Genomic DNA, 57,671 nt, shown 5'->3' with positions numbered 1-57,671 from the left:
GCGTCCGCCTTGTTCGGGTGGTGCAGTTCGATGACCTCGACGGACTCGAAGTAACGGGCGGCCTGCTCCGCGAACTTCATCGTGAGGACCGCGCCGATGGAGAAGTTCGGCGCGATGAGCACACCGGTCCCCGGGGAGCCGGAGAGCCAGGTGTCCAGCTGCGCGAGCCGTTCGTCGGTCCAGCCCGTGGTGCCGACGACCGCGTGGATGCCGTGCCGCAGGCAGAAGTCGAGGTTCTCCATCACCGACGAGGGCGTGGTCAGCTCGACGACCGCCTGGGCGCCGGTCTCCGTGAGGGTCTCCAGCGAGTCGCCGCGGCCGAGCGCGGCCACCAGCTCCATGTCGTCGGCGGCCTCCACGGCTCGTACCGCCTCGGAACCGATGCGTCCCTTGGCGCCGAGAACGGCCACGCGCAGCTTGCTCATGTGTGTTCTTTCCTTACGGGGTGGTTAGGAGACCGCTTCCTGGAGGCGGTCCGCCTGCTTGTCCTTCAGCGGGCCGATGACCGAGAGCGAGGGCCGCTGTCCGAGGACATCCGCCGCCACCTCACGGACCTCGTCGGGGGTGACCGCCGCGATCTTGGCAAGCATGTCATCGACGGACATCTGTTCGCCCCAGCAGAGCTCGCTCTTGCCGATGCGGTTCATGAGCGCGCCCGTGTCCTCCAGGCCGAGGACGGTGGAACCGGCGAGCTGACCGACCGCGCGGCCGATCTCCTCGTCGCCGAGGCCCTCGCTCGCGACACGGTCGAGCTCGCCGCGGCAGATCTTGAGGACGTCGTGCACCTGGCTGGGCCGGCATCCCGCGTACACACCGAAGAGCCCGCAGTCGGCGAAGCCCGAGGTGTACGAGTACACGCTGTAGGCCAGGCCGCGCTTCTCCCGTACCTCCTGGAAGAGGCGCGAGCTCATGCCGCCGCCGAGCGCGGTGTTCAGGACGCCGAGGGCCCAGCGGCGCTCGTCGGTCCTGGCCAGGCCGGGCATGCCGAGGACGACGTGGGCCTGCTCGGTCCTGCGGTTCAGCAGCTCGACCTTGCCGGCCGCGCGCAGGGTGCGGGAGCCCGCACGGGGCGCCGTGGGCACGGCGTCGGTGCGGCTCAGGGCGCCCGCGCGCTCGAAGGCCCTGCGGACCTGGCGCACGACCGTGGCGTGGTCGACGTTGCCCGCCGCGGCGACGACCAGGCGCGTGGGGTCGTAGTGCTTCTTGTAGAAGCGCGCGATCTGCCCGCGGTCCAGCGCGTTCACGGTGTCGACGGTGCCGAGGACCGGGCGGCCCAGCGGGGTGTCGCCGAGCATGGTGTGCGCGAACAGGTCGTGCACGCAGTCGCCCGGGTCGTCCTCCGTCATCGCGATCTCCTCGAGGATGACACCGCGCTCGGCGTCGACGTCCTCGGGGGCGATCAGGGAGCCGGTCAGCATGTCGCAGACGACGTCGATGGCCAGCGGAAGATCGGTGTCCAGGACCCGCGCGTAGTAGCAGGTGTACTCCTTCGCCGTGAAGGCGTTCATCTCGCCGCCGACCGCGTCGATCGCGGACGAGATGTCGAGGGCGCTGCGCTTGGCCGTGCCCTTGAAGAGGAGGTGTTCGAGGTAGTGCGTCGCACCGTTCAGGGAGGGCGTCTCGTCGCGGGAGCCGACGTTGGCCCAGATGCCGAAGGTGGCGGAGCGGACGGAGGGCAGCGTCTCGGTGACGACGCGGAGGCCGCCGGGAAGAGTGGTCCGGCGGACGGTGCCGATGCCGTTGCTGCCCTTGAGAAGGGTTTGGGTACGGGCGACGGCCCGCCCCTCCGAGGAGGGGCGGGCCGTCGTCACGGAACTACGGGACGTCACTTGTCGGTGTCGTCCTTCTTCTCGTCCTCTTCACCCTCGATGACGGGGATGAGGGAGAGCTTGCCGCGGGAGTCGATCTCCGCGATCTCGACCTGGACCTTGGCGCCGACGCCGAGCACGTCCTCGACGTTCTCCACGCGCTTGCCACCGGCGAGCTTGCGGATCTGCGAGATGTGCAGCAGGCCGTCCTTGCCGGGCATCAGGGAGACGAAGGCACCGAAGGTGGTGGTCTTGACGACCGTACCCAGGTAGCGCTCGCCGACCTCCGGCATGGTCGGGTTGGCGATGGCGTTGATCGTGGCGCGGGCGGCCTCGGCCTGCGAGCCCTGCTGGGCACCGATGTAGATGGTGCCGTCGTCCTCGATCGTGATGTCGGCGCCGGTGTCCTCCTGGATCTGGTTGATCATCTTGCCCTTGGGGCCGATGACCTCACCGATCTTGTCCACCGGGATCTTGACGGTGATGATCCGCGGGGCGTTCGGGGACATCTCGTCCGGGACGTCGATGGCCTCGTTCATGACGTCCAGGATGTGCAGACGCGCGTCACGGGCCTGCTTCAGCGCGGCGGCCAGGACCGAGGCGGGGATGCCGTCGAGCTTGGTGTCGAGCTGCAGCGCGGTCACGAACTGCTTCGTGCCGGCGACCTTGAAGTCCATGTCGCCGAAGGCGTCCTCCGCACCGAGGATGTCGGTGAGGGCGACGTAGTGCGTCTTGCCGTCGATCTCCTGGGAGATCAGGCCCATGGCGATACCGGCGACGGCGGCCTTGAGGGGCACACCGGCGTTCAGCAGGGACATGGTGGAGGCGCAGACCGAGCCCATGGACGTCGAGCCGTTGGAGCCCAGCGCCTCGGAGACCTGGCGGATCGCGTAGGGGAACTCCTCGCGCGACGGCAGCACCGGCACGATGGCGCGCTCGGCGAGCGCGCCGTGGCCGATCTCGCGGCGCTTGGGCGAACCCACGCGGCCGGTCTCACCGACGGAGTACGGCGGGAAGTTGTAGTTGTGCATGTAGCGCTTGCGGGTCACCGGGGAGAGGGTGTCCAGCTGCTGCTCCATGCGGAGCATGTTGAGGGTGGTGACGCCCAGGATCTGGGTCTCGCCACGCTCGAACAGCGCCGAGCCGTGCACGCGCGGGATGGCCTCGACCTCGGCGGCGAGCGTACGGATGTCCGTGACGCCGCGGCCGTCGATGCGGACCTTGTCCTTGATGACGCGCTCGCGGACCAGCTTCTTGGTCAGCGCGCGGTAGGCACCCGAGATCTCCTTCTCGCGGCCCTCGAAGGCCGGGAGGAGCTTCTCGCCCGCGATCTCCTTGATGCGGTCCAGCTCCGCCTCGCGCTCCTGCTTGCCGGCGATGGTGAGCGCCTTGGCGAGCTCGGTGCTGACGGCCTTGGTGAGGGCCTCCAGGACGTCGTCCTGGTAGTCGAGGAAGACCGGGAACTCACCGGTGGGCTTGGCGGCCTTGGCGGCGAGGTCGGACTGGGCCTTGCAGAGCGCCTTGATGAAGGGCTTCGCGGCTTCCAGACCGGCGGCGACGACCTCTTCGGTCGGGGCCTCGGCGCCGTCCTTGACGAGCTGGATGGTCTTCTCGGTGGCCTCGGCCTCGACCATCATGATCGCGACGTCGCCGTCCTCGAGGACGCGACCGGCGACGACCATGTCGAAGACGGCGTCCTCGAGCTCGGTGTGCGTCGGGAAAGCGACCCACTGGCCCTTGATCAGCGCGACACGGGTGCCGCCGATCGGGCCGGAGAAGGGCAGGCCGGCCAGCTGCGTGGAGCAGGAGGCGGCGTTGATCGCGACCACGTCGTACAGGTGGTCGGGGTTGAGCGCCATGATCGTCTCGACGATCTGGATCTCGTTGCGCAGGCCCTTCTTGAAGGAGGGGCGCAGCGGCCGGTCGATCAGGCGGCAGGTGAGGATCGCGTCCTCGGAGGGCCGGCCCTCACGGCGGAAGAAGGAGCCGGGGATCTTGCCGGCGGCGTACTGCCGCTCCTCGACGTCCACCGTGAGGGGGAAGAAGTCGAGCTGGTCCTTGGGCCGCTTGGAAGCGGTGGTGGCCGACAGCACCATGGTGTCGTCGTCCAGGTACGCGACGGCGGAGCCTGCGGCCTGCTTGGCCAGGCGGCCCGTCTCGAAGCGGATGGTGCGGGTGCCGAAGGTGCCGTTGTCGATCACGGCTTCGGCGTAGTGGGTCTCGTTCTCCACTAGTGATTTCTCCATACTCGTCGTCTTTCGTCCTCCCGCCCGTGTGGCGGAGGACGGTGCGGAGAAGCGCACCGTGTGTGCGGGCCGGTCTTCGATCGAAGCCCCCGGGCGTTGCCCCGGGCGCCACTACCGAGGACCGGCGGCGGCCGTGGGGCGCTTCTCCTCGTTCTTTTGTCGTGCCTCCAGGTTACTGAGCGGAACCCGGGTCGCGCACGTACAGCAAAGGGAGCGGCCCCCTGGAACCCGGGGTGCCGCTCCCTCCCACAGCGTCCTTACTTGGCGCCGCCGGCCGCACCGCGGCGGATGCCGAGGCGGTCGACGAGCGCACGGAAGCGCTGGATGTCCTTCTTGGCCAGGTACTGCAGAAGACGGCGACGCTGGCCGACGAGGATCAGCAGACCCCGACGGGAGTGGTGGTCGTGCTTGTGCGTCTTGAGGTGCTCCGTCAGGTCCGAGATCCGGCGGGAGAGCATGGCGACCTGGACCTCGGGGGATCCGGTGTCACCCTCCTTCTGGGCGAACTCGGACATGATCTGCTTCTTCGTAGCGGCGTCGAGCGGCACGCGTACTCCTCTTGATGTTCGATGCGCCCACGAGTGCCCCTGGTCTTGATCTCAGGGGAGCTTCCATGACTCGGAGGCGAAGGTCCGATGAGCGCAGCCCCCAGGAAGACCCGGAGGCGCGTACACAAACGGCCACCAGTCAGAGTACCAGCCGCCCGGAGCGGCTCCGACAGCCGTCAGCTGGTCATGGCCCTGGCGCGGGCGAAGACGTCGAGCACGGCGAGGCAGAGCGGGACCAGGGAGAGCAGCAGGGCGCTCTCCGTGAGGTCGAGGAGCCTGCCCCAGAAGGGGGACAGTCCCTTACGGGGGATGACGAGGCCGATCGCGGTGAGCAGGGCGGCGCCCGCGGCGACGGCCGCGGAGAGCCAGATCGTACGGATGTCCAGGGAACCGCGGTCGCCGTAGCGCACCAGGTCGTAGAGCAGGTCGGTCGGCGGGTTGAGCGAGAGGCCGAGGACCAGCAGGGCGACGGCGCCGATCCCGGCGACCAGCACACAGGCGACCTGGGATGTGTAGCGGAAGAGGCGGGCGCGCAGGAGCATCGAGAGTCCGGCGGCGAGGGCGAGCACCTGGCCCCAGATGCTGTCCGAGAAGCCGAGGACCGCGGCGGAGCCGACGACGACCGCGGAGCAGCCGCCGACGAGGCCCAGCAGCATCTCGTGGCCGCGGCGGGCCTGGGCCGCGATGCGGTCGGCGTCGACGGGCTCGCCGTCGGCCTCGGGCGTGGAGCCCGGCTCGGTGAAGGAGTCGTCGTACCCGGCAGGGGCGGTGCGCGGGGAGGCGTAGCCGATGGGCAGCCGGGCGAAGCGGGCCGAGAGGCCGGGCAGGAAGGCGACGAGGCCGAGGGCTACGACGGCGCAGACCGCGGCGGTCTCGGTGGCGGTGGCCTCGGTGAGGATCGCCACGAAGGTGGCGAGGGTGCCGACGGTGGCGAGGAAGGTCGCCGCCACGAAGGGCGCGTCACCGCTGGGGGTGAGGGCGACCAGGACGACGGAGGCCAGGAGGACCGCGACGCAGCCGAGCAGGAACTGCAGCCGGCCGGGGCCCTGGCCCGCGTCGGGGCCGATGATGCCGGAGCCCGCGATGAGGACGAGGGGCAGTGCGCCGAGTCCGAGGGCGACGGCGGTCGCGCGGTCGGCGTAGACCCGGGCGCGCACTCCCGCGAAGGCGGTCAGCAGGAGTCCCGCGGATCCGGCGATGATGCCGGGCAGGCTGTGCATGTCGTGGCGTACGGGGTCGGCGAACCAGAGCACGAAGCCCATCAGGACGAGCAGCAGTACGCCGCCCACCAGACCGGCGCCGCGCAGGAGTTCGTCGCTCCACAGGTGGCGGTCGCGGGTGACGGCGGAGGCGACGGCGTCCGAGACGTCGTCGAAGACGGCGGGCGGCAGCGACTGTGCGAACGGGCGCAGGCTGAGGAGTTCGCCGTCGAGGACCTGCTGCGCGGAGAGGGTGCGGGCGCCGTCCAGGACGGTGCCGTCACGGCGTACGAGGTGATAGCCGGTGGGTGCTCCGGCGGCCTGGGTCTGGCCCGTGAGACGCAGGATCTCGGGGTAGACGTCGGCGACGGCGATGTCTTCCGGGAGGGCGACGTCGATCCGGCTGTCGGGTGCCACGACGGTGACGCGGCAGAAGCCCGTCGCTGCGGTCGTACTCACGTGTCTGGTCCCCCTGATTCGCGGTTGCGCACAGTGCGGCGCCACCCTACCGGGAGGGGGGAAGGTGATCTGCAAGTAGGATCACCGTCGCGCGGATCCGAGTCCGCAGCAAACGCAGCCACGGGGGCGTCGGTGCGGAGCGACCGGCCTTCCGCCCGTCCGTATTGAGGGATTGATGTTCCGGTGAGCCAGATCGTCGTGAAACGACCTCCGCGGTCTCTGCCGCCGGAAGTGCCCTCTGACGAGTTGACTTTGGAGGCTCCTCCCGAACTGCCGCGCGGGCAGCAGGAGGGCATGCTGATGCAGATCCTGCCGGTGCTCGGCATGGGTTCGTCGGTGGTCTTCTTCTTCTCTCCGCAGGCGCCTCCGTTCATGCGGATCATGGGTGTCCTGATGCTGGTCTCGACCGTCGGCATGGTGGTCGCCCAGCTCGTCCGGCACCGTCGCGGTACGCAAGGGCAAATGGGCGATGTCCGACGTGACTACCTGAAGTACCTCGCCCAGACGCGGCGGACGGTGCGCCGGACGGCCCGTGCCCAGCGCGATGTCCAGCTCTATCTGCACCCCGCTCCCGAGCAGTTGTGGTCGGTGGTGGCCGAGGGCAGCCGGGTGTGGGAGCGGCGCGTCGGCGACAAGGACTTCGCCCAGGTGCGGCTGGGGCTCGGCGCGCAGCAGCTGTCGACCCCGCTGATCGCCCCGGACACGGCTCCGGTGGACGAGCTGGAGCCGATGTGCGCGGGGGCGATGCAGCAGTTCCTGGCGGTGCACGGGTCGTTGGACGGGCTGCCGATGGCGGTCTCGATGCGGGCCTTCTACCACGTGACGGTCTCGGGCCGGCCGGAGTCCGCGCAGTCCACCGCGCGTTCCCTGGTGGCGCAGCTGGTGACGCTGCACTCCCCCGAGGACCTGGTGGTCGCCGTGGTGGCGGCTCCGCACGCGGTGGCGCGCTGGGACTGGGCGAAGTGGCTGCCGCACGCGCAGGTGCCCGGGCAGGTCGACGGGGCCGGTACGAAGCGGCTGTTCGGCGACGACCTGGGCGAGCTGGAGGCGCTGCTGGCGGGCCGGCTGGAGGGCAGGCCCCGGTTCGGCCGGGAGAGCCAGCCCGTGCTCGACCAGCCGCACGTCGTGGTGGTCCTGGACGGCGGGATGGTGCCGCCGGACTCGCTGTTCGCGGCGGCCGAGGGGCTCCAGGGCGTGACGATCGTCGAGGTGGTGTCCGGCGAGCTGGACGAGCTGCGCGGCGGTCTGTCCGTGGTGGTGCGGCCGGGGCTGCTGCGTCTGGAGTCCGGTGGCGGGCTCGCGTACGAGGGCGTGCCGGACACGATGTCGCCGGAGGCCGCCGAGGCGCTGGCCCGGCAGCTCGCGCCGCTGCGCATGGGCGGGGGCGACGACGACGAACCGCTGCTGGCCAATCTGGACTTCACCGATCTGCTGAATCTCGGGGACGCGGGCTCGGTCGACGTGGCGCGCACCTGGCGGCCCCGGTCGGTGTCGGAGCGGCTCCGGGTGCCGATCGGTGTCGGCGAGGACGGCCAGCCGGTGATGCTGGACCTGAAGGAGGCGGCGCAGGAGGGCATGGGCCCGCACGGGCTGTGTGTCGGGGCGACGGGTTCGGGCAAGTCGGAGCTGCTGCGGACGCTGGTGCTCGGGCTCGCGGTCACGCACTCGTCGGAGACGCTGAACTTCGTGCTCGCCGACTTCAAGGGCGGCGCGACGTTCGCGGGGATGTCGCACATGCCGCACGTGGCGGCGGTCATCACGAACCTCGCGGACGACCTCACCCTGGTCGACCGCATGGGCGACGCGATCCGCGGCGAGCTCCAGCGCAGGCAGGAGCTGCTGCGCTCGGCGGGCAACTACGCCAACATCCACGACTACGAGAAGGCCAGGGCGGCGGGCGCGGCGCTGGAGCCGCTGGCCTCGCTGGTGCTGGTGATCGACGAGTTCTCCGAACTCCTCACCGCCAAGCCGGACTTCATCGAGATGTTCATCCAGATCGGCCGTATCGGCCGTTCGCTGGGTGTACATCTGCTGCTGGCTTCGCAGCGCCTGGAGGAGGGCAAGCTGCGCGGCCTGGACACCTACCTCTCGTACCGGATCGGTCTGCGGACCTTCTCGGCGGCCGAGTCGCGTACGGCGCTGGGTGTGCCGGACGCGTACCACCTGCCGTCGGTGCCGGGTTCCGGCTATCTGAAGTTCGGTACGGACGAGATGACCCGCTTCAAGGCGGCGTACGTCTCGGGGACCTACCGCACGGGCGGCCCCGATCTGTCGGTGGGCCGGCTGCCGATCGAGCGGCGGCCCGCGGTGTTCAGCGCCGCTCCGGTGCCGGTGGTGTACGCGGCGCCCGATCCCGCGCATCTCGCGGCCCGGGCCGCGGCCGACGACGACGCGCTCGCCGACACGGTGCTCGATGTGATCGTGCGGCGCCTGGAGGGGCAGGGCGTGCCCGCCCACCAGGTGTGGCTGCCGCCGCTGGACCAGGCGCCGACGCTGGACCAGCTGCTGCCGGGGCTCGCACCGACCGCGGACCGGGGGTTCACGGCGACGGAGTACACCAGGCCCGGTGGTCTCACGGTGCCGCTCGGCCTGATCGACAAGCCCTTCGAGCAGCGGCGCGAGGTGCTGTACCGGGACTTCTCGGGTGCGGCCGGGCACATGCTGGTCGTGGGTGGTCCCCAGTCCGGCAAGTCGACCCTGGTCCGGACGCTGATCTCCTCGTTCGCCCTCACCCACACCCCGCACGAGGTGCAGTTCTACGGACTGGACTTCGGCGGTGGCGGTCTCGTCTCGCTGGCGGACCTGCCGCACGTCGGCGGGATGGCCTCGCGTCTCGACCCCGAGCGGGTGCGGCGGACGGTCGCCGAGGTCGGGGGTGTCCTCAACCGGCGCGAGGAGTTCTTCCGCGCGCACTCCATCGACTCCATCGCCACCTACCGCCGCAAGCGCGCGCAGGGCGAGCTGCCCGGCGAGGCGTGGGGGGACGTGTTCCTGGTCATCGACGGCTGGGGCGGCTTCCGCGGCGAGTACGAGGGGCTGGAGCAGGTCGTCACGGAGATCGCCGCGCGCGGTCTCGGATACGGCGTGCACGTCGTGATCACGGCGGCGCGCTACATGGAGGTCCGGGCGGCGCTGAAGGACCAGATCCTCGGGCGGCTCGAACTGCGCCTCGGTGACGTCATGGACTCCGAGTTCGACCGCAAGGTCGCGGCGAACGTCCCGGCGGGGGTGCCCGGCCGCGGTCAGGTCCCGCAGAAGCTCCACTTCATGGGCGCCCTGCCGCGCGTCGACTCCGTCAGCAGCGGCGCGGACCTCTCCGACGGCACCGCGGCGTTCGTCGCGGCGGTGCGGTCGAACTGGGCGGGCCCGGTGGCGCCGGCCGTGCGGCTGCTGCCGCGCAAGCTTCCGGCGGACCAGCTGCCCAAGGGCTTCGAGTTCCCCGAGCGGGGCATCGCGATCGGTATCGACGAGACCTCGCTGGAACCGGTGTTCGTCGACTTCGAGACCGATCCGTTCTTCCTGATCTTCGGTGAGAGCGAGTCCGGGAAGACGAATCTGCTGCGGCTGATCGCCAAGCAGATCGGGGAGCGCTACTCCCCCGACGAGGCGAAGATCGTCGTCGGCGACTACCGCCGCGCTCTGCTGGGTGCGCTTCCCGAGGAGCATCTGCTGGAGTACGCGCCGATGGCGAGCGCCATGCAGATGCACATGGAGGCGCTGGCCGGGGTGTTCGCGCGCCGGCAGCCTCCGACCGATGTCACTCCGCAGCAGCTGCGGGACCGCAGCTGGTGGTCCGGGCCGCAGATCTTCATCATCGTCGACGACTACGACCTGGTGGCGACCAACGCGGGCAACCCGCTGGCACCGCTCGCGGAGTACCTGCCGTTCGCCCGGGACACCGGGGTCCGGTTCATCATCGCGCGGAACTCCGCCGGTGCCTCGCGTGCGATGTACGAGGGCTTCATGCAGCGCATCAAGGAGCTGGGTGCGCAGGGTGTGGTGCTGTCCGGCGATCCCTCCGAGGGCGACCTGATCGGCTCGGTACGCGGTCACACGATGCCGCAGGGGCGCGGGTACTTCGCGTCGCGCAGGCGCGGGACCCCGCTGGTGCAGACGGGGCGGCTCCCCGAGCAGCACTGAAGGCACGCCCCCGTGCACGACGATCGCCGTTCCCGCCCCCCGGGTACGGCGGTCCGGGGATAATCGGCGCGGATCACACAGGGATCGACGCGTCACACGGAAAGGCGTCTGATGGGCACGCAGCAGGAGAAGGACGAGCTGTACGCACTCGACATCTCGGGGGCGGAGTGGCTGAGCGCCCCCGGCACGGAGGAGGCGGAGGAGCGGGTCGAGATCGCGCATCTGCCGGGCGGTGCCGTGGCGATGCGGTCCTCCTTGGACCCGGACACCGTGCTGCGCTACACGGAGGCCGAGTGGCGCGCCTTCGTACTGGGCGCGCGGGACGGCGAGTTCGACCTGAAGTAGCGTCACCGGCCGGACGCCGAACCGGCCGGGGACGGACCGACTCGCGCGGGACGCGGAAGAGGGGCACGGCCCGGTGGGCGTGCCCCTCTTCCGTGCGTGACCGGCACCGGGGGACCCGGCGCCGCGAGGTCAGTACGCCTCGGTGAACAGACGCGAGGCCTTGACGTCGGTGGAACGGTAGCTGTCCTTGCCGTTCTCGATGATCTTGGCGACGTGCTCCAGCCGGTCCTTCATGTGGTCGGCCTTGCCCTTGTACTGCTTCTGGAGGCTGACGTACCCGGCGTGGGCGTCACCGTCCCAGGTGTCCGTGACGACCTTCAGGGCCGCGTCCATCTCCTCGAGGTCCTTGATGATGTTGCGCGACACCGTGCGGATGCGGTTCGCCATCTCCTGGACGCTCTCGTACCTGACCTTGGTGTTCGGATCTGCTCCGGACATCTGTCTGCTCCTCGGTTTTCAGCGTGTACGAACGGGGTGCTGCGAGCCGGCTCAGAGGTTGTTGAGCCCGGAGGTGTTGCCCGAGGAGGCGGACTCCTTCACGGCGTTGAAGGCCGCGCGGACCTCGTCGTCGTTGGCGTTGCTGAGGTTCTTCGTCTGGCTCACACCGTTGAGGAGGACGCCCAGCAGCCGGCGGATGTCGTCGTGGTCCTCGTTGATCACGATCTGTGCGGATGTGAATCCCCCGGCACCGACACCGGTCCATCCCGCACTGACCGTCGCCAGGATGTCGGCCAGCTCGCGGGACTGCTTGGACACCGCCTGGGACGTCTCGATGATCTTGTTCTTGGCCTGGACGATCGGATCGTCGCCAAGCCCGAAACCGGAACCGGTGTTGCTCATCCGGAGGTCCTATCTCTCAGTTCCCGGGCCTGTCCGCGGGCCGCGGACAGGCTTGTTGCTGCACGGGGTCCCGGAAGCCTCCGGCGGTGTCCACACACACCGGAATCGGACTTTGCCACTTCTCGTTCCCCCGTCACACACGTGAAGTCTGCTACCACCCTAGCCACATCGGCATCTCTCCCCAACTGCGCTTTACGGTGAGAGATCTACTTCACTGGACGCCCTCTCAGCGCAAACCGCGTCGTCGTCGGACATCACGGACGACCGTGGCCGTTCCGGCGACGACGCAGACCAGGACGGCCGCCAGCGCCAGCGCGTAGGTCGCGTAGCGCTCGCTGCGCTCCTGCGAGGTCTCGGACATCGCGAGGTACGCCGGCCGGGGCGCGGGGGCCTTGGCGGGTGCGGGGTCCGGGCGCGGGGACGCGAGCGGGGTGTCGTCCTTGCCGCCGGCCAGCGCCCGTACGGGATCGACGACGCCCCAGCCGACGAAGGCGTCGTGGCCCCTGATGGAGCGTTCGGCGGTCTGCTCGATCCGGGCGACGATCTCGGCGGCGCTCCAGTCCGGGTACTTCGCGACCAGGAGGGCGGCGACCCCCGCGACGTAGGGCGCCGAGAAGCTGGTGCCGTTGTCGGTGCACTGGCCGTTGCCCGGGACCGTGGACACGATGTCGACTCCCGGGGCCGCGACGCCGACGAAGTCACCGGCCTGGGAGAAGGGCGCGCGTTCGTTGTTGCGGTCGGACGAGGCGACGGCGAGTACCCCGGGGAAGGCCGCCGGATAGGTCTGCTTCGGCTTGCCGTCCATGCCGTCGTTGCCCGCGGAGGCGACGACGACGACGTCCTTGGCGAGTGCCCTGGCGACGGCCCTGCCCAGCGCGGAGTCCTCGGACAGCGGCTTGGTGGTGTCCTGGGAGATGTTGATGACCTGGGCGCCCTTGGCGATCGCGTGGTCGATCGCGGTGGCCATCGTGGTGTCCTTGCCGCTGTTCTTCTCGTCGTTCTGCCGGATCGGGATGATCGTGGCCTCGGGGGCGAGCCCGACGAATCCGGTGCCCTTGCGGGGGCGGGCGGCGATGATGCCCGCGACCTTGGTGCCGTGGCCGACCTCGTCCGTGGTGCCGTCGGCGCTGCCGCCCTTGAGGAGGTTGCGCCCGGCGGAGGTGTCGACCGCCTCCCTGAGCTGCGGGTTGGCGTCGTCCACTCCGGTGTCGATGACCGCGACCCGTACGCCCTTGCCCTTGGTGTCCTGCCACAGTTCGTCGAGCAGGACGCGCTGGAGCGACCAGGGCCTGCCCTCGAACTGCTTCTTCATCGGGAAGGTGCACTCGCCGCTGCCGTCCAGGACCGGTCCCGTCCCGTCCGGCGGCCCCTGAGTGGCGTACGCCGTGTTCGGCGCCACCAGTGCGGCCAGTGCGGCGGTGGCCGCCGTCAGTACGGCCGTCTTCCGGTGCAACATCTGTTCCTCTCCCCCGGGTCCCGCGTGCGTGACGATGCCGGTGCGGCTACGAGCCCTGGGGCTGACGTGCGCTGTTGGTGTCGAGCCTGGGGCCCTTGGACAGGAATTCGGACCAGGCGATCGGTACCAGCGAGGGGGTGACCTTCTCGTAGCCCAGCCGGATCTGTGCCTGGCTGGCCTCCGGCCTGCCGTCCTGGGTCTGCTGGTCGCCGGTGCCGATGTCGGAGCGCTCGGCGTCACTGTCGCCGTTCGCCTGGACCGCGTACCGCAGTCCCGTGTCGGTCACCAGGAAGAGTGAGCCGTCGGGCCTGGTCTGCTCGCCCCGGACCTGGGTGTAGAGGAGTCCGCTGCCGGGGGTGACGTAGGTGCTGGTGCCGCCGGCGTTGATGGCGGCGGGGTAGGCGGTGCCCGCCCAGGTGCTCAGCGTCGTACGGCCCTTGTCGTCGACCTTGCGCAGCACGCTGCAGATGGTGTCCCGACTGCCGTCCCCACCCGCCGAGTTGATCTGCTCGGCCTTGTGGGCCGGCCAGTGGGCGGCCTGGCCCTCGAAGGTCGTCGCGTCCGGCACGAAGTCCTGGAGCCCGACGGCGCGGGCCTCGCTGTCGAGGTTCAGGGGCGCGGTCTGCGGGGAGTTGATCAGCAGCCAGGCGGTGAATTCGGAGACCGGCTGGACCTTGCCGTCGAGGACGACGTAATGCGTCGTGCCCTCGCCGGTCCGGGTCCGCAGGACCATGCCGACCTTGTTCTCCTCGGCGGAGAGCTGGCCCTGGATGTGCGCGGGCGCGCCGACCGTGCCGGGGATCTGCGGGAAGACGAGCGGGCTGCCCTCGTGCAGGGTGGCGAGCCAGTCGTCGGTGACGGCCTGCGGCTGCCTGCTGCCGACGAGCGCGTTGGTCAGGTGGCCGTTGTCGGTGGCCTTCTCGTCGATGCGGTACTTCGTACCGCTCGCGTCGACGAGGTAGCGGACCTGGTCCTGGCCCTGGACGTAGAGCACCTGTCCGCCGTCGAGCCGGCCGGCGCCCTCGGTCAGCGCGACGTCCCGCTCCGCGAGGACGAAGGCCGCCTTCTGCACGGTGTTGCCCTTGCCGCCGGGCTGTTCGCAGACCGCCCACCGCTTGGCGGTGCCCGCGTCCTTGGCCTCGGGCAGCCGGTCGGGGGCGTACGGGATGCCGAGGATCGGTCCGCGCGGGGGCTTGCCCGCGTCCAGGATGTCGTCCCCGACCTGGATGACGTCGAACTGCTGCGGGGTGAGGAGCAGCCGGGCGGACGCGAGGTTGAGCACGGGGTGGAGCAGGGTCTTCTTCTGCTTGCCCTCGCCCGTCTCCAGGACGACGTAGCGGGTGGTGGACTTCTTGCCGACGATCACCTTGGTGCCGGGCTTGTCCCAGTCCTTCGGCGCGGTGGGCTTGAACATCCCCCAGGCGCCGAACCCGGCCATGATGAGCGCGCCGACGATCAGGCTCGGGACGACCGCACGCAGCGGGCGCGGGGCGCCCTCCTCGGTACCCGTGGGCGAGGGTTGGAGGAATGCGGCCACCGTGCGCTTCTTCGCAAAGGTGTACGCGTTGAGCTCGTCCCGCCGTGATGCCATGAGTGTGTCTGTCTCCCGTGTCTCCCCGCGCGGCCCAGGAGCGTACGCATCCCCGCCCCCTGTGCCGGACCCGGCTGCCGGACCTGGTGCCGGACCGGCCCCCTACTATGCCTGCTGATCCCGCGCGCCGGTGGGGCGGGTAGGGTGATCCAGCCGCCGAAGCCCCGGCGGGAGCGGGGCGATCGGGTTGAGTTGGGGCCTTATGAACGGGGGAATGCCGGAATGATGGCTTCCGCGACGCGGACACGTCCGGCCGGGAACACACAGCCTTCCGGGGGTCCCGGAACGGGCCGCCCCGGGGCTTCCCGCCGTGGTTCCCGTACGTCTCCGAGCGGCCCCCAGGGCCCCGGCGGCGCTGCGGCCCCGCGGCTGAACGGACGTGCCGGACAGATCGGTTCGTTCCGATTGCAACAACTCGTACTGATCGAAATCGCGGCCGCGCTGCTCCTGGCGGCCTGGGTGATCGAGCCGCTGCTCATGGTGCCCGCGGGCGCCGTCGCGGCCGTCCTGGTGCTGCTCGCCGTGGTCCGCCGCCACCGCCGTTCGCTGCCGGAGTGGCTGGGCACGGTGTTCGCGCTGCGCGCCCGTACGCGCCGGGCGGCCACGCTGACGGTCCCGGTGGGCACGGAGCCGGGGCTCGCCCCCGCGGTGGAGTGCGAACCCGCCCTGCGCACCTACTCGTTCAGCGACCGCGACCGGCGTCCGGTCGGGATGATCGGCGACGGTACGTATCTCTCGGCCGTCGTCCAGGTCGAGTCGGACGCCACGGCGCTGCGGCCGGACCGTTCGGCACGGCCGCTGCCGCTGGCCCTCGTGCGGGAGGTCCTGGAGGTCGACGGGATCCGGCTGGAGTCGGCGCAGATCGTGCAGCACACCCAGCCCGCTCCGGCCCCCCACCTCCCGCCGCAGTCGGTGGCCGCGCGCAACTACGGCCCGCTGCAGGCGCAGACGGGCTCGCCGGCGCTGCGGATCACCTGGATCGCGCTGAAGCTGGACCCGGAGCTCTGCCCGGAGGCCGTGGAGGCGCGCGGCGGCGGGATCACCGGTGCGCAGAAGTGCGCGGTACGCGCGGCCGACCAGCTGGCGAGCCGGCTGACGGGTGCCGGGTTCCGGGCGACCGTGCTGACGGAGCAGGAACTGACCTCGGCCATCGCGACGTCGGCGTGCGTCAGCCCGCTGGCCATGGCGCAGGCCAGCCGGTCGGAGACGCCGGGCCGCCGCACGGAGGAGACCTCGCGCACCTGGCGGTGCGACGACCGGTGGCACACCAGCTACTGGGTGAGCCGCTGGCCGCACCTCGGCGGGGGCGGCGCCTCCATGCCGCAGCTGATCGCGCTGCTCACGTCGATCCCGGCGCTGGCGACGACCTTCAGCCTGACCCTGGGCCACGGCGACCGCTCCGCGGTGTCGGTCACAGGGCATGTCCGTATCACCGGGCGCAGCGACGAGGAGCTCCTCGCGGCCCGTCATGAACTGGAGCGCACCGCACGGGGTGTGAAGGCCTCGCTGGTCCGGCTGGACCGCGAGCAGCTGCCCGGTGTGCTCGCCACGCTGCCGCTCGGGGGTACCCGCTGATGTCCGCCACCACGAGCGCCCGGTCCCGGCTGGGCTTCGGTCTGATCGGCCCGCGCCGCGGCCGGCACACGGTGTCCTTCGACGAACTGGCCTCGCTGGCCGTGCCCGTCGGGGACGACGGCACGGTGATCGGCGTGGACGCGGAGGGCCGTCCGGCGGTGCTGGGCATCAACCGGCCGACCCCGTACGAGATCACGCTGATCGGCGGGCTGTGGACCGCGCAGGTGCTGGCGCTGCGGGCGGCGGCGACGGGCGCGCGGATCGCGGTGGAGACCGGGCGCGCGCAGGCCTGGACGGCTCTCGCACAGGCGGCGGGCGGCGGCCAGCCGTGCATCTCGCTGCACGATGTGGGGCGGGTGCCGCCGCAGGGCGCGTCGGCCGGCTCCCCGGTGGTCGTGATCCGGGACTGCGGGATGCGCCCGCCGCGCGGGCGGGTGGTGGCAGGCCCCTGGCAGTCCGTGGTCACCCTGCTGCCCTATCTGAGCCCGGTGGCGCCCCGGCTGATGGAGAAGTCCGCGCTCGTCGGCGTGCAGCGGGTGTCTCCGGACGAGGCCGCGCAGATCGGCCGGATCATGAATCTGCCGGCCGGTGAGACGCAGGCGCTGTCCACCCTGGCCGACGGGGTCACCCTTTGGTGCACGGACCGGGACCGGCAGTTCGTGATGACCCAGGCGACGGACGCCGAGTCCGGACTGCTGGGCAGTGCGCGCCGGATGGACTGAGCGGGTCCGTACGGCGCGGGGACCGGTGGGTGGAGAACGGCCCGCTCCGTACCGGTAGATGTACGTTTTGGGCCACTTCGACCCGTCCCTGTCTTCACACTTGGTTCACTTGTGGCGGGACGTGACCTACTGGACAGTTCTTCCCCTGCGATACGGCCTGCCGTTGTGCGCCTCATGGCGATTAGGGTGGGCAGGGGCGGCAGAGGAACCTGCGGGCAGGCACTGCGCGTCGCAAGGGGGAGAGCCGGGCGGATCGGACAACGGGAACGGTCGCCCCCACCCACCACGGCACAAGGGTGCTCGACCACACCAGGAGGCAAAGTGAACGGCGATCGGGACGAGATCCGCGGGGGATGGAACGCACCCGTCGACGAGTCGTCCGACGCGGAGCCCGCCGAGATGACGGGTGAGTTCACCATCGACTACACCCCTCCCGCCTGGTACACCCAGAACGCGTCGGGGGACTCGTCGGGCGGGGCCGGGTCGCACCTGGCGCCCCCTCCGCCGCCGCACGGGGCGCCGCTGTCCGTGCCGGGGCTGCCGGCTCCCGGCGGATTCGACGGCGGCTGGCCGCCGGCCACGCCGTCCGGCACGGCGCCGTCGAGTGACGTGCCGGCCTCCTCGCCCGAGCAGTCCGCGCCGTCGGCGTCCTCGTCCCCCGAGCCCGTGTCGGCGTCATCGGCCTCACCCTCGCCGGCTTCGGACGAGCCGGCCGGCACGTCGGGCCCGTTCGGCGGCGGCGATGTGGAGAGCGGCGCGACCATGCGCTTCTCCCCCGCCGCGCTGAAGCGGGAGATCGCCGAGCGTGAGGCGGCGGCCGAGGCCGAGGCCGCGGTGTCCTCGTCGGCCGGCGCGGCCGCGCCCGAGCCGGCTCCGTCCGAGGACGACGAAGCGGCCCCGTCGGCGCCCGTGGGCGACAAGGCGGTCCAGGACTCCGAGGAGAACGAGGACGCCCCGGAGGCGGACGCGGACGCGGCACGGGACTCCGTGCGGGCCGAGGACGACGAGGCCCCGGACGCGGACGGCGAACCCGAGGACGAGCCCTCCGATGCCCCGGCGGACCAGGCACCCCAGGACACCCCGCCGGCCGGAGCACCCGCCGCCGACGCGCTCCCGGCCGCCGCCGTGCCGCAGGACGCGGCACCGCAGGACGCCGCGCCGTCGAACGTTCCCGCCCCCTGGTCCCCGGCGCCGCCCGCACCCGGCGCGCTTCCGCCGCTTCCGCCCGCGTTCCAGCCGGCCGCACCGCAGCCCGGTGCGCCGCAGCCCGCGGCCCAGTGGCCCGCGCAGACGCCGCCGCCCGCGCAGACGCCGCCGCCCGCGCAGACGCCTCCTCCGCCCGCCGGGCCCGAGGCGCCCGCGCCACAGGGCGGTTACGGCTTCCCGCAGGGCGGGCCGCCCGCGCAGCAGGCGCCGCAGCTGCCCAACACCCCTGCACCGCAGGGTGGTTACGGCTTCCCCCAGGCGCCCACGCCCGGTGCCCAGCCCCAGCCCCAGCCCCAGGGCAGCGGCTACGGCTTCCCGCAGCCCCCGGCGCCCGCGCAGCCCGCACTCCCCGCGCAGCAGGCGCCGCAGCAGCCCGCTCCGCCCAACGCCCCCGCGCCGCAGGGTGGTTACGGCTTCCCGCAGGCGCCGCAGCAGCAGCCGTTCCCCGCCCAGGGCGCGCCCCAGCTGCCGCCCGCCGCGCAGCCTCAGGGCGGTTACGGCTTCCCGGCCCCGCAGGCTCCCCAGCCGCCGCAGTTCCCGGCGCAGGGTGCCCCGCTCCCGCCGCAGGTCCCCCAGCAGCCCGCCCAGGGCACGCCGAACCTGCCCGCCCCGCAGCAGCAGCCGCACCAGCAGCAGCCGCCGCAGCACCAGCCCGAGGCGTACCAGCCGCCCGTCGACCCTCGCACCGGCGCCGCCTGGCCGACCCCGGTCACGCACGACCAGCGCGAGCGTTCCGTGCCGGGCGCCCCGCTCGGTTACACGGCCGCCGTGGAGCTCTCGTCGGACCGGCTGGTCCGGGGCAAGCAGAAGGCCAAGAGCAGCCGCACCCCCTCCGGCGCCTCCCGCTTCAAGCTGGGCGGCAAGAAGGAGGAGCTGGAGCGCCAGCGCAAGCTGGACCTGATCCGCACCCCGGTGCTGTCCTGCTACCGGATCGCGGTCATCAGCCTCAAGGGCGGTGTCGGCAAGACCACGACGACCACCGCGCTGGGCTCCACCCTGGCCACCGAGCGGCAGGACAAGATCCTCGCCATCGACGCCAACCCGGACGCCGGTACGCTCGGCCGCCGTGTGCGGCGCGAGACCGGGGCCACCATCCGCGACCTGGTCCAGGCGATCCCGTACCTCAACTCGTACATGGACATCCGCCGCTTCACCTCGCAGGCGCCCTCCGGTCTGGAGATCATCGCCAACGACGTCGATCCGGCCGTCTCCACGACCTTCAACGACGAGGACTACCGCCGGGCGATCGACGTCCTGGGCAAGCAGTACCCGATCATCCTCACCGACTCGGGCACCGGTCTGCTCTACAGCGCGATGCGTGGTGTGCTGGACCTCGCCGACCAGCTGATCATCATCTCGACGCCGTCCGTCGACGGCGCCTCCAGCGCGTCCACCACGCTGGACTGGCTGTCGGCGCACGGCTACGCCGACCTGGTGCAACGGTCCCTGACCGTCATCTCCGGTGTCCGTGAGACCGGCAAGATGATCAAGGTCGACGACATCGTGCAGCACTTCGAGACACGCTGCCGGGGCGTCGTCGTCGTACCGTTCGACGAGCACCTGTCGGCGGGCGCCGAGGTCGACCTCGACATGATGCGCCCGAAGACCCGCGAGGCCTACTTCAACCTCTCGGCGCTCGTCGCCGAGGACTTCGCGCGGGCCCAGCAGCAGCAGGGCCTGTGGACGTCGGACGGCAGCAGCCCGCCGCCGCAGTACGCGCCGCCGATGCCGGGCGCGCAGACACCCGGTCAGCAGGTGCCCGGCCAGGGGCAGTACGCGCCGCAGCAGCCGCAGCCCGGACAGCCCTACCCCCCGCAGCAGCCCTACCCGGGCCAGCCGCCGTACGGGGGACAGCAGCCCTACCCGGGGCAGCAGCCGCCCCAGCAGCCCGCGTCACCCCAGCAGCCCTATCCGCCGTACCCCGGTCAGGGCGCGCAGGACAACAGCTGGCAGCAGTCGCCGCCCCCGCAGGCACAGCCCGGCGCACACCCGGCCGGACCGCCCCACGCGCCCGCGCACCACGATGGCCAGGCACATCAGCCCGGACAGCCCGAACTGCAAGGCCCCGTTCCGCCGGCGGGCTGGCAACAGCACCCTCCGCAGCCACCTTCGGCGCCTCAACAGTAAGGCAGTAGAGGTCTAAACCAATGAGGGCCCGCACCGTCCACACGGTGCGGGCCCTCATCGCATTCCCGCAGACCACACGCGGTTTCGCCGACCGTTGACGCGACTCGACCGCCGCTGATAAACCTTCGCTTCACCAGCTGGCGAACCAGAGATCTGCCCGCCTTCACCGTGCGAGTCATGACGCGAGGTCCACGTCCATGGTCACAAGATTCCCTCCACGCTCCTCCCGCCCCCACGGCCGCCTGCGTATCCTTCTCGCCTCCGGAGCCGCCGCCCTGGCGCTGGCCGCCGGATCGGTCGTCCCCGGAAATCCGCTCGCCCCCGCCCCACAGGAAGCGCAGGCCGCCGACGGGAAGTCGACCCTGACGGTCGCGGTATCACAGAGCGTCGACTCCCTGAGCCCGTTCCTCGCGCAGCGGCTGCTCTCCACGAGCATCCACCGGCTGATGTACGACTACCTCACCAACTACGACGCCAAGGACAGCCGCACGATCCCGGGCCTCGCCACCGAATGGGAGGCCTCGCCGGACAAGTTGACGTGGACGTACACCATCCGGGACGACTCGAAGTGGACGGACGGTGAGAAGGCCACCGCCGAGGACGCGGCGTGGACCTTCAACAAGATGATGACCGACGAGGGTGCCGCCACCTCGAACGGCAGCTTCGTCGCCAACTTCAAGAAGGTGACCGCTCCCAGCCCGGACAAGCTGGTCATAGAGCTGAAGCAGCCTCAGGCCACGATGACGGCGCTGGACGTGCCCATCGTTCCCAAGCACGTCTGGGAGAAGGTCGGCGACTTCTCGAAGTTCAACAACGACACGAAGTTCCCGATCGTCGGCAACGGGCCCTTCATCCTGACGGACTTCAAGGTCGACAGCTATGTGAAGCTCAAGGCCAACAAGGACTTCTGGCGGGGCGCGCCCAAGTTCGACGAGCTCGTCTTCCGGTACTACAAGGACCAGGACGCCGCCGTCGCCGCCCTCCGAAAGGGTGAAGTTTCCTTCGTCGCCGGCAGCCCGAGCCTGACGCCCGCTCAGGCCGCGTCGCTGAAGAGCGCCGAGAACATCAAGGTGAACGACGCCCCCGGCCGGCGCTTCTACGCACTCGCCACCAACCCGGGCGCGCGGACCAAGGACGGCCAGAAGTTCGGCGACGGCCACGCGGCGCTGCTGGACCAGAAGGTCCGTCAGGCCCTGTTCATGGCCGTGGACCGCACGACCATCATCGACAAGGTCTTCCAGGGCTACGCCATAGAGGGTGAGGGCTACATCCCGCCGCGCTACGGCTCGTACTTCTGGAAGCCGTCGGCCGAGCAGAAGCTGGCCTACGACCCGGCCGCGGCCGGCGCCCTGCTCGACGAGGCGGGGTACAAGAAGAACAGCGACGGCAAGCGCGCCGGCAAGGACGGCAAGCCGCTCGACTTCCGCATCCTGTGCCACGCCACGGACCCGAACGACAAGGCGATCGGCAAGTACCTCCAGGAGTGGTGGGGCGATCTGGGCATCGGCCTGAAGGTCGACTGCCGCGACAACGTCTCCGACCCCTGGTATTCGGGTGAGTACGACCTCGCCTTCGACGGCTGGTCCGTCAACCCCGACCCCGACTTCGTCATGTCGATCCACACCTGCGCCGCCCTGCCGTCCAAGGCGAAGGAGACCGCGCAGACCGACAACTTCATCTGCGACAAGCAGTACGACGAGCTCTACGCGAAGCAGCTGGCGGAGTACGACCCCGCCAAACGGGCCGATCTTGTGAAGCAGATGGAGTCGCGGCTGTACGACACGGGATACATGAACGTCATGGCGTACCCGAATGCCGTCGAGGCCTACCGCACGGACCAGATCAAGTCGATCACGACCATGCCGTCGGACGGGGGCAACATCTTCGGTCAGGACGGTTACTGGAGCTGGTGGTCGGCCGTCCCGGCCGCCGGTGCGTCGAGCGGTTCGTCCGGCGACAGCGGCAGCTCCACCGGTGTCCTCGTCGGTGTCGGTATCGCCGTAGTCGTCCTCGCCGGTGGCGGGCTGCTGTTCGCCATGCGTCGCCGTTCCACCGCGGAAGACCGTGAATAGTCCATGAGCACAGAAAGCACTCCCGCGCTCCTGAAGGGCGCGGCGGGCGTGGACGCCGTGCGGACCGACGGCCCGGCTCCGGCCGGGCCGTCGGTCCGCGGTCCACGCGCCCGCAGCACGACCGCGTACCTCCGCTATGCGGCGGGCAAGCTGGCCGGTGCGGCCGTCTCGCTGTTCGCCGTGCTGGTCACCAGCTTCTTCCTGTTCCGGCTGATCCCGGGCGACCCGGTCAAGCACATGACCGGCGGACGGCAGGTGTCGACCGAACAGATCGCCGCGATGCGCAAGGAGTTCGGCCTGGACCTGCCGCTCTGGCAGCAGTTCACCGACTACTGCGGGAAGGCCCTGACCGGCGACTTCGGTACGTCGTACCAGTTCCGCGCGCCCGTCATGGACAAGATCTCCGAGGCGCTGCCCGCGACGCTGCTGCTCACCGGCACCGCCTTCGTCATCTACACCGTCATCGGCATCTGGCTGGGCGCCAGGTCCGCCTGGCGCAACGGCTCGGCGGGCGACCGCTTCCACACGGCCTTCGCCCTGACGCTGTACTCGGTGCCGTCGTTCTGGCTCGGCCTGCTGCTGATCATCACCCTGTCGGTGGGCATCGGGCCCGTCCCGGGCCTGTTCCCGACAGGCGGGATGGAGTCCGGTGACTCCAGCGGCTTCGGCTACGTCCTGGACGTGGCCCACCACCTGGTCCTGCCGGTCGTCACCCTCGTCGCCGTCGAGTACGCGCGCACCCTGCTGGTGATGCGCTCCTCACTGCTCGACGAGATGGGCAGCGACTATCTGACGACGGCCCGTGCGAAGGGGCTGCGCGACGACCTCGTGCGCCGCCGGCACGCCGTACCCAACGCGATGCTGCCGACCGTGACGCTGCTCTTCGTCAACCTGGGCAACACGGTGGCGGGCGCCATCCTGGTGGAGACGGTGTTCTCCTGGCCGGGGCTCGGCGGGCTCTTCTACCAGGCGCTGAGCGTGCCCGATCTGCCGCTGGTGCAGGCGCTGTTCTTCATCTTCGCCGCCGCGGTGATCCTGATGAACACGCTCGCCGATGTGATCTATCCGCTCCTCGATCCCCGGGTGGGCCGATGACAGCAACGACCGACGCCGCGCCGGCCCTGAGCCCGCGCGCGATCACCTGGGCCCGTCGCCGCCAGGCGGCGGCCCGCTTCTGGCGGCAGTACCGCGCCCACAGGGCCGGCCTGGCGGGCCTCGCCGTGCTCGCGCTGATCGCCCTGATCGCGCTGGCCGCCCCGGTGCTGGTGGGCGCGGACTCGCAGAGCGTCACCGAGGCGCCGGGCGGTGCGCTGGAGGCCCCGAGCGCGGAGTTCCCGCTCGGTACGGACCAGTTCGGCCGCAGCCTGCTCGCGCTGCTGGTGTGGGGGGCGCGGGTCTCGCTGACCGTGGGCCTGCTCGCCGCGTTCCTCTCGGTGGCCATCGGGACCCTGGTGGGCATCACGGCCGGCCACTTCAAGGGCTGGTACGGCAATGTCGTCATGCGGATCACCGACTGGTTCCTGGTGATGCCGACGCTGGTGCTCGCCATCGCGCTGGCGACCGTGCTCTCGCGGTCCCTCTGGACGACGGTCCTCGCCATCGGGGTGACGACCTGGCCGACGACCGCGCGTCTGGTGCGCGCCCAGACGCTGTCCGTGGAGTCCCGTCCGTACATCGAGCGCTCCCAGGCGCTCGGGGGCGGGCACGGCCACATCATGTCCCGCCACGTCCTGCCCAATGTGATGCCGCTGGTGCTCGCGCAGACCACGCTGGTGATCTCCACCGCCATCCTCACCGAGGCGACCCTCGCCTTCCTCGGGCTCGGCGATCCCACGATCGTCTCCTGGGGCGGACTGCTCCAGGACGCCCGTGAGGCCGGGGCGGTCAGCTCCGGCAACTGGTGGTACCTCGCTCCGCCCGGACTCGCCATCGCGGTGGTCGCGCTCGCGTTCACGCTGTGCGGCCGCACGATCGAGTCCGTGCTCAACCCCAAGCTGGGGGTGTCCCGTTGACCGCGGTCAAGACCGAGACCGTACCGAAGCCCGAGACCGGGCAGCCCCTGCTCGACGTCCGGGGCCTGCACATCACCTACGGCTCGGGGGACTCGGCCGTTCCTGCCGTCCGGGGGGTGGACCTACGGGTCGAGGCGGGTGAGAAGCTCGGCATCGCCGGGGAGTCCGGCTGCGGGAAGTCGACACTGGCGCTGGCGCTGCTGCGGCTGCTGCCCGCGTCCGCGACGCTGAGCGGCGAGATCCTGCTGGACGGCGAGGACGTCCTCACCATGAAGTGGGGACGGCTGCGCGCGGTGCGCTGGGCGGGGGCGTCGATCGTCTTCCAGGGCGCGATGCACTCGCTGAACGCCGTGCACCGCATCGGGGACCAGATCGCCGAGCCGATCGTCCTGCACGGCAGGGCGACCCCGGCGGCGGCACGGAAGCGCGCCGGTGAGCTGCTGGAGCAGGTGGGGCTTCCGGCCGCCCGCGCGGACGCCTATCCGCACGAGCTGTCGGGCGGTCAGCGCCAGCGCGTGATGATCGCCATGGCGCTGGCCTGCGACCCTCGGCTGATCATCGCCGACGAACCCACCACGGCGCTGGACGTGATGATCCAGGCACAGATCCTGCGGCTGATCGAGAAGCTCGTCGCCGACCAGGACCTCGGCCTGATCATGATCAGCCACGACCTCGCGGTGCTCTCCGACACCTGCGACCGGCTGTCGGTGATGTACGCCGGCCGGGTCGTCGAGGAGGGCCCCGCCAAGCAGGTGTACGAGAACGCCAGGCACCCCTACGGCAGCGCCCTGTCGGCCGCCTTCCCGCGGATCGGCGACCTCTCCTCCCGGCACGCGCCGCGCGGCCTGCCGGGCGACCCGCCCGACCCGTCGGCGCTGCCCTCCGGCTGTACGTTCCACCCGCGCTGCTCCGCGGCACTGGACAGTTGCGCGACCGAGGACCAGGAACTGCGGCCCGCGGGCCCAGGCCGGCGGGCGGCCTGTGTGCTGGTGGGGCCCGGCTCCACGGAAGGCACGGGAGCGGCGCACGACGGCACGGCGGACGCCCACGGCGGCACGGGAGAAGCTCTCGGCGTCGCCGGGGAGGCGCACGGCGGCGGGGAAGAGCTCGACGGCACGGCGGAAGCAAGGAGCACCTCATGACGGCCACTCCCCCGGCTCCCCTCCTCAGTGCCCAGGCGCTGAAGGTCGCCTTCCCCGGCCGGCGCGGGGCGGCGACCGCACGGGCGGTCGACGGGGTCGACCTCGACATCCACCCCGGCGAGATCGTCGCCCTGGTCGGGGAGTCCGGCTGCGGCAAGACCACGCTGGCCAGGTCCCTGCTGGGCCTGGTGCCGCCCACCGAGGGGCGCGTCACCTTCGGCGGCGAGCCCCTCGACTACGGCGGCCGGGCGCTGAAGGCGTACCGCAAGCGGGTGCAGCTGGTCCTCCAGGACCCCAGCGGCTCCCTGAACCCCCGTCACACGGTGTACGACGCGGTGGCGGAGGGCCTGCGCATCCACGGATACGCGGGCGACGAGCGGGCCGCCGTGTCCGGGGCGCTGGCGCGGGCGGGGCTGCGGCCTCCGGAGCGGTTCTTCCTGCGCTATCCGCACGAGCTGTCCGGCGGCCAGCGCCAGCGTGTGGTCATCGCGGGCGCGCTGGTCCTGGAGCCGGAGCTCATCGTCGCGGACGAGCCCGTGGCCTCGCTGGACGCGTCCGTGCGGGGCGAGATCCTGGCGCTGCTGCTGCGGCTGCGCGACGAGCTGGGCCTGTCGGCGCTGGTGGTGACGCACGACCTGGGGCTGGCGTGGAACATCGCGGACCGGGTGGCGGTGATGTATCTCGGCAGGATCGTGGAGACGGGTGACGTCGAGCAGATCCTCACGGCTCCCCGGCACCCGTACACCCGGGCGCTGCTGTCCGTGCTGCCCGAGGCGGACGGCGAGCCGGTGATCCTGACGGGCGAACCGCCGGACCCCTCGAAGGTGCCGTCCGGCTGCCGCTTCCACGCCCGCTGCCAGGTCCTCGCCTCGGGCGAGGCGGAGCGCGCGGGTGTCGCGGACGCGTGCCGCACCAAGGATCTGCCGGTGCTGGAGGGCGGCGGGCGGACCCAGGTGGCCTGCCACTGGGCCGCGGCCCGGGCGAGCGCGGGCTCCGCCGCGACCGGGGCGGGCGCGGGCTCCTCGCCGGCCGAGGCCGGCACGGGTTCCTGAGAACGTCCGGACCGCCCGGCGCCGTACGTCACGGCGCCGGGCGGTGCGCGGGTCAGTAGCCGTAGCGGCTCTTCAGATGGCGCCAGAAGTCACGGAGCATCCAGGTGTCGAACTCCGTGATCCGTGTGGCGCTGCCCGCGTTCATGACGAAGCAGCACTGGCCGGTGGGGGTCCAGTCGTAGAAGTCGTCCAGGCCGAAGGTGTGGCCCACCTCGTGCTGGTAGATGTGGATGTCCTCCTGGTCGAGCGCGCCGGTGAAGTACTCCCGTCCCACGCGCTGGCCCCAGTCCCCGCCGGCGCCGCCCTGGAAGCCCTCGGTCAGCCACAGCGACTGGTCGTAGTGGCGGGCCGCGCCGCCCGGGCACCTGGAGTAGTCGCCGTCCTGGTGGAAGAAGCGGCCGCAGTCGGGCGCGCACTGCGGGGCGCCCGCGCCGTCGAGGTTCCCGGCGTAGATGTCGACCGAGTCGTCCGTCCACCGGAGCGTCGAGCGGTCCTTCACCGCCCAGCCGACGATGTCGACCGGCACGGAGGTGTACGGCCAGGCGTTGTGGCCGGTGCCGTTCTCGGTCATGGCCGCCGTCCACTTGCCGAACTGCTTCTTCACCGCGGCGTGGACCCGGTCGCGCAGGGCGGCGGTGACCGGTTCGCCGGACTCCCAGCGGACGCAGTAGCTGATCCTGCCCCCGTTGGCCACGATCTGGTCCCAGCCGTAGTTGCGGAAGCCGTAGAGGTCCGGGTAGGTCGATTCGACGTGCTTCCAGACCTCGTCCAGCGGCTGGACGAGGTTCGCGGGCGGGTTCCACCCGGCTGCGGCCCGCGCCGGGGGCGCCGCCTGTCCGGGTGCCGCGACCAGGGCGGCCAGTGCGGCCAGGACGGTGACCAGGCGCGCCAGATGTCTGCGCACGGTGAACCTCCTCGGTGGGGGGTGGGGTTTCCGTGTTCGCCCTCTGGTCGCCGCCGCAGCCGCGCAGGTTGCCGTCGCCGCCCGTGCGGCAGGGACCGGCCGGCGCCGCGGGTCGCCGCCGCCCGTACGGCCGGGGGCCCGCGGTGTCAGCCGGTGTGGTGGATCGTTCCCGTGAGCTCCGCCAGGGGGCGGCCCGTGCCGCCCCAGCGGTGCTGGATGATCTCGGCGGCGATGGACACCGCCGTCTCCTCCGGTGTACGGGCTCCGAGGTCGAGGCCCACCGGGGACGCCAGCCGGGCCAGGGCCGCCTCGTCCACCCCGGCCTCCCGCAGCCGGGCCGTCCGGTCGGCGTGGGTGCGCCGGCTGCCCATCACGCCGATGTACGCCGCCGGTGTGCGCAGCGCGGCGGCCAGCAGGGGTACGTCGAACTTCGGGTCGTGCGTCAGGACGCACACGACCGTGCGCGCGTCCACCTCGGTCGACTCCAGATAGGTGTGCGGCCAGGCGCAGACCACCTCGTCGGCCGTCGGGAAGCGCTCCCGGGTCGCGAAGGCGGGCCGGGCGTCGCAGACCGTCACCCGGTAGCCGAGGAAGGACCCGATCCGCGCGGTGGCGGCCGCGTGGTCGATGGCGCCGAAGACGAGCATGCGGGGCGCGGGGGCGTACGTCTGGACGAAGACGGTGACGTCCTGCATACGGCGCTCTCCGTGCGGGCCGTAGCCGATGCTGCCCGTGACCCCCTGGGCGAGCAGCCCGCGCGCGTCGTCGGTGACGGCGGCGTCGAGCCCTTCGTCGCCCAGGGAACCGCCGACCCGGTCGGCCAGGACCAGGCGCCCGGCGCCCGTCGGAGCGGCTCCGGACACCGTGGTGGCGAGCGCGACGGGCCTCCCGGCGCCGATGGTGCCGACGAGGTCCCGCAGGAGTGCCCGGTCGGCCGGGGCGGTGTACGGACGCACCAGGACGTCGATCGTGCCGCCGCAGGTCAGTCCCGCTCCGAAGGCCTCGTCGTCGCTGATGCCGTAGGTCCGCAGCTGCGGGAGGCCCGTTCCGATCGCCTCGGTGGCGACCTCGTACACATCGCTCTCCACGCATCCGCCGGAGACGCTGCCCGCCACCTGCCCGGTGGCGGTCACCGCCATCACGGCCCCGGGTGCGCGCGGCGCGCTGCCCCGTACGGCGACGACGGTGGCGAGGGCGAAGGGGGTACCGGCGGCGTCCCAGTCGCGCAGTTCCGACAGCAGTTCACGCACGCGTCCTCCCGGCTCGACGGGTCCTACCCCCGACGATGCCCCGGTGCCGGCGTGCGCACCACAGGAGGGTCAGCGCCGTTCGTACGCCGCGACGAGCTCGCTGGACCGCTTCACATCGGCGGCCATCGCCACGAGCAGGTCGTCGATCGAGTCGAACTTCAGCATGCCGCGCACATAGGCGAGGAAGTCCACGGCGACGTGCAGCCCGTACAGATCGAGGCCGACGCGGTCGATCGCGTACGCCTCGACGGTCCGCTCCGTGCCGTCGAACTGGGGGTTCGTGCCGACGGAGATCGCGGCGGGCATCGCCTCGCCGTCCACGGTCAGCCAGCCCGCGTAGACGCCGTCCGCGGGGATCGCGGTGTGCGGCAGGGTCTCCACGTTCGCCGTGGGGAAGCCGAGGTCGCGCCCGCGCTGCGCACCGCGCACCACGATGCCCTCGACGCGGTGCGGGCGGCCGAGGATCTCCGCGGCCCCCCGGACGTCGCCCTCGGCGATCAGCCGGCGGGTGAGGGTGGAGGAGAACGGCTCGCCGCCGCCCGCCTCACCGCTGACGTAGAGGTCGATGACCTCGACCTCGTAGTCGTACGTCGGACCGAGCTCGGCGAGGAACGTGACGTTGCCCGCGGCCCGGTGTCCGAAGCGGAAGTTGGGGCCCTCGATGACCACCCGCGCGTGCAGCTTGTCGACGAGGACCTTCACGATGAAGTCGGCGGGCGAGAGCTGCGAGAACTCGGCGGTGAACGGCAGGATCAGCACCGCGTCCACGCCCAGCTCCGCCATCAGCTCGGCGCGCCGCTGGTGCGGGGCGAGCAACGGCGGGTGCGTGCCGGGGCGCACGACCTCGCTGGGGTGCGGGTCGAAGGTGACGACGACGGAGGGAACGCCGAGCTCACGCGCCCGCTCGACGGCCCGGCCGATGATCAGCTGGTGTCCGCGGTGCACGCCGTCGTAGGAGCCGATGGTGACGACGCTGCGTCCCCAGCCCTCGGGGATGTCCTCCAAGCCACGCCAGCACTGCACTGTGACCGCTCCTCGCCCGAACCTGTGTACGTGTGTATGTCCATTACGCAGGTCTAAGACTGCCATGCTCACGTCCCGCGGCCTGCATCGGCACCGGCATCGCAGGTCGCGGCACGTCCAGGGCCTCGACCGTCCGCCGGGCGCCCGGCCCCACGACGGCGGCCCATTCCTGCGGGGCCTCGGCCAGCCACCGGGTGACGAGGGCGGCGAATCCGGGGATCTCCCGGGCGATGTCCACCAGGGCGCGGTCGAAGCGTCCGGCGCCCTCGGGTGTACGGACGAGCAGCATCCCGGTGCGGTGCACCAGAGCCCTGGTGCGGGCCTCGGGGCGGCGCCCGGACCCGGCCGCGGCGGCCCGCAGCAGGGCTTCGAGGACCTCGGGGTCCCGCCCGGTGTCCTGCTCGAACTCCAGCAGGACCTCGAGCAGCTCGGCCCGCAGCGGCCCCGACGCGGAACTGCCCGGCGCGGCCAGCACCCGGGCCAGCGCCGCGCGCACCGGAGGCGGCGCGGGACGGTCCCGCAGCAGCCCGGTCATCAGGGGCAGCAGCAGGGCACGGGCGGCGGGGCTGTGCTCCAGCCTGCGTTCCACATAGGCGGCGGTCCGGGCGCCGCCCCCGTCGCCGGGACGACTGTCGATGTACTGGCGTACGAGACCGGGGGCGTGCAGCGCCAGCGCGGGGGTGCCGAGCCCCGCGAGCTCGCGCAGTACGTCGTCGGCGGCCTCCCCGGGCAGCGACAGACGGGCCCGCAGCGCGGCCAGCACGGGCTCGGGGTGCTCGGGGAACACATCGGTCAGCAGGGACAGCGGCAGCCGGGGGTCCCCGGCGGCGAAGACGCGCAGGGCCTGCGGCAGATAGCGGCCCCCGGTCCCGGGATCGCGTACGAGGACGGTGAGCGCCTGCGCGTGCAGGGCGGTGTCGTCCGGGCGGGCCAGCAGCGTGAGCGCCGCGCCCCGCAGCAGGGCCCGGTCGGCGGGGGCGAGGGCGCGGCCGGTGGTGAGCGTGGCGTGGGCGGCTGCCGCGGCCCGGCGCGCGGGGCGCTCCTCGTCGCGGGCCCACCGGTCGACGGCCCGGCAGAACGCGGCCGGTTCCTCCTCGGCGAGGGCGGCGAGCAGCTCGACAGCACGGGGGTGGGAGGTGTCGACGAGCGCCTCGGTGAGGTCGTCGAGGGCCAGGTCACGGCGGGCGTACAGCAGCGCCTGGGCGGCTGCGGCCACGGTGAGCCGCCCCGGCGCGCCCTCCTGGGCGGGCAGGGGGCTCTCGTCGGTAAACCAGCGGCAGAGCAGCGGCTGCACGCTCCCGGGCCGGGCGGCGAGGCGCCGGGACACGGCGTCCAGATAGCGTTCGCCGCCGTCCGGGCGCGGGGCCGCGTCGGCGGGGAGGAGCCTGCGCAGGAGGTCGATCCGGTCGTCCTCGGGCAGCCGGACGCGGCGCCAGAACCAGGGGCCGAACTCACCGTAGGGACCGAGTGCCCCGGGGCGGCCGGCGGACGCGGAGAGGGACCGCCGGGTGATCCGCCCGGTGAGCACCCGCAGGACGCCGAGGCACGGCCGGGCGTCGGGCACCCTGAGCAGGCTCTCCCGCAGCAGGTGGGCCGCCCACCACGCGGCGTCGGAGTGCCGGGCTCCGGTGCCCGTGGCCGCGGAGAGCCGGTCCATCGCCTCGATGAGGTCGGCCATCCGGTGGGCCAGAGCGGCGGACCCCTGCCGCCGCTCCAGCAGCAGCATGGCCTGGATCACCGGGCCGATGCGATGGCGGGGTACCGGGAGGTTGCGGGGTTCGCCGGTGAACTCCTCCGGCGCGGCGTCCCCGGCCTCCTGCTGCGCCCCCTCGCCGTGCCAGCGGTGCACCAGGGAGTGCAGCGCGGCGTCCAGGTCCAGATGGGCTCCCTGGACCCAGTCGCCCAGCTCCTCGTGGGCGAAGCGGTATCCCGCGCCGGCCGGCACGAGGAGCCCTTCGGTGAGGACCGCCGAGGCCCATCCCGTGCGCCAGGGGAAGATCTCCTCGAAGGCCGCCCGGTCCAGCTCGCCCTGGCCGGGGCCGAGGCAGCGCCTGGCCGCCTCGTGGACCTGGCCCGCCACCTTCGCCGCCAGTCTGCGGACCGCCGTGCCCCGGAGCCGGGGCTCGGCCTGCGCCCCGATCCGGACCGCGATCCGGACGCAGCTGAGGTCGAGGTGCGCGGCGAAGACCTCCTCGGTGCCGGGCCTGCCGGGCACGTCGGGGGGCAGTGCCTCGCGCACCTCGGCGAGCAGGCGCAGGGTGAGGGGGTGCCGGTCGTGGCCGGGCGCGAGGGCGCCGGGAGGGATGCCGTAGCGCTCTGCGGCCCGTTCGGCCTGGTCGGCCGTGAGATCGCCGAGCCGGACGGCGGGCGGCAGCCCTCCGGCGGGCCGCTCAGGGCCGTGCAGGGCGTCCGGCGGGTAGAGCGCGCCCGCGGTCTCCCAGTGCTCGGGACGGCAGGCGACGACCATGCGCACGCCGTGGGCCCGGAGCCATCCGGCGCTCGCCCGCGTCCAGCCGGCGAGCCGGTGGGCCAGCAGGGGCGGCATCTCCTCGGGGCCGTCCACGACGACGAGCAGCGGGCTCCCGGACTCCGCGGCGAGGGCGGCCACCCGCTCGGGGGTCGCGGACGCCATGTCGCCCCGGGCCCCGGCGGCGGTGAGGATGCGCCCGGAGCGTTGCAGGGCCCGGACCATCGCGTCGGTGACCGAGGCGTCCTCGGCCAGCAGATCGGCTCCGCGCAGCCAGAGGGTGAGGGCGGGGACGGGCCCGCGGGCCCGGCGGGCGGCCAGGGCGGCCAGTTCGGTGGTGCGGCCGGTCCCGGGAGTGCCGACCAGCCCGAGCACGGGCCCGGTGCCGGTCTCGAAGGCGGTGAACTCCGCGCTGACGCGGGGGCGTTCGACGGCCTCCGTGGGGCAGGGGCGGCTGTCGGCGTGGCCGAGCGAGGTGGCGGTCAGCTGGAGCGCGCCCGCGAGGTTGAGGTCGCAGCCGTAACCGGGGACGCCGCTCGCGTTGCGCCGGAGCACCTCCGTCAGCGGCCCCGGGACGTCCTCACCGGACAGCGGGACCGCGAGCCCCGCGGCCTCGTGTCCGGCGCGCAGGGCGGTGGAGAGCACGCCCAGGACGGCTCCGGTGCGCGGGTCGGTGACGGGCCCTCCGACCGCTGCCCCGCCGGACCGCAGCGCGTCGCGCCCGTCCGTGCCCATGGCGAGCTCCAGCGCCCCGGGGACCTCGTGCTCGCGGCCGCCCTCGGTGTAGACCGCGGGGGTCGCCCCGAGCACCCGTGCCTCGCGCCAGCCGTGAGCGGCGATCCGCACATAGGTGCCGGTCACGATCTCTTCGCGCACGGCGATGGGGAGGGGCTCCACGCCGAGGACCTCGGGACCGCCGGTGCGCAGCAGGGCGAGGCCGAGAGCGGGCAGGGCGGTGATGTCGCCGTGGCCGACGGTGCAGCTGCGGCCGTCGGAGGCGTGCAGGGTCAGGGGCACGGAGCGTGCGACGGCCTGATGGCTGGTGACGACCGTGCCCCGGTCGTCCGCGACGAATCCGGTGCCCCGCGGCCGGCCGGCCTGATCACAGATTCTCACCAGTTTCGACCGGTCCCCGCTGCCCATGCTCCGACGGTAGATCCCGGGTGATCGCGACGCGAAGTCGAGGGAGCGAAAGCGCCCCCCTCACACCCCCCAGTCACTCCGAGCGCCCGTCCATTGGGGTGAATCGGAGGGTTCGGCTGGACAGGGATGGTCGCGGGAGGGGGATCGTGGAGCGGGCGCCGGGGGGACTGCCCGCTCCACGATGGAGCTCTCGGCGGACGAGGCCGGCCGGCGCGGAGGCCGAGAGGCACTCTCCGCAGCGGACACGTCCTGTCCTCGGACCTGACGCGTGCCCGGGGCCCTCGTCAGGCGAAGACGGCGAGGCTTCTGGCCTTGCCCTTCTGCTCCTCGACGAGCACCAGGAACGCCCCGTCGGGCCCGAAGACCCCGACCGGCCCCGGCGGATACGACGGCATGTCCAGCCGTACGCCGTTCAGCAGCAGCTTGGCGCGCTTCTCGTCCACGTCCCAGCGGGGGAACGCCGACGCGGCCGCCTCGGCGACCGGCATCACGGTGAGCTCCTCCTGGTGCTGGTCGAGGGTGCGCGCCGCGTCGAGACCGTACGGGCCGACGCGGGTGCGCCGCAGCGCCGTCAGGTGGCCGCCGACGCCGAGCCCGGCGCCGAGGTCGCGGGCCAGGGCGCGGATGTACGTACCCGAGGAGCACACGACCGAGACGACCAGGTCGACGACCGGGGTACCGTCCTCGGCGACCGCCTCACGGACGTCGTAGACCCGGAAGGACGAGATGGTCACCGGACGGGCCGGGATCTCGAACTCCTCGCCGCCGCGCACCCGGGCGTAGGACCGCTTGCCGTCGATCTTGATGGCGCTGACCTTGGACGGCACCTGCATGATCGCGCCGGTGAGGGCGGCCACCCCGGCGTCGATGCCCTCGCGGGTCACCCCCGAGGCGTCGGTGGACGAGGTGATCTCGCCCTCCGCGTCGTCGGTGACGGTGTCCTGGCCGAGCCGGATCGTCCCCAGGTACTCCTTCTCGGTCAGTGCGAGATGGCCGAGCAGCTTGGTCGCCCGCTCGACACCGAGCACCAGCACGCCGGTCGCCATGGGGTCCAGCGTGCCGGCGTGGCCGACCCGCCGGGTCCGGGCGATGCCGCGCATCTTCGCCACGACGTCGTGTGACGTGAAGCCGGACGGCTTGTCGACGATGACAAGTCCGTCCGGCGTCCTGTCCTGCTTGTTCTGCGTCATGCGGAAGGCGAGTCCTCGTCGTTCTCGTCGTTCTCGTCCTCCGGCTTGCGGTACGGGTCCGCGTCCCCGGCGTACTTCGCGCCTGAGGACGCCTCCCTGACCTTGGCGTCCGAGGCACGTGCCCGGTCGAGCAGGTCCTCGATCGCCTTGGCGTTGTCCGGGAGGGCGTCGGCCACGAAGGCCAGGGTCGGGGTGAACTTCGTCCCCGCCGCGGCGCCGACCGCCGAACGCAGGATGCCCTTGGCGCTCTCCAGGCCCGCGGCCGCGCTGGCCCGCTCCTCGTCGTCGCCGTAGACCGTGTAGAAGACCGTGGCCTCCCGCAGGTCGCCGGTGACCCGGGTGTCCGTGATGGTCACGTGCGTGCCCAGACGCGGGTCCTTGATGCCGCGCTGCAGTTTCTCGGCGACCACCACCTGGATGAGGTCCGCCAGCTTCTTCGCCCGCGCGTTGTCGGCCACTGGTCCGTCTCCTTCTTAGCCTTGCTCAATCGTCTTCGTCGCTGTGCAGCCGCCGTCGTACGGACAGCAGCTCCACCTCCGGCCGGCCCGCGATCATGCGTTCGCACCGGTCGAGTACGTCTGTGAGGTGCCCGGTGTCCCCGGAGACCACGGCAAGACCGATCTGGGCCCTGCGGTAGAGGTCCTGCCCGCCGGTCTCCGCGACGCTCACCGCGAACTTGCGGTGGAGCTCGGCGACGATCGGGCGGACGACGGAGCGTTTCTCCTTCAGCGACCGTACGTCGCCGAGGAGCAGATCGAAGGACAGAGTCCCCACATACATGTGTGTCCGGATGTCCCGCCGGTTCGGGGTCGCGCCCCGCCATCGCTTGGCGGGGACACCCAGAACCGTACACGGAACGGCCGGGGCCGATCGACGGAAATACGACCCGTCGACCGGCCCCGACCGTGGAGGTCAGCCCGGGGGTGACCCCCCGGGATTCCCCGTTGATCAGCCTCGCGGCTTCTCGCGCATCTCGTACGTCGCGATGACGTCGTCGATCTTGATGTCGTTGAAGTTTCCGAGGTTGATACCGCCCTCGAAGCCTTCGCGGATCTCGGTGACGTCGTCCTTGAAGCGACGCAGACCGGAGATGTTGAGGTTCTCCGCGATGACCTTGCCATCGCGCAGCAGGCGCGCCTTGGTGTTGCGCTTGACCTCGCCGGAGCGGACCAGCACACCGGCGATGTTGCCCAGCTTGGACGAGCGGAAGATCTCGCGGATCTCCGCCGTGCCGAGCTCGACCTCTTCGTACTCCGGCTTGAGCATGCCCTTGAGGGCCGCTTCGATCTCTTCGATCGCCTGGTAGATGACCGAGTAGTACCGGACGTCCACGCCTTCGCGCTCGGCCATCTGCTCGGCACGCCCTGCGGCGCGCACGTTGAAGCCGATCACGATGGCGTCGGAGCCGGTCGCCAGGTTGATGTCCGACTCGGTGACCGCACCCACACCGCGGTGCAGGACCCGGATGTCGACCTCTTCACCGACGTCGAGCTGGAGCAGCGAGGACTCGAGAGCCTCCACCGAACCGGACGCGTCGCCCTTGATGATGAGGTTGAGCTCCTGGACCAGACCGGCCTTGAGCGCCTCGTCCAGGTTCTCCAGGGAGAACCGGACACCCTTGCGGGCGAAGTTGGCGTTGCGCTCACGGGCGGCACGCTTCTCGGCGATCTGACGGGCCGTACGGTCCTCGTCGACCACCAGGAAGTTGTCGCCGGCACCCGGGACGTTGGTGAGACCCAGCACCAGGACGGGGGTCGAGGGACCCGCTTCCTGGACGTTGTTGCCGTTGTCGTCGAGCATCGCCCGCACACGGCCGTACGCGTCGCCGACGACCATCGTGTCGCCGATGCGCAGCGTTCCGCGCTGGACGAGGACGGTCGAGACGGCACCGCGGCCGCGGTCGAGGTGGGACTCGATCGCAATACCCTGCGCGTCCTGCTCCGGGTTGGCCCGCAGGTCGAGCGAGGCGTCGGCGGTGAGGACGACGGCCTCCAGCAGTGCCTCGATGTTGAGGCCCTGCTTGGCGGAGATGTCGACGAACATCGTGTCGCCGCCGTACTCCTCGGCCACCAGACCGAACTCGGTGAGCTGACCGCGCACCTTGGTCGGGTCGGCACCCTCGACGTCGATCTTGTTGACCGCGACCACGATCGGCACCTCGGCCGCCTTGGCGTGGTTCAGCGCCTCGATCGTCTGGGGCATCACACCGTCGTTCGCCGCCACCACGAGGATCGCGATGTCGGTGGACTTCGCACCACGGGCACGCATGGCGGTGAACGCCTCGTGACCCGGGGTGTCGATGAAGGTGATGCGGCGGTCCTCGCCGTTGACCTCGGAGGAGACCTGGTACGCACCGATGTGCTGCGTGATGCCGCCGGCCTCGCCCGCGACGACGTTCGTCTTGCGGATCGCGTCCAGCAGTCGGGTCTTACCGTGGTCGACGTGACCCATGACGGTCACGACCGGCGGACGGGAGACCAGGGCCTCTTCGCCGCCCTCGTCCTCGCCGAACTCGATGTCGAAGGACTCGAGCAGCTCGCGGTCCTCCTCCTCCGGGCTGACGATCTCCAGGACGTAGTTCATCTCCTCGGCGAGGAGCTTCAGCGTCTCGTCGGAGACCGACTGCGTGGCGGTGACCATCTCGCCGAGGTTCATCATCACGGCGACGAGCGACGCCGGGTTGGCGTTGATCTTCTCCGCGAAGTCGGTCAGGGACGCACCGCGCGACAGCCGGACAGCCTGCCCGTTGCCGCGAGGCAGCATGACGCCGCCCACCGACGGGGCCTGCATGGCCTCGTACTCCTGGCGCCTCTGACGCTTCGACTTGCGGCCACGACGCGCGGGACCACCGGGACGGCCGAACGCACCCTGTGTGCCACCACGGGCACCCGGGCCGCCGGGACGTCCACCGAAGCCGGGACGACCGCCGAAGCCGCCGCCACCACCGGGACGGCCTGCGCCGCCACCGCCACCGGGACCACCGGGACGGCCGGCGAAGCCGCCGCCGCCACCGCCGGGACCGGCCGGACGGCCTGCGAAGCCGCCGCCACCGGGACGACCGCCGCCACCGGGACGACCGCCGCCGCCACCGGGACCGCGGCCACCGCCGCCGGGGCCACCACCGGGACGCGGGCCGGCAGCGGGACGCTGCGGCATCATGCCCGGGTTCGGACGGTTACCCGAGGGGGCACCGCCCGGACGGGGAGCCTGCGGACGGGGCATGCCGCCCGGGGAGGGACGTGCGCCACCCTGGCCCTGGGGACGCGGGGCGCCGCCGGGACCACCCTGGGGGCGCGGGGCGCCGGGGCGCTCCTGACCGCCGCCGGGGCGCGGGGCACCGCCGGGACGGGGCGCCTGGGGGCGCGCCATGCCGGTGGAGCCGCCGGAGGTGAAGGGGTTGTTGCCCGGACGGGGACCGGCCGGACGTGCGCCGCCGGGGCGCGGTGCGCCCTGGCCCGCGGGACGTGCGGGACGGTCTCCGCCGCGCTCGCCGCCACGCTCGCCACCGCGGCCACCGTCACGCTGACCGCCGGCCGGAGCCGGACGGGCGGGGCGGGGACCCGGCGTGGCACCCGCGGGACGCGGGGCCTGGGGCGCGGACGGCTGCTGGGCCGGGGCCGGAGCCGAGAACTCCGCGGCGGGCACCGGGGTGACCGGGGCGGGCTTCGGCGCGGGCTTGGGGCCCGGACGGGGGCCGGCCGACGGCGCGGAGGGCGCCGCGGGGGCGCTGCTCGCCGGGGCCTCGGCAGCGGCCGGCTTGGGGGCCGGGGCGCCGGGCTTCGGGGCAGCAGGACGTGCCGCGGCGGCCGGAGACGGCGCCGCGGGCTTTGCGGGGGCGGCCTTACGAGGCGCGCCAGGCTTCGCAGCGGACTTGCCGGCGTTGCCGCCGGGCCCCTGCAGTGCGTCAGTCAATTTGCGTACAACCGGCGCCTCGATCGTCGAGGACGCCGAACGGACGAATTCACCGAGTTCTTGGAGCTTGGCCATGACGACCTTGCTCTCCACGCCGAACTCCTTGGCGAGTTCGTATACCCGGACCTTAGCCACTTCGCTCCTTTTAGGTCCGGGTTACCGCCGGACCGTCGCTACTTCATGGGCGTACTCATCGCGTACTCATCGAGTGCTCATCGCAATCTCGACCTACTTCCAACTCGCGAGGTACCTGACCGCACGGGGACCCGTGCCGTTCACTTTCTTACGGTGTCACCCGTTCGACGAACCGCTGCAGTGCGGCGGAATCGAACGGCCCCTTGGCCTTGAAGGCCCGGGGGAACGCCCGGCGGCGGACCGCCAGGTCGAGACATACAGAGGCGGGGTGAACATACGCACCCCGGCCGGGCAGCGTACCGCGTGGATCAGGGACAACTTCACCCTCGTCCACCACGATGCGCAGCAGCTCGCTCTTGGCCGCTCGCTCCCGGCATCCCACACAGGTTCGCTCGGGGCAAGCGCGGGCGTGCGTCCGGCCAGACACGTTTAAGTCTACCTCCCCGCACCGACCTCACCCCTTTGGGGCAAAAATCGAACGGATGTTGTCGTGATCTCAGCGGCATCCCGCCTCGATCTATTCCTTCGTACCCGGTCCTGGCCGCCCGAGCGGCCCGGACACGGGTCCGGTCAGCCGCGCTCGGACCGCTCCCGGGCGCGCTCGGCGCGCTCACGGTCGGCGATGTCGCGCTCGGCGTCGGTCTCGGTGTCCGGACGGATGTCGATGCGCCAGCCGGTGAGCCGGGCGGCCAGACGGGCGTTCTGCCCCTCCTTGCCGATCGCCAGCGACAGCTGGTAGTCCGGCACGGTCACCCGTGCGGAGCGCGTACCGAGGTCCACGACCTCGACCTTGCTCACCCGTGCGGGTGACAGCGCGTTGGCGACCATCTCGGCCGGGTCGTCCGACCAGTCCACGATGTCGATCTTCTCGCCGTGCAGCTCGGCCATGACGTTGCGCACACGGCTGCCCATCGGGCCGATACAGGCGCCCTTGGGGTTGAGCCCGGCGCGGGTGGAGCGCACGGCGATCTTGGTCCGGTGGCCGGCCTCGCGGGCGATGGCCTCGATGACGACCGAGCCGTCGGCGATCTCCGGGACCTCCAGCGCGAAGAGCTTCTTCACGAGGTTGGGGTGGGTGCGCGAGAGCGTCACGGAGGGGCCGCGGACGCCCTTGGCCACCCGGACGACGTAGGTGCGCAGCCGCAGGCCGTGGGTGTACTCCTCGCCCGGCACCTGCTCCTGCACGGGCAGGATGGCTTCCAGCTTGCCGATGTCGACCAGGACGTTCTTCGGGTCCTTGCCCTGCTGGACGAGGCCGGTGACGACGTCACCCTCGTGTCCGGCGTACTCGCCGAACGTGCGGTCGTCCTCGGCGTCGCGCAGGCGCTGCAGGATGACCTGCTTGGCGGTGGTCGCGGCGATACGGCCGAAGCCGGACGGGGTGTCGTCGAACTCCTTGGGCTCCTGGCCCTCCTCGAGGTCGGCCGCCTCCTCCTTCGCCCACACCGTGACATGGCCGTTGGCGTCCAGCTCGACGCGCGCACGGCGGTGGCTGCCCTCGGTGCGGTGGTACGCGATGAGGAGGGCCGACTCGATCGCCCCGACGAGCACGTCGAAGGGGATCTCCTTGTCCTGCGCCAAGCCCTTCAGAAGCTTCACATCGATGTCCACGGCTACGCCTCCTCTTCCTTCTTGTCCTTGCGGTTGAATTCGATCTCCACGCGCGCCTTGGCGATCTCGTCGAACGCGACACGGCGCGCCGTGGGCTTGCGGCCCTTGACGCCCGGCACTTCGAGATCGAGCCCCTCGTCGTCGACCCCGAGGATGCGGGCCACCAGCTCGCCGCCCTCGCTCAGGGTGAGCCTGGCCAGACGGCCGGTCGCGCGTACGTAGTGGCGGTGCTCGGTCAACGGGCGGTCGGCGCCCGGAGAGCTCACTTCGAGGACGTATTCGCCCTCGCCCATGGCGTCGGTCTCGTCCAGCGTCTCGGAGATCGTGCGGCTGAGCTCCGCACAGGTGTCGAGCTCCACGCCGTCCTCGGAATCCACGACGACCCGCAGCACCCGGCGGCGGCCCGCCCGGGACACCTCGATCTCCTCGAGGTCCAGCTCCTTGGCGCTGACGAGTGGCTCCAGCAGTCCGCGCAGCCTGTCGCTCTGGGTGGTGCTCATCCGGGTGACTCCTCGGCCGCGTGTGCTGTTGTGGGGATCGTCGCGTGTCAGGTCAAAGGGTATCCGGTCCGCAGGGGTGTTGCCGTCCGCCTCCCGCCCGGCCGCGGGTACGCTCAGCTCCGGCGATCACTTCAGGTCAGAAACTGTCAAAAACCAGGCTGAAGGAGACAAGTGCGCCGCACGGGGACGACGCGCAGGAGTGCGCTCACCGCCACGGGAGCATTCGGCCTGGCCGCGGTACTCACAGGCTGCGGGGGCGACGGACCGGCCCCGGGGCGTGACTCCGGGGGCGCGGACGCCCGGACGGCCTCGCTGGGCGGGAGCACGGCGCTGAGGGCGGCAGCCGCCCGTGCCAGCGTCTCGCTGCTCTCCCGCTACGAACAGGCCGCGGCCGCCCACCCCGTGACGGAGCCCGGGATCGCGCCCCTGCGGGCCACCGTCCAGGAGCACCTGGCGGCGCTCGGGGGGCCCGCGGCGAAGGGCGGCTCGCCCTCCCCCGCCGTGCCCTCCCCCGCCTCACCGGCCCCCGCCGCCGACGCGAAGGCGGCGCTCAAGGAGCTGGCGGCCGAGGAGCGCCAGGTGGCCGACGCCCGCGCCGCCGCCCTGCTGACGGCCGAACCCGAGCTGGCCAGGCTGCTGGCCTCCCTCGCCGCGGCCGGCGCGGCCCACGCGTATCTGCTGACCGAACTGGCCAAGGAGATCCCGGCATGACGGGCAGGGCACAGGAGTCCGACGCCGAGGGCACCGCGGGGACACTGCGCGCCGCGCAGGCGGCGCTCGCCGCCGAGCACGCGGCCGTGTACGGCTACGGCACGCTCGGCGGCCGGCTGGAGGGCGGCCGCCGCCGCGACGCGACGGCCGCGTCCGACGCCCACCGCGCCCGGCGCGACGCGCTGGCGCGGACGGTGCGTGACCTGGGCGGTACGCCCGTGGCCGCGCACCCGGCGTACGCTCTGCCCTTCGCCGTGCACGACCCGGCGACCGCTCTGCGGCTCGCCGCCGTGCTGGAGGACCGGGTCGCGGGCGTGTACTCCGACCTCGTACGGGCCGCCCGGGGGCCGCTGCGGCAGGATGCCGCGGGCGCGCTCCGGGAGGCCGCGGTGCGCGCGGTCCGCTGGCGCGGCACCGGCGTAGCCTTTCCTGGGCTCACCGAGAGGGCCGCTCCGCCGGAGAACACGGCGGAGGCAGGCGCCACGGGTGTCACGCACTGAGGAAGCTCTGAAAGGGAACAAGGCACGTATGGGTTTCGAACCGCCGCAGCGTCTGGTGCGAGCGCTCGGCGAGACGTACGGGGAAGCTGCCGCCGCCGAATGGCTGGGCCGGCTCCCCGCACTCACCGGCGAAGCGCTGTCCGCAGTGGACCACGGGGTCACCCTCGACCGGGTGGCCGCTCCCGGCGGGCGCAGCAGCCTCGTGCTGCTGGTGCACCGGGCGGACGGCACGCCCGCGGTGCTGAAGATCGCTCCTCCCGGGGCCGCGCCCGGACTGGAGCGGGCGGCGCTCGCGCACTGGAACGGCTGGGGCGCCGTCGAGCTCCTGGCCGTCCCGGACGCCCCGGTGCCCGCCGACGCGCTGCTGCTGGAACGGCTGCACCAGGAGGTGTCGCTGCGCTCCCTCCCCGAGGCGAAGGCGCTCCTGGAGGCGGCGGGCACGGTACGGCGGCTGTGGGTCGATCCGCCGGCCGGGCACGCCTTCGAGACGGTCGAGGAGCGCACCGGACGGCAGCTGGAGCCGATGCGGGCCGCCGCTGTGCGGGACCCCGCGCTCGAACCGCTGGTCTCGGCGGCCCTCGCCGCCCGCGAGGAGCTCGTCGCCACCTCCCCCGAACTCTTCCTGCTGCACGGCAACTTCCGGCAGAGCAAGGTGCTGTCGGGCGAGCGCGCCCCATGGCTGGCGGTCGGTCCCGAGCCGCTGACCGGCGAGCGGGCGTACGACCTGGCGCGGCTGGTGCGGGACCGGGTCGAGGACCTGATCGCCTCGCCCGGAGGGGCCGCGACGGCCCGCCGCCGGATCAAGAAGCTGGCCGACTCGCTGGAGGTGGACCAGGCGCGGCTGCGCGGCTGGACGCTGTTCCGGGCCGTCGAGTCCGGCACGCGCGCGCTGTCGGTGGGACGTACGCAGGACGGCGAACTGTCGCTGGAGTTCGCGGGCTGGCTCTAGGGATCCCGTTCGGATCGTCCCGGGCCCGCGCGTGCCGCACGCCGATCCGGCCCGATCCGAACGGCTTCACCCGTACGCGAAGGGCCCCGCGCGGCTGCGCGGGGCCCTTCGCATACGGTCCGGCGGGGGTCAGCCCTGCTCGGTGAGACGGGCGATGGCCTCGTCGACGGTGAGCTCCTCGCGCTCGCCCGTGCGGCGGTCCTTCAGCTCCAGGACGCCCTCGGCCGAACGGCGGCCGGCGACCAGGATCTTCGGGACGCCGATGAGCTCGGAGTCGGTGAACTTGACGCCGGGCGAGACGCCCGCGCGGTCGTCGACCAGGACCCGCAGGCCCGCCGCGTTCAGCTTCTCGGAGACCTCGAGCGCCAGCTCGGTCTGGAGCGCCTTGCCCGCCGCGACGACGTGCACATCGGCCGGGGCGATCTCGCGGGGCCAGCACAGGCCCTTGTCGTCGGCGGTCTGCTCGGCGAGGGCGGCCACCGCGCGGGAGACGCCGATGCCGTACGAGCCCATCGTGACGCGGACGGGCTTGCCCTGCTGGCCGAGGACGTCCAGGGAGAAGATGTCGGCGTACTTGCGGCCGAGCTGGAAGATGTGGCCGATCTCGATGGCCCGGTCCACCTGGAGGCCGGTGCCGCACTTGGGGCAGGGGTCGCCCGCCTCGACGACGACGACGTCGAGGTGGTCGTCGACCTCGAAGTCGCGGCCCGCGACGACGTTCTTCGCGTGCTTGCCCTCCTTGTTGGCACCGGTGATCCACGCGGTGCCCGCGGCGACGCGGGGGTCGGCGATGTAGCGGACCTTCTCCAGGCCCTGCGGGCCGACGTAACCGCGTACGAGGTCGGGGCGGCCCACGAAGTCCTCGGCGGTGACGAGCTCGACGACCGCGGGGGCGAGGTGCTCGCCGAGCTTGCCGAGGTCGACCTCGCGGTCGCCGGGCACGCCCACGGCCACGATCTCGCCGTCGACCTTGACCAGCAGGTTCTTCAGCGTGGCGGAGGCCTCGACGCCGAGGTGCGCGGCGAGGGACTCGATCGTCGGGGTGTCGGGGGTGTCCAGCTCCTCGACGGCGGCAACCCCGGAGGCGTCGGCGACGGTCGTGACCTTGTACGTCACGGCTTCCGTGTTGGCGGCGTAGTCGCAGTTCGGGCAGTCGACGAAGGTGTCCTCACCGGCGGGCGCGGGGGCGAGGAACTCCTCGGAGGCGGAGCCGCCCATGGCGCCGGAGACGGCGGAGACGATGCGGTGGTCGAGGCCGAGGCGCTCGAAGATCCGGATGTAGGCGGCGCGGTGCAGCTGGTACGCCTCGGCCAGGCCCTCGTCGGTGGTGTCGAAGGAGTACGAGTCCTTCATCTGGAACTCGCGGCCACGCAGCACTCCGGCGCGGGGGCGGGCCTCGTCGCGGTACTTGGTCTGGATCTGGTAGAGGATCACGGGCAGGTCCTTGTAGGACGAGCACATGTCCTTGACGACCTGGGTGAAGATCTCCTCGTGGGTGGGGCCGAGGAGGTAGTCGGCGCCCTTGCGGTCCTTGAGGCGGAAGAGCAGGTCGCCGTACTCGTCGTACCGGCCGCTCGCCTCGTACGCCTCCTTGGGCAGGAGCGCGGGGAGCAGGACCTCCTGGCCGCCGATGGCGTCCATCTCCTCGCGGACGACGCGGGTGATGTTCTCCAGGACCTTCTTGCCGAGCGGCAGCCAGGACCAGATGCCGGCCGCGGTGCGGCGTACGTAACCGGCGCGGACGAGGAGCTTGTGGTTGAGCGTCTCGGCGTCCGCCGGGTCGTCGCGCAGTGTCTTGATCATCAATCGGGACATGCGCTGGACCTGGGCCATGATGAACTCCTGCTCGGAAGGGTGGTGAGCCCGAGGTTAGCCGGGCGCCCCGCGCGGGCGGAAATCCGATTCGTCAGCCGCGCAGCAGCGGGAGGTGCGCGCCCATGACCGCGTACGGCTTGGGGGCGCTGGGGAACAGCACCTGCCGGGCGAGGTCCCGGTAGCCGAGGGCGCGGTAGAGGCCCCGGGCGGGGCTCTCGGTGTCGATCGCGGAGAGGATGGAACGCGGCTGGTCGACGGCGTCCGTGATGGTCGTGATGAGGCAGCGGCCGATGCCGCGCTGCTGGAACTCCGGGTGGACGTGGAGCTCGGTGATCACGAACGAGTCGTCGAGCCATGGGTCGGACCCGGTGGCGCGCAGATAGGGCTCGACGACGGTGGACCACCAGTGCGTACGGCTGTTCGGCAGCCCGTAGACGAATCCGGCGAGCCGTCCGTCGGCGGCGACGGCGCCGAGGGCGCGGGCCTGCGGGTGGTCGAGGTGCCGGAGCACGATATGGCGGCGTACGTCGATCTCGTCCTGGCTGAGACCGAAGGCGAGGGCCTGTACGGCGAGCGCCTCGTCGACGTGGGCGGCGAGGTCGAGCGGTCCGACCACGATGTCGGGGGTCCCGGAGCCCCACGGGGACGCGGGCGTTGCTGCTGCCATGCGGGAACCCTACTGGCCGTGCCGTCCGGTCAGAACAGCACGCTCATGAACGCGCCCGTCTCGCGGAAGCCGACGCGGCTGTAGGCCCTGCGCGCGGCGGTGTTGTAGTCGTTCACGTAGAGGCTGACGACCGGTGCGACGTCCTGGAGTGCGTACCGCAGGACGGCCGCCATGCCGGTCTCGGAGAGGCCGCGGCCCCGGGCCTCGGGGGCGACCCAGACGCCCTGGATCTGGCAGGCGCGGGGGGTGGCGGCGCCGATCTCCGCCTTGAAGAGGACCTTGCCGTTCTCTATGCGGGCGAAGGAGCGGCCGGTGCCGATGAGTTCGGCGACGCGCGCCTGGTAGAGCAGCCCGCCGTCGCCGGCCAGCGGGGAGATGCCGACCTCCTCGGTGAACATGGACACGCAGGCGGGCATGAGGACGTCCATCTCGTCCTTGCGGACCCTGCGCACGAGCGGGTCGGGCGCCACCTCGGCGGAGGGGGCCTCGGTGACCATGAGCGGCTGGTTGGGCCGGACCTCGCGGGCGGGGCCCCAGCTCGGTTCGAGCAGGCGCCACAGCTGGGCGGTGGGGCCCGCGGGGCCGACGATCGAGGAGCAGCGGCGGCCGGCCCTGCGGGCGCGGTCGGCGAAGGCCCTGACGGCCTCGGGGGTGGCGCAGATGGGCACGAGATTGGCGCCGGAGTAGCAGAGCGAGCGCAGTCGGCCGTCGGCGTACCAGCCCCACATCTCGCCGCCGAGGCGCCAGGGATCGAGTCCTGCGACCTGCACGCGGGAGGTCACGAACGCGTTGTCCACGGGTTCGCTCTCGAGGATGGCGAGCGCGGCGGGGAGCTCGCCGGGGTCGAGGACCCGGGTAGTGGTCTGCATCAACACTGGGGCCTCACCAAACGGTCTACTGGTTTCCGCACTGTACCCAAGAAGGCTGTGGGGTGCCCCTCGCACGGGGGAAGGAGGGCCGCCGCGGACACAGCTGTGCCCCGCAGGACGGGCCTGCGGGGCACTGTGGGCCGTGTGGGCCCGGGGTTCGTCCGCGGGTGCTCAGCCCGCGATGGAGACCTGGGGCTCGCCCGAGGGGATGCCGTCCTTCTCCATCTGCTCCGCGATCTTCATCGCTTCCTCGATGAGGGTCTCCACGATCTTCGACTCGGGGACGGTCTTGATGACCTCGCCCTTCACGAAGATCTGTCCCTTGCCGTTGCCCGAGGCGACGCCGAGGTCGGCCTCACGGGCCTCGCCGGGGCCGTTCACGACGCAGCCCATGACCGCGACGCGCAGCGGGACCTCCATGCCTTCGAGACCGGCGCTGACCTGGTCCGCGAGCTTGTAGACGTCCACCTGCGCACGCCCGCAGGACGGGCAGGACACGATCTCCAGGCGGCGCTGCTTCAGATTCAGCGCCTCCAGGATCTGCAGGCCGACCTTGACCTCCTCCGCCGGAGGGGCCGACAGCGAGACACGGATCGTGTCCCCGATGCCCTCCGAGAGCAGCGCGCCGAACGCCACCGCGGACTTGATCGTGCCCTGGAACGCCGGACCCGCCTCCGTCACACCCAGGTGCAGGGGGTAGTCCGACTGCGCGGCCAGCTGACGGTAGGCGTTCACCATCACGACCGGGTCGTTGTGCTTCACCGAGATCTTGATGTCCCGGAAGCCGTGCTCCTCGAACAGCGACGCCTCCCACAGCGCCGACTCCACGAGCGCCTCCGGCGTCGCCTTGCCGTACTTCTTCAGCAGCCGCGCGTCCAGCGAGCCCGCGTTGACACCGATCCGGATCGGCGTGCCCGCGTCGCCCGCGGCCTTCGCGATCTCCTTGACCTTGTCGTCGAACTGCTTGATGTTGCCCGGGTTCACCCGGACCGCCGCACAGCCCGCGTCGATCGCCGCGAAGACGTACTTCGGCTGGAAGTGGATGTCCGCGATCACCGGGATCTGCGACTTCCGCGCGATCGTCGCCAGCGCGTCCGCGTCGTCCTGCGTCGGGCACGCCACCCGCACGATCTGACAGCCCGACGCCGTCAGCTCCGCGATCTGCTGCAACGTCGCACCGATGTCCGACGTACGCGTGGTGGTCATCGACTGCACCGACACCGGCGCGTCCCCGCCGACCGCCACGGTGCCGACCTGGATCTGACGGCTGACTCGTCGTTCGGCGAGCTTGGTCGGAACGGCAGGCATTCCGAGAGAAATCGCAGTCATGCGCTGAGCATCCCCAAGGTGTGGATCAGTGTGGATCGAGGTACCGAGAACGGCGGACTCCAGGCTTCGAGGTTACGGCACCGAAGCCGGACGGGACGCACCCGTGCCGCCGAAACGCCCGTCGGTGGGCGGCCGGACACCGCCTGTGTGGCCGGCCGCCACCCATGGGACGGGTGGGACATCAGGTGATCTTCACCGGGTTCACGATGTCGGCGACCAGCACCAGCAGCGTGAAGCAGATGAAGATCCCGGCGACCACATAGGCGACCGGCATGAGCTTCGCCACGTCGAAGGGTCCGGGGTCGGGCCGCCTGAAGACCTTGGCCACATTGCGGCGCAGGGATTCCCAGAGCGCGCCCGCGATGTGCCCGCCGTCCAGCGGCAGCAGGGGCAGCATGTTGAAGAGGAACAGGGAGAGGTTGAAGCCGGCCAGCAGGAACAGCATCATCGCGATCTGGTTCTGCGCCGGGACGTCGAGGTTCATCACCTCGCCGCCGATCCGTGCCGCGCCGACCACACCGACCGGCGAGTCGTCGGCCCGCTCGCCGTCGCCGAAGGCCGCGTCCCACAGGTCGGGGATCTTGGAGGGCAGGGCGATGATCGAGTCGACGCCGTTCTCGATCATGTCTCCCATGCGGACGACCGAGTCGCCGAAGGAGAGCGGCAGGATCTCCGTCCTGGCCGCGAAGCCGAGATATCCGGCGTTGATGTACTGGTCGGGGACGACCTCGCCGTCGGCGTCCTTCTTGGCGACGGCGTTCTTCTTCAGCACGGCGTTCAGGGTCTGTTCCCGGCCGTCGCGCTCCACCGTGATGGTGGCGGGTCCGATGGTCCTGCGGATCTGGTCCGAGAGCGTGGCCCAGTCGTCGATCTTCTGCCCGTTGAAGGCGACGATCGTGTCGCCCTCCTTGAGCCCCGCCGCCTTGGCGGGCGAGACCGGGTCGGACGTCTTGCAGGTGTCGCGGTTCTCGCTCTGCGCGATGACGCACTGCTGGACGCCCGCGACCTCGGTGGTCTGCGTCTGGAAGCCGAAGGTCATGGCCACGCCCATGAAGATCGCGACGGCGAGCACGAGGTTCATGAAGGGCCCGGCGAACATCACGATCACGCGCTTCCACGGCTTGCGCGTGTAGAAGAGCCGCGTCTCGTCGCCCGGTTCGAGCTCCTCGAAGGCCGCGGACCTGGCGTCCTCGATCATGCCGCGCCAGGGAGAGGTGGAACGCGCCTCGATCCGGCCGTCGGGCCCCGGCGGGAACATGCCGATCATCCGGATGTAGCCGCCCGCGGGGATGGCCTTGATGCCGTACTCGGTGTCGCCCTTCTTGCGCGACCAGATCGTCGGGCCGAAGCCGACCATGTACTGCGGCACCCGGATGCCGAAGAGCTTGGCCGTGGACAGGTGGCCCAGTTCGTGCCAGGCGATCGAGAACAGCAGACCCACGGCGAAGATGGCGATCCCCAGGACCGTCATCAGAATCGTCGTCGTACTCATACGTGCGCCTCCGCTGTCGCTTCCGCCGAGAGCTCCCGGGCCCTGGAACGCGCCCAGGCCTCCGCTTCGAGGACGTCCGCGACCGTCAGCGAAGTTCCCGTGGCGGGGGTGCCGTGTTCGGCCACCACCGCTGTGACCGTATCCATGATGCCGTTGAAGGGCAGGCGTCCCGCCAGGAACGCGTCCACGCACTCCTCGTTGGCCGCGTTGAACACGGCGGGTGCCGTGCCGCCCAGCGTGCCCACGTGGCGGGCGAGCCCGACGGAGGGGAAGGCCTCGGTGTCGAGCGGGAAGAACTCCCAGCTGGAGGCGGTGGTCCAGTCGAAGGCGGGGGCCGCGTCCGGGACCCTCTCGGGCCAGCCGAGACCGATGGCGATGGGGCCGCGCATGTCGGGCGGGGTCGCCTGGGCGAGCGTGGAGCCGTCGGTGAACTCCACCATCGAGTGAACGTACGACTGGGGGTGGACCACGACCTCGATCCGGTCGAACGGGATGTCGTAGAGGAGGTGCGCCTCGATGACCTCGAGACCCTTGTTGACGAGGGTCGCGGAGTTGACCGTGATGACCGGCCCCATGGCCCAGGTCGGGTGCGCGAGTGCCTGCTCCCGGGTGACGCCGGCGAGCTCACTGCGCGTACGTCCGCGGAACGGGCCTCCGGACGCGGTCACGACGAGCTTGCGCACGTCGGCGCGTGTCCCGGCGGCCAGCGCCTGGAAGAGCGCGGCGTGCTCGGAGTCGACCGGGATGATCTGGCCGGGGGCGGCGAGGGCCTTCACCAGCGGGCCGCCGACGATCAGCGACTCCTTGTTGGCCAGGGCGAGGGTGCGGCCCGCCTTCAGCGCGGCGAGCGTGGGGGCGAGGCCGATGGAGCCGGTGATCCCGTTCAGCACGGTGTGGCAGTCGCTCGCGGCGAGCTCCGCCGCGGCATCGGGGCCCGCCAGGACCTCGGGGAGCGGCTCGCCCGCTCCGTACGCCTCCCGGAGGGCCTCCCGCAGTGCCGGCGCCTTGTCCGCGTCGGCGACGGCGACCGTGCGCACCCGCAGCTGCCGCGCCTGCTCGGCGAGGAGCTGGACCCTGCCGCCCGCGGCGGAGAGCGCGGTGACGCGGAAGCGGCCGGGGTTGCGCAGGACCAGGTCGATGGCCTGGGTACCGATGGAGCCGGTGGAACCGAGGATCACCAGATCCCGGCGGCCTACCGCCGCGTCGAAGACACGATGCGGGTCGGCGAGGGGTGCGGGGCTGTCGCTCATGACCCCCATTGTTGCCGCATCCGCTGTGCGCGCTGACAGTGCGCCCCCGTCGGGGCGCGCCTCAGGCCTGCCCGGCACGGAATTTCTTCCACTGGGCGGTCGTGACGGCTTCCGGGATGCCGCCGAAGTCGGTGGTGCCGAGGACCTCGCCCCGGAAGGCGAGGGTGGTCGAGCCGGACCGGACGACGGTGAGGTACTCGTGGAGCTTCAGCTTCCCCTTCACGTCGAGGATGCTGAAGCGGTAGGCCTTCACCTCGTCGGCCTCGGCGAAGGCGGGCGGTGTGACGGGTTCGACCTTCTCGTACGTCCCGCGCGCGAAGGCCCGCTCCTCGGTGAGACCCCCGGCGCACTCCTCGCCCGCCCGGCCGAGCGAGGTCATGACCTCGGCCGCACCGTCGCCGGCGTAGGAGCGCAGGGTGACGTCGACGGTGACGCCCCGTATGTCCGAGGGCTTGTCGACCTTGCGCTGCACCTGGGCGGTGGGCTCGTGGTCGCTGACGTCACCGGCGAGGCTGACGAGCGGCTGGCAGACGGCGGGGGTGGCGGTGTAGGCGTCGCCGATCGGCCCGTCCAGGGTGTACTCGGACGCGGTGAACCCTCCCACGCGCTCCCCGTCGGTGAAGGCCACCGCGGTGAGCTGCGCCTCGTCGAGCCCGCCGGCCGGGGAGGCCGGCCGGGAGGCCGCGGGGCTCTTCCCGGCCGTCCCCCTGCCGTCCGCCGGCTTCTCGCCGGCCCCCTCACCGCATCCGGTGAGGACCGCGAGAGCCATCGCCGCACACCCCACGGCCGCGGCACCCCGCCGGCCGCCCGCCCCGTACACCCCGAACATCCCTGCCCCTGTCTCCCGTTGACGAGCCGCGCCCGGTTCTCCGCGCGCGGCCGAGGCTCGATTGTGCGGCATCCGGCGCTCGGAAACCCGTCCCGATGCCGAACTCCTCCCTCGGCCGCCGCACGTCCGCCACATCGCGCGCGGCCGTTTCACGGCCCGGGGGAAACAGCGCCCGCAGCTCGGCGGGGAGGCAGCGCACGGTGGTCGTCCCGGTCCGGTCCCAACCCCACCGGAGCGCGCGCGGTCACTCCCCTGCGGAGCTCCGCTCCACGAACGCGGCGAACTCCTCGTGGAACCGGGGGAAGGTCTTCCGCACGCAGCCGGGGTCGTCGTAGCTCATGCCGGGCGTGCGCAGGCCCGCGACCGCGAACGACATCACGATGCGGTGGTCGCCGTGGGTGGCGATCCGGGTGGGGCGCGGAGTGCCGGGGTGGATCTCGATCCAGTCGGTTCCGGTGTGCACGGTGATCCCCATGGCCCGCAGGTTCTCCGCGCAGGCCTCCAGCCGGTCGCACTCCTTGACCCGGGTGTTGGCGACGTCCTCGATGCGCACCGGCGCGTCGGCGAACGGCGCGATCGCGGCGAGGGTCGGCATCGTGTCGGAGATGTCGCGCATGTTGACCGTCAGACCGGAGAGCCGGCCGCTGGAGCGGACGGTCGTGGAGTCCGCGGTCGTACGGACGTCGGCGCCCATGCGGCGCAGCACGTCGGTGAAGCGCAGGTCGCCCTGGAGCGCGTCCGCGCCGAGGCCGGGGACGGTGACCTCGCGGCCGGTGAGGGCGGCTGCGGCGAAGAAGTAGCTCGCCGTGGAGGCGTCGGGCTCGACGGCGTACGTGGTGGCGCGGTAGCCGCCGGGCGGGACGGTGAAGGTGTTCCCCTCGCGGGCGACCTCGACACCGAAGCTGCGCATCATCGCGAGGGTGATCTCGATGTACGGCGCCGAGACGAGCTCGGTGACGTCGATGCGCAGGCCCTCGGCGGTGAGCGGGCCGAGCATCAGGAGGGCCGTGAGGTACTGGGACGACTCCCCCGCGTCCAGGGTCAGTTCGCCGCCCTTGACGCCCGACGCCTCGATGGTGAGCGGGTGGTGGCCCTCGGCTCCCTCGTGGCGCAGGTCGACGCCGAGGGTGCGGAGCGCCTCGGTGAGCGGGGCGAGGGGGCGGCGGCGCATCTGCGCGGAGGCGTCGAAGCGGTAGGTGCCGCCGGCCGCGGCGGCGGCGAGCGTCGGCAGGAAGCGCGCGGTGGTGGCCCCGTCACGGCAGTGGACCTCGGCCTCGGTGACGGAGGGGCCGGAGGGGCGTCCCTCGATGTGCCATCGTCCGGGCTCGCGCGTCACCCCGTATCCGAGGCGGGTCAGCCCCTCGGTGAACCCCTCGGTGTCGTCCGAGTGCAGGGGCTTCAGGAGGGTGGTGGTGCCGTCCGCCGCGGCGGCCAGGAACAGGGCGCGGGCGGTGACGGACTTGGAGCCGGGGATGTCGATGACGGTCACGGGCGTCCATTTTGCCCTGCGCACGGCGTGCTCGCGGGACGCGTCCAGGCAGTGGACGCGTCCCGCGGGGCGGCCGTGTTCAGCGGATGGGGCGGTGGACGTTCTCGCCGGTGGCCGGGCCGGGGGTGGCGTCGGCGATCCAGGGGCCGTCGCCGCTGGGGTCGATGACGCCTTCCTCCAGCCAGGTGTAGGTGCCGGAGAGGACGCCGTCGACCACGCGCTTGTCGATGTCGTCGGTGTTGGACCAGAGCCGGTTGAACAGCTCCTCGACCCGGATGCGGGACTGGCGGCAGAACACGTCGGCGAGCTGGTACGCCTCGCGGCCGTGGTCGCCGTCGACCCGCAGGTGCTCGGCCCGGACGCAGGCCGCGCTCATCGCGAAGAGTTCGGCGCCGATGTCGACGATCCTGCCGAGGAAGCCCTGCTTGGTCTCCATGCGGCCCTGCCAGCGGGACATCGCGTAGAAGGTGGAGCGGGCCAGCTTGCGGGAGGTGCGCTCGACGTACCGCAGGTGCGTGGAGAGGTCGGGGTGCCCGGGGACGCGGAACTCGCCGTAGGCGCCGGGCCGCTGGCCGGGGCCGCTGACCAGCTTGGGGAGCCAGCGTGCGTAGAACCCGGCGGCGTTGGCGCCCGCCCGTGCCTTGTCGGAGAGCGGCTTGTCGGGGTCGATGATGTCGCCCGCGACCTTGAGGTGGGCGTCGACGGCCTCGCGGGCGATCAGCAGGTGCATGATCTCCGTGGAGCCCTCGAAGATCCGGTTGATCCGCATGTCGCGGAGCATCTGCTCGGCGGGGACGGCGCGTTCGCCGCGGGCGGCGAGCGAGGCGGCGGTCTCGAAGCCGCGCCCACCGCGGATCTGGACGAGTTCGTCGGAGATCAGCCAGCCCATCTCGGAGCCGTACAGCTTGGCGAGGGCGGCCTCGATGCGGATGTCGTTGCGGCTCTCGTCGGCCATCTGCGAGGAGAGGTCCACGACCGCTTCGAGGGCGAAGGTGGTGGCGGCGATGAAGGAGATCTTCGCGCCGACCGCCTCGTGGCGGGCGACGGCCCTGCCCCACTGCTCGCGCACGGCGGACCATTCGCGGGCGATCTTCAGCGACCACTTCCCCACGCCGACGCACATGGCGGGCAGCGAGAGCCTGCCGGTGTTGAGCGTGGTGAGGGCGATCTTGAGACCGGCGCCCTCGGGGCCGATGCGGTTGGCCGCGGGGACGCGGACCTGGTGGAAGCGGGTCACGCCGTTCTCGATGCCGCGCAGGCCCATGAAGGCGTTGCGGTGCTCCACGGTGATACCGGGGGAGCCGGCCTCGACGACGAAGGCCGTGATGCCGCCCTTGTGGCCCTCGGACTCCGGGACGCGGGCCATGACGACGAGCAGGTCGGCGACGACGCCGTTGGTCGTCCAGAGCTTCACGCCGTCCAGGACGTAGTCGTCCCCGTCGGGCACGGCCGCCGTCGCGAGCCGGGCCGGGTCGGACCCGACGTCGGGCTCGGTGAGGAGGAACGCGGAGATGTCCGTACGCGCGAGGCGGGGCAGGAAGGCGTCCTTCTGCTCCTGCGTGCCGAACATCTTCAGCGGCTGCGGTACGCCGATGGACTGGTGGGCGGAGAGCAGCGCGCCGATCGAGGGGTTCGCCGAACCGGCGAGCGCGAGCGCCTTGTTGTAGTACACCTGGGTCAGACCGAGGCCGCCGTACTTGGTCTCGATCTTCATGCCGAGTGCGCCGAGCTCCTTGAGGCCCTCGATCACCTCGTCGGGGATCTTCGCCTCGCGCTCGATGCGTGCGCCGTCGACCCGGTTCTCGCAGAAGTCGCGCAGCCGGGCGAGGAATGCCTCGCCGCGCCGTACGTCGTCCGGGGCGGGCTGGGGATGGGGGTGGATCAGGTCGAGCCGGAAGCGTCCGAGGAAGAGTTCCTTGGCGAAACTCGGCTTGCGCCAGTCCTGTTCGCGGGCGGCCTCGGCCACCTGCCGGGCTTCGCGCTCGGTGACCTTGGGGGCCTGGGGGATGTCGGATGGGGCGGACATGAGGAGCTCACCTCGCCGCGAGTCGGGATATGGGTCGGGCCGTACGCGTGCCGATCGGTGTCACTTGTCCGTATCTACCCGATCCGCGCAACCCCCACCACCTCTGCGGCAGCTCCTGGACGGTGCGGAAGCGGAGGGAGCCCCGGGGGTGGCCCCGCCGGTCCCCCGCCGGGGCGCAGAGCCACCGCTGCGCCGGTCGGGCGACCTCGTCGCGGGTGCCCGCCGTCCTCCGGAGCCGGTCCGCCGGCGCGGCGCCCGTCCGCACCGGTGGACGTGGGCGCCCGCCCTCGACCGGCCCTCAGTCGAAGACGTACGTGGTGCCGAGGACGGCCGCGTGCTCCAGCACGTCCTCCAGCGGATCGTCGATCTGGCCGGTCTGGATGAGACCCACCCGGGGCGCGTTGTGCGAATGGGTGTGCGTCTCGTCGGCGTGGGCCGCTCCGACGGACAGCCCGAGGGCCGTCAGCGCGGCACCGCACGCGGCGGAGCCTCGGAGCAGTGACGGCGTCCGGTATGACTTCACGCTGTGACCTCGTCTTCTTCTCATCGGATGTGTCCACCCGCTCCCTCGCCTCAACAGCTGAACGGGCCTCAGGTCACGCAAGATCATCCGTCGGGGGCAGGATCGCCGCGCACACGTGGCCTCCCGGTCCGGCGTACGCGGGCGCGCCCTCCCCGCCCGCCGGCGACTCGCACACGGGCACATGCCCGGGCGGTCGGCTACGGAGCCGTCGTGTACTGGACGACGGTGTCCTCGCAGGGACCTTCGGCGAGCACCTTCAGGGCCTCCATCTCCGTGTCGTCGGCGGTGAGCTGCCAGCGGAGCTTCGTCGCCACCCACTCGCCGACGTAGCGGCAGTGCGCCTCCGGCACCGGCGGGAGCCAGTCGGCCGGGCCCCGGTCGGCCCTCTGCAGGTTCGTGCGAGCCGTCACCGCCGACAGCGACGCGGCCGCCCCCTGGTCGTTCGCGTAGGCCGCGCGCCGGGCGGCGGTCCACGCGGACGCGCCGGAGCCCCAGGACTCGGCGAGGGGCACCGTGTGGGCCACGTCCAGAGATCCGGAGCCGGTCACCCTCTGGCCGTCGTAGTACGACACCCACGTCCCGCCGGTCAGCGTGCACCCGGCCCCCACGACGGGGGCGTCGACCGCCTCGGCGAGCAGCACCTCGTTGCGGGTGTCGCAGCCGTCGGAAGGAAACTCGCCCGACGTCCAGTGCTCGAAGGCGGACGGCGTGTAGCCGGTGCGGTTCTCGCCCACGACCTTCACCAGCCCGACGGCGTCGGCGAGCGTGGTCACGACGGCGGGCCGCGGGCCCTGGGGGGCGGGGGCGGCCTGCGACGGAGTGCCGGCGGCGAGCGGGACCAGGGCGAGGGCGAGCGCGCAGCGGCGCGGAAGTTTCTTGATCACCTCCGCGTTCTACCGGCCTCGCGGTCCCGTACGGGCATCGCACCGGCGCTCCTCACCCGCACGGACGTGGACGTTCACCGCAGGAACGATTCGCGGGAGGGCCTTCGGGCGCAGGGCCGGTGCGGGAAGGAACGGAACCGGCCGGAGCCCCCGCACAGCGGGCTCCGGCCGGTTCTTCGCGTGCTGTCCGCTACAGGGCCAGGCCGGTGAGGACGAGGACCCGCTCGTAGGTGTAGTCGTCCATGGCGTAACGGACGCCCTCGCGGCCCACTCCGGACTGCTTGGCGCCGCCGTACGGCATCTGGTCGGCGCGGTAGGAGGGCACGTCGCCGATGATCACGCCGCCCACCTCCAGGGCGCGGTGGGCGCGGAAGGCGGTCTGCAGGTCGTGGGTGAAGACACCGGCCTGGAGGCCGTACTTGGAGGAGTTGACGGCGGCGAAGGCCTCGGCCTCGCCGTCGGTCCGCTGCACGTACAGGACCGGGCCGAAGATCTCCTCGCAGGCGAGCGTCGTGGTGTCCGGGAGGTCGGTGAGGACCGTCGGGGCGTAGGTGGCCCCGTCGCGCTTGCCGCCGGTCAGCAGCGTGGCCCCGGCGGTGACGGCCTCGTCGACCCAGGACTCGACCCGGCGGGCGGCGTCCTCGCTGACCAGGGGGCCGACGTCGGTGGCCGCGTCGGAGGGGTCGCCGGTCACCAGGGCCTCGACGGCCGCGACGATCTTCGGGACGAGCCGGTCGTACACCGAGGCGTCCGCGATGACGCGCTGCACCGAGATGCAGGACTGGCCGCCCTGGTAGTTGGAGAAGGTCGCGATGCGGGTCGCGGCCCAGTCCAGGTCCTCGTCGGAGGAGTAGTCGCCGAGGACGACGGCCGCGCCGTTGCCGCCGAGCTCCAGGGTGCAGTGCTTGCGCGGCACCGACTCCATGATCGAGTAGCCGACCGGCCCGGACCCGGTGAAGGAGATGACCGGCAGCCGCTCGTCCTGGACCAGCGCGGGCATCTTGTCGTTGGGGACGGTCAGCACCGACCAGGAGCCCGCCGGGAGGTCCGTCTCGGCCAGCAGCTCGCCCAGGATCAGGGACGAGATCGGGGTGGCCGGGGCGGGCTTGAGGATGATCGGGGCGCCGACGGCGATGGCCGGGGCGACCTTGTGCGCGCTCAGGTTGAGCGGGAAGTTGAAGGGCGCGATACCGAGAACGGGCCCGCGCGGGAAGCGCCGCGTCAGTCCGAGGCGGCCAGTGCCGCCGGCGTCCGTGTCCAGCCGCTGGGCGTCGCCGCCGTTGAAGCGGCGGGCCTCCTCGGCGGCGAAGCGGAAGACGGAGACGGCGCGGCCGACCTCGCCGCGGGCCCACTTGATGGGCTTGCCGTTCTCGGCGGAGATCAGCTGGGCGATCTCCTCGGTGCGCTCGGTGAGGCGGCGTACGACGTGGTCGAGGGCGGCGACCCGCACGTGCGCGGGGGTCGCGGCGAACTCCTCGCGCACGGCGTACGCGGCGGCGACGGCCTCCTCGACCTGGGCGTCGGTCGGCACGGCGACCGTGCCGACGAGTCGCCCGTCGTACGGGTTGGTGACGTCGAAGCTGTCCTCGCCGGTGGCCTGGCGGCCGGCCAGCCAGAAGGCGTGGGTGGAAGTCATGGCGGTACCGGCCCTTCGGGGGTGGTG

Annotated in this window: 45 protein-coding genes (1 of these 45 cut by a window edge); 13 read left to right on the top strand and 32 right to left on the bottom strand. The window is 72.0% G+C overall.

Translation table 11 applies throughout. The features are described 5' to 3' along the window. The 5 genes from dapB to eccD form a co-directional block, all read right to left on the bottom strand. Positions 1–425, bottom strand: partial view of a 4-hydroxy-tetrahydrodipicolinate reductase gene (gene dapB, locus AMK10_RS07265; RefSeq protein ID WP_073745874.1) — the 5' portion only. 328 nt of this gene lie to the left of the window's left edge; 425 of the gene's 753 nt are visible here — the first part of the coding sequence; the start codon lies at positions 423–425; its stop codon lies beyond the left edge, outside the window. 24 nt (positions 426–449) lie between these two features. Then, positions 450–1,829: a M16 family metallopeptidase gene (locus AMK10_RS07260; RefSeq protein WP_073745872.1), complete on the bottom strand. Its 1,380-nt coding sequence runs from the start codon at positions 1,827–1,829 to the stop codon at positions 450–452. Then, a complete protein-coding gene (locus AMK10_RS07255) occupies positions 1,826–4,039 on the bottom strand; it encodes a polyribonucleotide nucleotidyltransferase (RefSeq protein ID WP_073745870.1) in 2,214 nt (737 codons plus the stop codon). The genes AMK10_RS07260 and AMK10_RS07255 overlap by 4 nt, the downstream gene beginning before the upstream one ends. A gap of 272 nt (positions 4,040–4,311) precedes the next feature. Then, positions 4,312–4,602 carry a 30S ribosomal protein S15 gene (rpsO, locus tag AMK10_RS07250; protein ID WP_003965855.1) on the bottom strand — a complete coding sequence of 97 codons (291 nt, stop codon included), beginning with the start codon at positions 4,600–4,602 and terminating at the stop codon, positions 4,312–4,314. 176 nt (positions 4,603–4,778) lie between these two features. After that, positions 4,779–6,260, bottom strand: coding sequence for a type VII secretion integral membrane protein EccD (gene eccD / locus AMK10_RS07245; RefSeq protein ID WP_073745868.1), 1,482 nt, complete (start codon positions 6,258–6,260; stop codon positions 4,779–4,781). Between the two features lie 183 nt (positions 6,261–6,443). Between eccD and eccCa the strand changes: the two genes are divergently transcribed. Together eccCa and AMK10_RS07235 are read left to right on the top strand one after the other, a co-directional pair. Next, positions 6,444–10,400 (top strand): type VII secretion protein EccCa, encoded by a 3,957-nt coding sequence (gene eccCa, locus AMK10_RS07240; RefSeq protein WP_073745866.1) that lies wholly within the window; start codon positions 6,444–6,446, stop codon positions 10,398–10,400. 111 nt (positions 10,401–10,511) lie between these two features. Further along, positions 10,512–10,745, top strand: a complete 234-nt coding sequence (locus AMK10_RS07235) for a DUF397 domain-containing protein (RefSeq protein WP_073745864.1) — start codon at positions 10,512–10,514, stop codon at positions 10,743–10,745. A gap of 129 nt (positions 10,746–10,874) precedes the next feature. On the opposite strand, the gene AMK10_RS07230 is transcribed toward AMK10_RS07235, so the two are convergent. The 4 genes from AMK10_RS07230 to eccB all read right to left on the bottom strand — a co-directional run bounded on the left by AMK10_RS07230 (position 10,875) and on the right by eccB (position 14,632). Then, positions 10,875–11,183 (bottom strand): WXG100 family type VII secretion target, encoded by a 309-nt coding sequence (locus tag AMK10_RS07230; protein WP_073745862.1) that lies wholly within the window; start codon positions 11,181–11,183, stop codon positions 10,875–10,877. 51 nt (positions 11,184–11,234) lie between these two features. Then, entirely contained in the window at positions 11,235–11,585 is a 351-nt protein-coding gene (locus tag AMK10_RS07225; protein ID WP_073745860.1) for a hypothetical protein, read from the bottom strand. A gap of 226 nt (positions 11,586–11,811) precedes the next feature. Further along, the gene (mycP, locus tag AMK10_RS07220; protein ID WP_073745858.1) at positions 11,812–13,041 is read right to left on the bottom strand and encodes a type VII secretion-associated serine protease mycosin; all 1,230 of its coding nucleotides are present in this window, start codon (positions 13,039–13,041) and stop codon (positions 11,812–11,814) included. Between the two features lie 46 nt (positions 13,042–13,087). Further along, the gene (gene eccB / locus AMK10_RS07215) at positions 13,088–14,632 is read right to left on the bottom strand and encodes a type VII secretion protein EccB (protein ID WP_073745856.1); all 1,545 of its coding nucleotides are present in this window, start codon (positions 14,630–14,632) and stop codon (positions 13,088–13,090) included. A gap of 225 nt (positions 14,633–14,857) precedes the next feature. Between eccB and eccE the strand changes: the two genes are divergently transcribed. From eccE to AMK10_RS07175, 8 genes are all read left to right on the top strand, one after another. Continuing rightward, entirely contained in the window at positions 14,858–16,207 is a 1,350-nt protein-coding gene (gene eccE, locus AMK10_RS07210; protein WP_073746107.1) for a type VII secretion protein EccE, read from the top strand. Further along, positions 16,207–16,929: a hypothetical protein gene (locus AMK10_RS07205; RefSeq protein ID WP_073745854.1), complete on the top strand. Its 723-nt coding sequence runs from the start codon at positions 16,207–16,209 to the stop codon at positions 16,927–16,929. Before eccE ends, AMK10_RS07205 begins: the two co-directional genes overlap by 1 nt. A 321-nt stretch (positions 16,930–17,250) precedes the next feature. Continuing rightward, on the top strand, positions 17,251–20,262 hold the full coding sequence (locus AMK10_RS07200) for an SCO5717 family growth-regulating ATPase (protein WP_073745852.1): 3,012 nt from the start codon (positions 17,251–17,253) through the stop codon (positions 20,260–20,262). A 197-nt stretch (positions 20,263–20,459) separates the two neighbouring features. Then, positions 20,460–22,334 (top strand): ABC transporter substrate-binding protein, encoded by a 1,875-nt coding sequence (locus tag AMK10_RS07195; RefSeq protein WP_073745850.1) that lies wholly within the window; start codon positions 20,460–20,462, stop codon positions 22,332–22,334. Between the two features lie 3 nt (positions 22,335–22,337). Then, entirely contained in the window at positions 22,338–23,429 is a 1,092-nt protein-coding gene (locus tag AMK10_RS07190; RefSeq protein ID WP_073745848.1) for an ABC transporter permease, read from the top strand. Further along, positions 23,426–24,346 (top strand): ABC transporter permease, encoded by a 921-nt coding sequence (locus AMK10_RS07185; RefSeq protein WP_073745846.1) that lies wholly within the window; start codon positions 23,426–23,428, stop codon positions 24,344–24,346. The genes AMK10_RS07190 and AMK10_RS07185 overlap by 4 nt, the downstream gene beginning before the upstream one ends. Next, positions 24,343–25,488 carry an ABC transporter ATP-binding protein gene (locus AMK10_RS07180; protein ID WP_073745844.1) on the top strand — a complete coding sequence of 382 codons (1,146 nt, stop codon included), beginning with the start codon at positions 24,343–24,345 and terminating at the stop codon, positions 25,486–25,488. Before AMK10_RS07185 ends, AMK10_RS07180 begins: the two co-directional genes overlap by 4 nt. Continuing rightward, a complete protein-coding gene (locus AMK10_RS07175) occupies positions 25,485–26,540 on the top strand; it encodes an oligopeptide/dipeptide ABC transporter ATP-binding protein (RefSeq protein ID WP_073745842.1) in 1,056 nt (351 codons plus the stop codon). The genes AMK10_RS07180 and AMK10_RS07175 overlap by 4 nt, the downstream gene beginning before the upstream one ends. Before the next feature lie 52 nt (positions 26,541–26,592). On the opposite strand, the gene AMK10_RS07170 is transcribed toward AMK10_RS07175, so the two are convergent. The 11 genes from AMK10_RS07170 to rimP form a co-directional block, all read right to left on the bottom strand. After that, complete coding sequence (locus AMK10_RS07170; protein ID WP_073745840.1) at positions 26,593–27,444, bottom strand: hypothetical protein; 852 nt, start codon at positions 27,442–27,444, stop codon at positions 26,593–26,595. A 146-nt stretch (positions 27,445–27,590) separates the two neighbouring features. After that, the gene (locus AMK10_RS07165) at positions 27,591–28,694 is read right to left on the bottom strand and encodes an XdhC family protein (RefSeq protein ID WP_073745838.1); all 1,104 of its coding nucleotides are present in this window, start codon (positions 28,692–28,694) and stop codon (positions 27,591–27,593) included. A gap of 69 nt (positions 28,695–28,763) precedes the next feature. After that, positions 28,764–29,717: a bifunctional riboflavin kinase/FAD synthetase gene (locus tag AMK10_RS07160; protein ID WP_073745836.1), complete on the bottom strand. Its 954-nt coding sequence runs from the start codon at positions 29,715–29,717 to the stop codon at positions 28,764–28,766. Between the two features lie 43 nt (positions 29,718–29,760). Then, positions 29,761–33,327 (bottom strand): trypsin-like peptidase domain-containing protein, encoded by a 3,567-nt coding sequence (locus tag AMK10_RS07155; protein ID WP_073745835.1) that lies wholly within the window; start codon positions 33,325–33,327, stop codon positions 29,761–29,763. 284 nt (positions 33,328–33,611) lie between these two features. Continuing rightward, positions 33,612–34,517 (bottom strand): tRNA pseudouridine(55) synthase TruB, encoded by a 906-nt coding sequence (truB, locus tag AMK10_RS07150; protein WP_073745834.1) that lies wholly within the window; start codon positions 34,515–34,517, stop codon positions 33,612–33,614. Further along, positions 34,514–34,975 carry a 30S ribosome-binding factor RbfA gene (gene rbfA / locus AMK10_RS07145; protein ID WP_073745833.1) on the bottom strand — a complete coding sequence of 154 codons (462 nt, stop codon included), beginning with the start codon at positions 34,973–34,975 and terminating at the stop codon, positions 34,514–34,516. The genes truB and rbfA overlap by 4 nt, the downstream gene beginning before the upstream one ends. Before the next feature lie 25 nt (positions 34,976–35,000). Further along, a complete protein-coding gene (locus tag AMK10_RS07140) occupies positions 35,001–35,297 on the bottom strand; it encodes a DUF503 domain-containing protein (protein WP_073745832.1) in 297 nt (98 codons plus the stop codon). A gap of 168 nt (positions 35,298–35,465) precedes the next feature. Continuing rightward, positions 35,466–38,564: a translation initiation factor IF-2 gene (infB, locus tag AMK10_RS07135; protein ID WP_073745831.1), complete on the bottom strand. Its 3,099-nt coding sequence runs from the start codon at positions 38,562–38,564 to the stop codon at positions 35,466–35,468. Between the two features lie 148 nt (positions 38,565–38,712). Continuing rightward, a complete protein-coding gene (locus AMK10_RS07130; RefSeq protein WP_014153747.1) occupies positions 38,713–38,991 on the bottom strand; it encodes a YlxR family protein in 279 nt (92 codons plus the stop codon). Positions 38,992–39,134: 143 nt separating this feature from the next. After that, positions 39,135–40,175: a transcription termination factor NusA gene (gene nusA, locus AMK10_RS07125; RefSeq protein ID WP_073745830.1), complete on the bottom strand. Its 1,041-nt coding sequence runs from the start codon at positions 40,173–40,175 to the stop codon at positions 39,135–39,137. Between the two features lie 2 nt (positions 40,176–40,177). Further along, complete coding sequence (rimP, locus tag AMK10_RS07120; RefSeq protein WP_073745829.1) at positions 40,178–40,675, bottom strand: ribosome maturation factor RimP; 498 nt, start codon at positions 40,673–40,675, stop codon at positions 40,178–40,180. Positions 40,676–40,846: 171 nt separating this feature from the next. Here rimP and AMK10_RS07115 point away from each other — a divergent pair, with 171 nt between their 5' ends. Genes AMK10_RS07115 through AMK10_RS07105 form a run of 3 tightly spaced genes read left to right on the top strand, consistent with a single transcriptional unit; the run spans position 40,847 to position 42,835 of the window. Further along, positions 40,847–41,386, top strand: coding sequence for a hypothetical protein (locus tag AMK10_RS07115; protein ID WP_073745828.1), 540 nt, complete (start codon positions 40,847–40,849; stop codon positions 41,384–41,386). Further along, complete coding sequence (locus AMK10_RS07110; protein WP_073745827.1) at positions 41,383–41,886, top strand: ferritin-like domain-containing protein; 504 nt, start codon at positions 41,383–41,385, stop codon at positions 41,884–41,886. Before AMK10_RS07115 ends, AMK10_RS07110 begins: the two co-directional genes overlap by 4 nt. A 28-nt stretch (positions 41,887–41,914) precedes the next feature. Then, complete coding sequence (locus tag AMK10_RS07105; protein WP_073745826.1) at positions 41,915–42,835, top strand: aminoglycoside phosphotransferase family protein; 921 nt, start codon at positions 41,915–41,917, stop codon at positions 42,833–42,835. 129 nt (positions 42,836–42,964) lie between these two features. On the opposite strand, the gene AMK10_RS07100 is transcribed toward AMK10_RS07105, so the two are convergent. The 12 genes from AMK10_RS07100 to AMK10_RS07045 all read right to left on the bottom strand — a co-directional run bounded on the left by AMK10_RS07100 (position 42,965) and on the right by AMK10_RS07045 (position 57,644). After that, on the bottom strand, positions 42,965–44,668 hold the full coding sequence (locus AMK10_RS07100) for a proline--tRNA ligase (RefSeq protein WP_073745825.1): 1,704 nt from the start codon (positions 44,666–44,668) through the stop codon (positions 42,965–42,967). Positions 44,669–44,741: 73 nt separating this feature from the next. Next, complete coding sequence (locus tag AMK10_RS07095; protein ID WP_073745824.1) at positions 44,742–45,317, bottom strand: GNAT family N-acetyltransferase; 576 nt, start codon at positions 45,315–45,317, stop codon at positions 44,742–44,744. 29 nt (positions 45,318–45,346) lie between these two features. Further along, positions 45,347–46,192 (bottom strand): GNAT family N-acetyltransferase, encoded by an 846-nt coding sequence (locus AMK10_RS07090; RefSeq protein WP_198959637.1) that lies wholly within the window; start codon positions 46,190–46,192, stop codon positions 45,347–45,349. A gap of 165 nt (positions 46,193–46,357) precedes the next feature. Continuing rightward, a complete protein-coding gene (gene ispG / locus AMK10_RS07085; RefSeq protein WP_073745822.1) occupies positions 46,358–47,515 on the bottom strand; it encodes a flavodoxin-dependent (E)-4-hydroxy-3-methylbut-2-enyl-diphosphate synthase in 1,158 nt (385 codons plus the stop codon). A 181-nt stretch (positions 47,516–47,696) separates the two neighbouring features. Beyond that, on the bottom strand, positions 47,697–49,007 hold the full coding sequence (locus tag AMK10_RS07080) for a M50 family metallopeptidase (protein ID WP_073745821.1): 1,311 nt from the start codon (positions 49,005–49,007) through the stop codon (positions 47,697–47,699). Then, the gene (gene dxr / locus AMK10_RS07075) at positions 49,004–50,266 is read right to left on the bottom strand and encodes a 1-deoxy-D-xylulose-5-phosphate reductoisomerase (RefSeq protein ID WP_198959636.1); all 1,263 of its coding nucleotides are present in this window, start codon (positions 50,264–50,266) and stop codon (positions 49,004–49,006) included. The genes AMK10_RS07080 and dxr overlap by 4 nt, the downstream gene beginning before the upstream one ends. 52 nt (positions 50,267–50,318) lie before the next feature. Further along, complete coding sequence (locus tag AMK10_RS07070) at positions 50,319–51,026, bottom strand: hypothetical protein (protein WP_143194943.1); 708 nt, start codon at positions 51,024–51,026, stop codon at positions 50,319–50,321. Positions 51,027–51,330: 304 nt separating this feature from the next. After that, a complete protein-coding gene (gene aroA / locus AMK10_RS07065; protein WP_073745819.1) occupies positions 51,331–52,575 on the bottom strand; it encodes a 3-phosphoshikimate 1-carboxyvinyltransferase in 1,245 nt (414 codons plus the stop codon). Positions 52,576–52,654: 79 nt separating this feature from the next. After that, complete coding sequence (locus tag AMK10_RS07060; RefSeq protein WP_073745818.1) at positions 52,655–54,601, bottom strand: acyl-CoA dehydrogenase family protein; 1,947 nt, start codon at positions 54,599–54,601, stop codon at positions 52,655–52,657. Positions 54,602–54,899: 298 nt separating this feature from the next. Beyond that, on the bottom strand, positions 54,900–55,100 hold the full coding sequence (locus tag AMK10_RS07055) for a hypothetical protein (RefSeq protein WP_073746103.1): 201 nt from the start codon (positions 55,098–55,100) through the stop codon (positions 54,900–54,902). A 221-nt stretch (positions 55,101–55,321) separates the two neighbouring features. Beyond that, positions 55,322–56,008, bottom strand: a complete 687-nt coding sequence (locus AMK10_RS07050) for an HNH endonuclease family protein (protein ID WP_073745817.1) — start codon at positions 56,006–56,008, stop codon at positions 55,322–55,324. 190 nt (positions 56,009–56,198) lie between these two features. Next, positions 56,199–57,644, bottom strand: coding sequence for an aldehyde dehydrogenase family protein (locus tag AMK10_RS07045; protein ID WP_073745816.1), 1,446 nt, complete (start codon positions 57,642–57,644; stop codon positions 56,199–56,201). Positions 57,645–57,671: the final 27 nt, after the last annotated feature.

Source organism: Streptomyces sp. CB02058 (assembly GCF_001905505.1).
In the GTDB taxonomy this organism is placed as follows: Bacteria; Actinomycetota; Actinomycetes; order Streptomycetales; family Streptomycetaceae; genus Streptomyces.
This window is presented reverse-complemented; position numbering and strand designations above follow the sequence as displayed.

Coding starts and splice junctions, on each gene's coding strand:
- AMK10_RS07235 (WP_073745864.1), top strand. CDS start 10,512: ATGGGCACGCAGCAGGAGAAGGACGAGCTGTACGCACTCGACATCTCG.
- AMK10_RS07230 (WP_073745862.1), bottom strand. CDS start 11,183: ATGTCCGGAGCAGATCCGAACACCAAGGTCAGGTACGAGAGCGTCCAG.
- AMK10_RS07225 (WP_073745860.1), bottom strand. CDS start 11,585: ATGAGCAACACCGGTTCCGGTTTCGGGCTTGGCGACGATCCGATCGTC.
- mycP (WP_073745858.1), bottom strand. CDS start 13,041: ATGTTGCACCGGAAGACGGCCGTACTGACGGCGGCCACCGCCGCACTG.
- eccB (WP_073745856.1), bottom strand. CDS start 14,632: ATGGCATCACGGCGGGACGAGCTCAACGCGTACACCTTTGCGAAGAAG.
- eccE (WP_073746107.1), top strand. CDS start 14,858: ATGGCTTCCGCGACGCGGACACGTCCGGCCGGGAACACACAGCCTTCC.
- AMK10_RS07205 (WP_073745854.1), top strand. CDS start 16,207: ATGTCCGCCACCACGAGCGCCCGGTCCCGGCTGGGCTTCGGTCTGATC.
- AMK10_RS07195 (WP_073745850.1), top strand. CDS start 20,460: ATGGTCACAAGATTCCCTCCACGCTCCTCCCGCCCCCACGGCCGCCTG.
- AMK10_RS07190 (WP_073745848.1), top strand. CDS start 22,338: ATGAGCACAGAAAGCACTCCCGCGCTCCTGAAGGGCGCGGCGGGCGTG.
- AMK10_RS07185 (WP_073745846.1), top strand. CDS start 23,426: ATGACAGCAACGACCGACGCCGCGCCGGCCCTGAGCCCGCGCGCGATC.
- AMK10_RS07175 (WP_073745842.1), top strand. CDS start 25,485: ATGACGGCCACTCCCCCGGCTCCCCTCCTCAGTGCCCAGGCGCTGAAG.
- AMK10_RS07155 (WP_073745835.1), bottom strand. CDS start 33,327: ATGGGCAGCGGGGACCGGTCGAAACTGGTGAGAATCTGTGATCAGGCC.
- truB (WP_073745834.1), bottom strand. CDS start 34,517: ATGACGCAGAACAAGCAGGACAGGACGCCGGACGGACTTGTCATCGTC.
- AMK10_RS07140 (WP_073745832.1), bottom strand. CDS start 35,297: ATGTATGTGGGGACTCTGTCCTTCGATCTGCTCCTCGGCGACGTACGG.
- rimP (WP_073745829.1), bottom strand. CDS start 40,675: ATGAGCACCACCCAGAGCGACAGGCTGCGCGGACTGCTGGAGCCACTC.
- AMK10_RS07110 (WP_073745827.1), top strand. CDS start 41,383: ATGACGGGCAGGGCACAGGAGTCCGACGCCGAGGGCACCGCGGGGACA.
- AMK10_RS07105 (WP_073745826.1), top strand. CDS start 41,915: ATGGGTTTCGAACCGCCGCAGCGTCTGGTGCGAGCGCTCGGCGAGACG.
- AMK10_RS07100 (WP_073745825.1), bottom strand. CDS start 44,668: ATGGCCCAGGTCCAGCGCATGTCCCGATTGATGATCAAGACACTGCGC.
- AMK10_RS07095 (WP_073745824.1), bottom strand. CDS start 45,317: ATGGCAGCAGCAACGCCCGCGTCCCCGTGGGGCTCCGGGACCCCCGAC.
- ispG (WP_073745822.1), bottom strand. CDS start 47,515: ATGACTGCGATTTCTCTCGGAATGCCTGCCGTTCCGACCAAGCTCGCC.
- AMK10_RS07080 (WP_073745821.1), bottom strand. CDS start 49,007: ATGAGTACGACGACGATTCTGATGACGGTCCTGGGGATCGCCATCTTC.
- dxr (WP_198959636.1), bottom strand. CDS start 50,266: ATGGGGGTCATGAGCGACAGCCCCGCACCCCTCGCCGACCCGCATCGT.
- AMK10_RS07070 (WP_143194943.1), bottom strand. CDS start 51,026: ATGGCTCTCGCGGTCCTCACCGGATGCGGTGAGGGGGCCGGCGAGAAG.
- AMK10_RS07060 (WP_073745818.1), bottom strand. CDS start 54,601: ATGTCCGCCCCATCCGACATCCCCCAGGCCCCCAAGGTCACCGAGCGC.
- AMK10_RS07045 (WP_073745816.1), bottom strand. CDS start 57,644: ATGACTTCCACCCACGCCTTCTGGCTGGCCGGCCGCCAGGCCACCGGC.